This is a genomic window from [Clostridium] polysaccharolyticum (genome assembly GCF_900111595.1).
GTDB lineage: Bacteria > Bacillota > Clostridia > Lachnospirales > Lachnospiraceae > Clostridium_AI > Clostridium_AI polysaccharolyticum.
Genome location: NZ_FOHN01000027.1, coordinates 1 through 40,497 on the forward strand (window position 1 = coordinate 1; position 40,497 = coordinate 40,497).

At 33.9% G+C, this 40,497-nt stretch carries 35 protein-coding genes, 2 tRNA genes and 1 rRNA gene; 26 read left to right on the forward strand and 12 right to left on the reverse strand.

Going from position 1 to position 40,497, the window contains the following annotated elements:
- The 10 genes from BMY85_RS12915 to dnaA all read right to left on the reverse strand — a co-directional run.
- A 16S ribosomal RNA gene (locus BMY85_RS12915) occupies positions 1-168 on the reverse strand; the annotation flags it as partial.
- A 276-nt stretch (positions 169-444) separates the two neighbouring features.
- A tRNA-Ser gene (locus BMY85_RS12920) sits at positions 445-532 on the reverse strand.
- Positions 533-690: 158 nt separating this feature from the next.
- On the reverse strand, positions 691-1,218 hold the full coding sequence (locus BMY85_RS12925; RefSeq protein ID WP_092478688.1) for a Fe-S-containing hydro-lyase: 528 nt from the start codon (positions 1,216-1,218) through the stop codon (positions 691-693).
- 20 nt (positions 1,219-1,238) lie between these two features.
- Entirely contained in the window at positions 1,239-2,081 is an 843-nt protein-coding gene (locus BMY85_RS12930; protein ID WP_092478721.1) for a fumarate hydratase, read from the reverse strand.
- 83 nt (positions 2,082-2,164) lie between these two features.
- Positions 2,165-4,699, reverse strand: a complete 2,535-nt coding sequence (gene gyrA, locus BMY85_RS12935; RefSeq protein ID WP_092478689.1) for a DNA gyrase subunit A — start codon at positions 4,697-4,699, stop codon at positions 2,165-2,167.
- Between the two features lie 46 nt (positions 4,700-4,745).
- Positions 4,746-6,674, reverse strand: coding sequence for a DNA topoisomerase (ATP-hydrolyzing) subunit B (gene gyrB, locus BMY85_RS12940; protein WP_092478690.1), 1,929 nt, complete (start codon positions 6,672-6,674; stop codon positions 4,746-4,748).
- 10 nt (positions 6,675-6,684) lie between these two features.
- Positions 6,685-7,770, reverse strand: coding sequence for a DNA replication/repair protein RecF (recF, locus tag BMY85_RS12945; RefSeq protein WP_092478691.1), 1,086 nt, complete (start codon positions 7,768-7,770; stop codon positions 6,685-6,687).
- An 18-nt stretch (positions 7,771-7,788) separates the two neighbouring features.
- Entirely contained in the window at positions 7,789-8,001 is a 213-nt protein-coding gene (locus BMY85_RS12950) for an RNA-binding S4 domain-containing protein (RefSeq protein ID WP_092478692.1), read from the reverse strand.
- A 1-nt stretch (position 8,002) separates the two neighbouring features.
- Complete coding sequence (dnaN, locus tag BMY85_RS12955) at positions 8,003-9,115, reverse strand: DNA polymerase III subunit beta (protein ID WP_092478693.1); 1,113 nt, start codon at positions 9,113-9,115, stop codon at positions 8,003-8,005.
- Positions 9,116-9,355: 240 nt separating this feature from the next.
- Positions 9,356-10,729, reverse strand: coding sequence for a chromosomal replication initiator protein DnaA (dnaA, locus tag BMY85_RS12960; protein ID WP_092478694.1), 1,374 nt, complete (start codon positions 10,727-10,729; stop codon positions 9,356-9,358).
- 568 nt (positions 10,730-11,297) lie between these two features.
- On the opposite strand from dnaA, the gene rpmH reads away from it, so the two are divergent.
- The 8 genes from rpmH to rsmG all read left to right on the forward strand — a co-directional run bounded on the left by rpmH (position 11,298) and on the right by rsmG (position 18,331).
- Positions 11,298-11,432 carry a 50S ribosomal protein L34 gene (gene rpmH, locus BMY85_RS12965; protein WP_092478695.1) on the forward strand — a complete coding sequence of 45 codons (135 nt, stop codon included), beginning with the start codon at positions 11,298-11,300 and terminating at the stop codon, positions 11,430-11,432.
- A 45-nt stretch (positions 11,433-11,477) separates the two neighbouring features.
- Positions 11,478-11,813, forward strand: a complete 336-nt coding sequence (gene rnpA, locus BMY85_RS12970; protein ID WP_092478696.1) for a ribonuclease P protein component — start codon at positions 11,478-11,480, stop codon at positions 11,811-11,813.
- 15 nt (positions 11,814-11,828) lie between these two features.
- Complete coding sequence (gene yidD / locus BMY85_RS12975) at positions 11,829-12,047, forward strand: membrane protein insertion efficiency factor YidD (RefSeq protein ID WP_177180792.1); 219 nt, start codon at positions 11,829-11,831, stop codon at positions 12,045-12,047.
- Between the two features lie 56 nt (positions 12,048-12,103).
- Positions 12,104-13,360, forward strand: coding sequence for a YidC/Oxa1 family membrane protein insertase (locus tag BMY85_RS12980; protein WP_092478697.1), 1,257 nt, complete (start codon positions 12,104-12,106; stop codon positions 13,358-13,360).
- A gap of 17 nt (positions 13,361-13,377) precedes the next feature.
- On the forward strand, positions 13,378-14,193 hold the full coding sequence (jag, locus tag BMY85_RS12985) for an RNA-binding cell elongation regulator Jag/EloR (RefSeq protein WP_092478698.1): 816 nt from the start codon (positions 13,378-13,380) through the stop codon (positions 14,191-14,193).
- Positions 14,194-14,325: 132 nt separating this feature from the next.
- Positions 14,326-15,702, forward strand: coding sequence for a tRNA uridine-5-carboxymethylaminomethyl(34) synthesis GTPase MnmE (gene mnmE, locus BMY85_RS12990; protein WP_092478699.1), 1,377 nt, complete (start codon positions 14,326-14,328; stop codon positions 15,700-15,702).
- A gap of 22 nt (positions 15,703-15,724) precedes the next feature.
- Positions 15,725-17,608 (forward strand): tRNA uridine-5-carboxymethylaminomethyl(34) synthesis enzyme MnmG, encoded by a 1,884-nt coding sequence (gene mnmG, locus BMY85_RS12995; protein ID WP_092478700.1) that lies wholly within the window; start codon positions 15,725-15,727, stop codon positions 17,606-17,608.
- Positions 17,609-17,620: 12 nt separating this feature from the next.
- Positions 17,621-18,331 (forward strand): 16S rRNA (guanine(527)-N(7))-methyltransferase RsmG, encoded by a 711-nt coding sequence (gene rsmG / locus BMY85_RS13000; RefSeq protein ID WP_092478701.1) that lies wholly within the window; start codon positions 17,621-17,623, stop codon positions 18,329-18,331.
- A 38-nt stretch (positions 18,332-18,369) separates the two neighbouring features.
- Here the strand turns inward: rsmG and BMY85_RS13005 are convergent, their stop codons facing one another.
- On the reverse strand, positions 18,370-19,314 hold the full coding sequence (locus BMY85_RS13005) for an alpha/beta fold hydrolase (RefSeq protein ID WP_092478702.1): 945 nt from the start codon (positions 19,312-19,314) through the stop codon (positions 18,370-18,372).
- Positions 19,315-19,492: 178 nt separating this feature from the next.
- On the opposite strand from BMY85_RS13005, the gene BMY85_RS13010 reads away from it, so the two are divergent.
- From BMY85_RS13010 to BMY85_RS13040, 7 genes are all read left to right on the forward strand, one after another.
- Complete coding sequence (locus tag BMY85_RS13010; RefSeq protein ID WP_092478703.1) at positions 19,493-20,473, forward strand: sensor histidine kinase; 981 nt, start codon at positions 19,493-19,495, stop codon at positions 20,471-20,473.
- Entirely contained in the window at positions 20,460-21,098 is a 639-nt protein-coding gene (locus tag BMY85_RS13015; RefSeq protein WP_092478704.1) for a response regulator, read from the forward strand. Before BMY85_RS13010 ends, BMY85_RS13015 begins: the two co-directional genes overlap by 14 nt.
- A 103-nt stretch (positions 21,099-21,201) precedes the next feature.
- Positions 21,202-21,969, forward strand: coding sequence for a ParA family protein (locus BMY85_RS13020; protein ID WP_092478705.1), 768 nt, complete (start codon positions 21,202-21,204; stop codon positions 21,967-21,969).
- Positions 21,969-22,883 (forward strand): ParB/RepB/Spo0J family partition protein, encoded by a 915-nt coding sequence (locus BMY85_RS13025; RefSeq protein ID WP_092478706.1) that lies wholly within the window; start codon positions 21,969-21,971, stop codon positions 22,881-22,883. Before BMY85_RS13020 ends, BMY85_RS13025 begins: the two co-directional genes overlap by 1 nt.
- Positions 22,883-23,395, forward strand: coding sequence for a DUF4446 family protein (locus BMY85_RS13030; RefSeq protein WP_092478707.1), 513 nt, complete (start codon positions 22,883-22,885; stop codon positions 23,393-23,395). The genes BMY85_RS13025 and BMY85_RS13030 overlap by 1 nt, the downstream gene beginning before the upstream one ends.
- A gap of 18 nt (positions 23,396-23,413) precedes the next feature.
- On the forward strand, positions 23,414-24,475 hold the full coding sequence (locus tag BMY85_RS13035) for an HD-GYP domain-containing protein (RefSeq protein WP_092478708.1): 1,062 nt from the start codon (positions 23,414-23,416) through the stop codon (positions 24,473-24,475).
- Between the two features lie 172 nt (positions 24,476-24,647).
- Positions 24,648-26,837 carry an alpha-galactosidase gene (locus tag BMY85_RS13040; protein WP_092478709.1) on the forward strand — a complete coding sequence of 730 codons (2,190 nt, stop codon included), beginning with the start codon at positions 24,648-24,650 and terminating at the stop codon, positions 26,835-26,837.
- Here the strand turns inward: BMY85_RS13040 and BMY85_RS13045 are convergent.
- Positions 26,834-27,748 (reverse strand): helix-turn-helix transcriptional regulator, encoded by a 915-nt coding sequence (locus BMY85_RS13045; protein ID WP_092478710.1) that lies wholly within the window; start codon positions 27,746-27,748, stop codon positions 26,834-26,836. The genes BMY85_RS13040 and BMY85_RS13045 overlap by 4 nt on opposite strands.
- A gap of 113 nt (positions 27,749-27,861) precedes the next feature.
- Between BMY85_RS13045 and BMY85_RS13050 the strand changes: the two genes are divergently transcribed.
- The 11 genes from BMY85_RS13050 to BMY85_RS13100 all read left to right on the forward strand — a co-directional run bounded on the left by BMY85_RS13050 (position 27,862) and on the right by BMY85_RS13100 (position 40,278).
- Positions 27,862-28,872 carry a LacI family DNA-binding transcriptional regulator gene (locus BMY85_RS13050; protein ID WP_092478711.1) on the forward strand — a complete coding sequence of 337 codons (1,011 nt, stop codon included), beginning with the start codon at positions 27,862-27,864 and terminating at the stop codon, positions 28,870-28,872.
- 142 nt (positions 28,873-29,014) lie between these two features.
- On the forward strand, positions 29,015-30,391 hold the full coding sequence (locus BMY85_RS13055) for an ABC transporter substrate-binding protein (protein WP_092478712.1): 1,377 nt from the start codon (positions 29,015-29,017) through the stop codon (positions 30,389-30,391).
- A gap of 65 nt (positions 30,392-30,456) precedes the next feature.
- Positions 30,457-31,458, forward strand: coding sequence for a carbohydrate ABC transporter permease (locus BMY85_RS13060; protein WP_092478713.1), 1,002 nt, complete (start codon positions 30,457-30,459; stop codon positions 31,456-31,458).
- 1 nt (position 31,459) lies between these two features.
- Positions 31,460-32,308, forward strand: coding sequence for a carbohydrate ABC transporter permease (locus BMY85_RS13065; RefSeq protein ID WP_092478714.1), 849 nt, complete (start codon positions 31,460-31,462; stop codon positions 32,306-32,308).
- Between the two features lie 22 nt (positions 32,309-32,330).
- Positions 32,331-33,344, forward strand: coding sequence for a glycoside hydrolase family 130 protein (locus BMY85_RS13070; protein ID WP_092478715.1), 1,014 nt, complete (start codon positions 32,331-32,333; stop codon positions 33,342-33,344).
- A gap of 18 nt (positions 33,345-33,362) precedes the next feature.
- Complete coding sequence (locus tag BMY85_RS13075; RefSeq protein ID WP_092478716.1) at positions 33,363-34,604, forward strand: AGE family epimerase/isomerase; 1,242 nt, start codon at positions 33,363-33,365, stop codon at positions 34,602-34,604.
- On the forward strand, positions 34,597-35,775 hold the full coding sequence (locus BMY85_RS13080; protein ID WP_092478717.1) for a glycoside hydrolase family 130 protein: 1,179 nt from the start codon (positions 34,597-34,599) through the stop codon (positions 35,773-35,775). The genes BMY85_RS13075 and BMY85_RS13080 overlap by 8 nt, the downstream gene beginning before the upstream one ends.
- 57 nt (positions 35,776-35,832) lie before the next feature.
- The gene (locus tag BMY85_RS13085; protein ID WP_092478718.1) at positions 35,833-37,344 is read left to right on the forward strand and encodes a sialate O-acetylesterase; all 1,512 of its coding nucleotides are present in this window, start codon (positions 35,833-35,835) and stop codon (positions 37,342-37,344) included.
- Between the two features lie 36 nt (positions 37,345-37,380).
- On the forward strand, positions 37,381-39,105 hold the full coding sequence (locus BMY85_RS13090; RefSeq protein ID WP_092478719.1) for a phospho-sugar mutase: 1,725 nt from the start codon (positions 37,381-37,383) through the stop codon (positions 39,103-39,105).
- A gap of 121 nt (positions 39,106-39,226) precedes the next feature.
- Positions 39,227-40,114: a DUF3881 family protein gene (locus BMY85_RS13095; RefSeq protein ID WP_092478720.1), complete on the forward strand. Its 888-nt coding sequence runs from the start codon at positions 39,227-39,229 to the stop codon at positions 40,112-40,114.
- Between the two features lie 92 nt (positions 40,115-40,206).
- Positions 40,207-40,278, forward strand: a tRNA-Arg gene (locus BMY85_RS13100).
- The last annotated feature ends 219 nt before the right edge of the window (positions 40,279-40,497 follow it).

Below are 40,497 nucleotides of genomic sequence, written 5' to 3' on the forward strand. Positions count from 1 at the left end.
GCTGTTATCCCCCTGTATGAGGCAGGTTGCCCACGCGTTACTCACCCGTCCGCCACTCAGTCACAAGAACTTCCTCCCGAAAGAATCCATCCAGGTGCTTCGTTCGACTTGCATGTGTTAGGCACGCCGCCAGCGTTCATCCTGAGCCAGGATCAAACTCTCAATAAAAGTCTGCATCCTTCCAGAACGAAAAGCTTGGCTTTTTGTTTCCAGAATTCATTTACTATACAGGTGCATCTTCTCAGATGCTGTTCGCATTCCAAAACCAGAGTCTTGGAACAGATTTATTCTCTGAATTTTCAAGGTTGTTTTACTATTTAATTATCAAAGTTCTTAACGCTTACTAAGCGCTTTGTTATTATAAACAATGTTTTGTTATTTGTCAATAACTTTTTTTATCTTTTTTATAAGTTTTTTCACTTCTTAATAAACCAAAAAAGATAACGGAGAAGGAGGGATTTGAACCCTCGCGCCGCGTAAACGACCTATACCCTTAGCAGGGGCACCTCTTCAGCCACTTGAGTACTTCTCCGAACTAACTGAATTATTTATTCATTTATTTAGTTAATGCGTCAAACGCAAGATTTATTATAACAACAGTGTATCTCTATGTCAACACTTTTTTTTAACTTTTTAATGTTTTTTTCTTTTTGTCATAAATACTTACTCTGACGCATATATACTCCACTTTTACTGCTCGTACATGTTATTCCCCTTACTGTCTATAACAACAATAACAGGAAGCTTCTCAACTCTTAATTTTCTGATAGCTTCTGTACCAAGATCATCATATGCGATTACTTCTGATTCTTTTATACACTTAGAAAGCAATGCTCCAGCACCACCAATTGCAGCGAAGTACACTGCATTATTTTCTTTCATAGCATCTATTACATCCTCACTTCGCTTGCCCTTTCCTATCATGCCTTTTAAACCCTTACTTAAGAGCAAGGGGGTATACTTATCCATTCGACTGCTTGTTGTTGGACCAGCCGACCCAATAACTTGACCTGGCTTTGCAGGTGTAGGTCCCAGATAATAAATAATATTATTTTCCAAATTAAAAGGTATCTCTTTCCCCTTTTTTATTGCTGTATATAAACGTTCATGTGCAGCATCCCTTGCCGTATAAACAGTTCCTGTTATAAATACAAAGTCTCCTGCATTTAGTGTTTTAATTTTTTCTTCATTTAGTGGTGTTATTATATTTTTACGCATGAAATATCTCCTTTTCCTTCTTAAATTACTCTTGTGGAGTGTCTGTTTACATGACAGCAAATGTTAATTGCAACAGGAAGCCCTGCTATATGTGTTGGGTATGTTTCTACATTAACACCTAATACAGTTGTACTTCCCCCTAAACCAGCTGGCCCAATTTTAAGCTGATTTATTTTTTCTAAGAGTTCTTTTTCCAGTTCTTGTACATATGAAATTTCTGAAGTCTCATTTAAATTTCTTGCTAACGCTTTTTTTGCTAAGAAAGCACACTTTTCAAAAGTTCCCCCTATTCCAACACCTACAACCATAGGTGGACATGCATTTGGTCCTGCTAATTTTACGGTTTCGATAACTGCTTGTTTTACCCCCTCTATACCATCGGCTGGTTTTAACATGCATATTCTACTCATATTTTCGCTTCCAAATCCCTTAGGTGCTACTGTTATTTCAATTTTGTCTCCTTTTACTATTTCGTAGTGTATAACTCCAGGCGTATTATCTTTTGTATTTACTCTTACTATTGGATCCTTAACCACAGATTTTCTTAAATAACCTTCCTGATATCCTTCTCTTATTCCCTGATTAATTGCATCACCAATAAAACCACCATCAATATGTACTTCCTGTCCTATTTTTACAAATACAACGGTCATTCCTGTATCCTGGCATATAGGTATCTGTTCTTTTTCAGCTATTTCCATGTTTTCTTCTAATGTCTCTAAGATCTGCTTTCCTAAAACCGAACTTTCATTTTTTGCTGATTTGCAAATTTTCTCCTTTACATCACTGGAAAGTACAATATTTGCTTCAATACACATTTCCTTAATATTTTTAGTTATTTCTGTTGCACTTACTATTCTCATGATTACACCTTTCATTTTTATTTTATATAAGAAATACACCTATACCCTCCCAATGAGAACATAAGTGTATTTTTTTCTTAATTTTACTTCTCTGTTTCTTCTTCTAATCCTGCTGCCTTTAGCTTTGGAAGTTCAGCTGTCTCAACAATATCTGATTCATCAAGTATTACTTCTTTTTCCCTAACCTTTGCAATACTTGCAACTTTAATATCTTTTGTATTGTCTAAGTTCATAAGTTTAACACCTGATGTAATTCTTCCAATCTCTGAAATTTGTGATACTGGTAACTGAATAATAATACCTTCCGTTGTAATCATCATAATTTCATTCTCTTCATTTACTGCTTTAACGCCTACAACATCTCCTGTTTTTTCTGTGATTTTGTAACACTTAACTCCCTTACCGCCTCTATGCTGGGATTCAAACTCCGTAAGAAGTGTTCTCTTGCCCATACCATTTTCGGATACAAGCAGAAGATGCGTTCCTTGCGTATTCAACTGCATACCTATGATCTCATCTCCGTAAGACAAGTTCATGCCAATTACACCCATAGAAGTTCTTCCTGTTGGCCGTACATCGGTTTCGTGAAATCTTATACATTGTCCTAGCTTAGTAACTAAGATAATATCCTTCGAATGGTCAGTTTCTTTCACTTCGATTAATTCATCGTCATCACGAAGATTAATTGCCTGAAGACCTGTCTTTCGAATATTGGCATACTCTTTTACAGAAGTCTTTTTTACAATTCCACTTCTCGTCGCCATAAATAAATATTTATCTTCCCGATATTCTCTCAGTGTAATAACTGCAGTAACCTTTTCTTCCGGCATAAGCTGTAGCAAGTTTACAATTGCAGTTCCTCTGGCAGTCCTGCTTGCTTCTGGAATTTCATATGCTTTCAGCTTATAAACCCGTCCTTTATTGGTAAAGAATAGTATCATATGGTGTGTTGTAGTCATAAACAGATCTTCAATGTAATCTTCTTCGATAGTCTGCATACCTTTTATGCCTTTACCACCACGATTCTGGCTCTTAAAGTTATCTGTAGTCATACGTTTAATATATCCTAAGCTTGTCATAGCAATTAAGGTATTTTTTTTAGGAATCAGGTCTTCCATAGAAATATCAAACTCATCATATCCTATAGATGTTCTACGTTCATCACCATATTTATCACGAATAATTGTAATTTCTTTTTTAATTACTCCCAGCAGCTTCTTTTTATCTCCCAAAATAGCCTGATACTCTGCAATCTTTTTCATTAACTCAGCGTACTCGCCTTCTAATTTTTCTCTTTCTAATCCCGTTAATGCTCTAAGACGCATATCAACAATTGCCTGTGCCTGAACCTCGTCTAACTGGAATCGTTCAATCAGACGTTCTTTAGCAACTGTAGTATTTCTTGAAGATCGGATAATGCTTATTACTTCATCAATATGATCTAATGCGATTAACAATCCTTTTAATATATGTGCTCTTTCCTGAGCCTTATTTAAGTCATACTGTGTTCTTCTTGTTACAACTTCTTCTTGGTGAAGTAAATAATACTCCAGCATTTGCAAAATGTTCATTACAACTGGCTCATTATTTACTAATGCTAGCATAATTACACCAAAAGTATCTTGTAACTGAGTATGTTTATACAGCTGGTTAAGAATTACATTAGGATTTACGTCTCTTCTGAGTTCTATACATATACGCATTCCCTGTCTATCTGATTCATCACGTAATTCTGTAATACCATCTATTTTTTTATCTCTGTGCAATTCTGCAATTTTTTCAATTAGTCTTGCCTTATTAACCATATATGGCAGCTCTGTAACGACAATACGGTTTTTTCCATTTGCCATAGCTTCAATATCTGTCACAGCACGAACTCTAATTTTTCCTCTGCCAGTCCTATACGCTTCTTCAATCCCTCTTGTTCCAAGAATTGCAGCACCTGTTGGAAAATCTGGTCCCTTAATAATCTGGAGAATTTCCTCTATTTCTGTCTTCCTGTCCTCTAATACATTGTTATCTATAATTTTAATTACAGCATTTATTACTTCCTTTAGGTTATGAGGTGGTATATTAGTTGCCATACCTACTGCAATACCTGATGTACCATTTACCAGAAGATTTGGGTAACGTGCTGGCAGTACAACTGGTTCTTTTTCTGTCTCATCAAAGTTTGGTATAAAATCTACTGTATTTTTGTTAATGTCTGATAACATCTCCATAGAGATTTTACTTAAACGTGCCTCTGTATAACGCATAGCGGCCGCACCATCACCATCAACAGAGCCAAAGTTGCCATGACCATCTACAAGAGGATATCTTGTAGACCAGTCCTGAGCTAAATTTACTAATGCACCATAAATAGAACTGTCGCCATGAGGGTGATATTTACCCATTGTATCACCAACAATACGTGCACATTTACGATGTGGCTTATCCGGTCCATTATTTAACTCAATCATTGCATATAAAATACGTCTTTGTACCGGCTTTAAACCGTCTCTTACATCTGGTAAGGCTCTTGATGCAATAACTGACATTGCGTAATCTATATAGGATGTCTGCATTGTTTCATGCAGTATGACATCATGAACCTTGTCAAAAATATTTTCGTCCATGTAACTTCCTCCATTTTTATGAATTAATAGCTCGAACTAAAATATATTAGATGTCTAAGTTTCTAACAAATTTAGCATTTGCCTCAATAAATTCACGTCTTGGCTCTACTTTATCTCCCATAAGAGTATCAAAAGTATTATCTAGAACTTTTTCGTACTCCTGATCATTTTCGTATTTTGGATCATAAACAACTTTTAGCAATATACGCTTTTCAGGATCCATAGTTGTATCCCATAGCTGTTCTGCATCCATTTCTCCTAATCCTTTGTATCGCTGGATTTTGTTGCTTCCATCTCGCCCAATCTCAGTTAGTATCTGGTTTAATTCATCATCACTGTATGCATAATAAACATTCTTTGCTTTTTCAATTTTATATAGTGGTGGCTGTGCTAAGTAAACATATCCGTGTTTAATTAATTCTGGCATAAAGCGGTAGAAAAATGTTAATAGCAGCGTACTAATATGTGCACCATCTACGTCGGCATCAGTCATAATAATAATTTTATGATACCTTAACTTTGAAATATCAAAATCCTCTGAAATTCCCGTTCCGAATGCTGTTATCATTGCACGTATTTCTGCATTAGCTAATATTTTATCCAGCCTTGACTTCTCAACATTTAGAATTTTTCCTCTTAGCGGAAGAATTGCCTGCGTTGCTCTTGATCTTGCTGTCTTAGCACTTCCACCAGCAGAATCCCCTTCGACAATGTAAATTTCACAGTTTTCAGGATTCTTGTCAGAGCAGTCTGCTAATTTACCTGGTAAACTCATGCCATCCAGTGCAGTCTTTCTTCTCGTTAAGTCTCTAGCCCTTCTAGCAGCATCCCTTGCTCTTTGTGCCAAAATTGCTTTTTCACAAATTAACTTTGCAACAAGTGGATTTTGTTCTAAGAAATACTTTAACTGCTCTGAAACAACACTTTCAACAGCACCACGTGCTTCACTATTTCCTAGCTTTTGCTTTGTCTGTCCCTCAAACTGCGGTTCACCGATCTTTATACTAATAATAGCTGTTAATCCTTCTCTAATATCTTCACCTGAAAGATTTGCCTCGTTATCCTTTAAGAATTTTTGACCTCTTGCATAATCATTAAATGTTTTAGTAAGTGCATTTTTGAAACCAACCAGATGAGTACCACCCTCTGGTGTCGTAATATTATTAACAAAACTATAACAGTTCTCGTTATATGAGCTGTTATGCTGAAGTGCAACTTCTACATAAACGTCATTTTTCTCCCCTTCAAAATACATAATATTTTCATATAGCGGATCTTTATGCCGGTTAAGATACTCAACGTATTCCTTTATACCGCCTTCAGCATAAAACTCCCTTACTTTTGGCTCCTCAAGCCGCTTATCTATTAAAGCGATTTTTAACCCTTTAGTAAGAAAAGCCATTTCACGCAGTCTCTGCCTAAGCACCTCATAGTCAAAAATAGTTTCTTCAAATATTTCTTTGTCTGGCAAGAATGTAACACAAGTACCTACATGGTCTGTATCACCGATTACCTTTAGAGGATACATTACTTTTCCTCTTTCATATCGCTGGTTATACATTTTTCCATCCTTATGGATAGTAACTTCTAACCATTCTGACAGTGCATTTACAACTGAAGCACCTACCCCGTGTAAACCTCCAGATACCTTATATCCTCCACCGCCAAACTTTCCACCTGCATGCAAAATCGTAAAAACAACCTCAACAGCTGGCAATCCCGCTTTATGGTTTATTCCAACTGGAATTCCTCTGCCATTATCAATTACAGTAATGGAATTATCCTCATTAATCGTTACCTCTATGTTGTCACAAAAGCCAGCCAATGCTTCATCTACTGCATTGTCAACAATTTCATAAACAAGATGGTGCAACCCTTTTGCGGACGTGCTTCCGATATACATTCCTGGTCTCTTTCTTACTGCCTCAAGACCTTCTAAAATCTGAATCTGGTCAGCACCGTATTCTGTACTCATATACATCCTCCTATTTTTTGTTTAAGACTGTTCCATTTACAACTTCATATATTTGATCCATAATCATACGATTGTTTACGAACTCCTCAAGCCCCGTACATGTAACTATGGTTTGTATATCTTTAATACTATCTAATAAATAATTCTGTCTATTTCTATCTAACTCAGAAAGAACATCATCTAATAAAAGAACTGGCCTTTCGCCTATTATTTTTTTTACCATTTCTATCTCAGCAAGTTTCACAGAGAGAGCTGCTGTCCTCTGCTGCCCTTGCGAACCAAACTTTCTTAGATCAATTCCCTTAATTAAAAACTGGATATCATCCCTATGTGGGCCTACGCTTGTATTCTTGGTTATAACATCCTTGCTCCTCGCTTGTATGAGCTTAGTTTCAAACATATCCGAACTAATATTGGGGACATACTCGATAAAAAGTTCTTCTTTATTACCTGACAACTTTTTGTGTATATCAAATATAATTTCATTTAATTGATTTACAAACTCATTTCTGCGTCTAACGATCATTTTTCCATATTCTACTAATTGTGCATCCCATACTGAAAGTGTATCCATTAAATTCTGATTCAAACCAATCTGCTTTAATAAATGATTTCTTTGATTCAATACTTTATTATATTTTATTAAGTTGTGTAAGTATAGTTTATCTAACTGACACAGCTCCATATCAATAAAACGTCTTCTTTCGCCAGGACCATTTTTTATAATGGATAAATCCTCTGGAGAAAAAAAGACCATATGGGCAAGCCCTATTAACTCAGAGGACTTTTTGATTGGTATGCCATCAATGGCGATTCCCTTTGATTTATTTCTTTTTAAGTGCATGTCAACTTTATGGGTAAATCCTTTTCTATCTACTAAAAGCCTAATGTGAGCTTCCGGCTTTTCCATCATAATAAGTTCTTTATCCTTGCTTCCCTTATGAGACTTTGTTGTTCCACCTATATATATTGCCTCTAATATATTCGTTTTTCCCTGTGCATTATCTCCATACAGTATATTTACACCACTCGAAAACTCAATATTTAAGTCTGTATAATTTCTAAAATTACATAACTCTAGTGATTTAACAAACATTCATCACACCTATATTTTTTATTCATTTACTATTTTCACCTGGGAACCGTTAAACTCAATTACATCACCACTGTATACTTTTTTCCCACGGCGTGTCTCAACTTCTCCATTTAACAGGACTTTTCCATCCTGTATTACAAATTTAGCATCCACACCGTTACTTACTAAACCAGCCAACTTAAGAGCCTGGCCTAATTTAATAAATTCATTTTTTATAGTTACTGTCTCCATTTTAGTTCACTCCTGCATTAAAATTCACTGGTAAGATCAAATAAATATAGCTTTCTTCTTTGTCTTTAATAAAACAAGGTGCTTTTGGATTGAATAAATAAATATCTACTTCTTCATCATCTACCACTCTTAATGCATCCATAAGAAACTTAGGGTTAAAACCAATCAGAATATCCTTTCCTTCTTTTACAACTGAGATTTCTTCCTTCATTGAACCTAATGAAGATGTCATACTTAATTCAATCTGATCGTCAGCAATATTAATTACTATTGGCTTTTTCTCAGATTCCTTTACTAGAAGATTTGCACGATCAATACAGCTTAAAAATTCTTTTTTATTAATTTTGATCTTTGTTTCATAATCATTTGAGAGCATTTGATCTATCTTGTAGTATTCACCTTCGATCAAACGTGATACAACTGTTGTCTGATCGAATTCACATACTATATGCTTATCTGTAAAATATAAAAATACTTCTTTGTCTATATCGCTAGGAATAACTTTGCTTATTTCATTTAATGTTTTTCCTGGAACAATGATTTTAACAGGATTATAACTTTCCTTTAATTTAATCTTTCTAATGGAAATACGATGTCCATCAAGAGATACTACCTTTAATTCATCTTGGCTTATTTCAAATAATTCACCTGTCATAATTTTGTTTGTTTCACTGTCAGCAATTGAAAATACTGTCTGTCTAATTACTTCTTTAAGAGTAAATTGTGAAAGTTTAACACATGCATTTCGTTCAATGAGAGGAAGACTAGGAAATTCATCACAAGGCTTTCCTGATAATTTAAACTTAGCCTTTTCACATACAATTGTCATTTCATAGTTATCATTAACGGTAATGGAAACTTCATTATCAGGAAGCTTACGGATAATTTCAGAAAAGATTTTTGCATCAATAGCTGCCTTTCCTGCTTCTAGTACATCTCCTTTTACAAAAGAATCAATAGCAAGTTCCATGTCATTAGCTGTAAGTTTAATGCGTTCATTTTCAGCCTGAATTACAATACATTCTAAAATAGACATTGTAGTTTTGGATGGAACAGCTCTCAATGCAATATTAACACTATTTAAAAGATCTGTTTTATTACATAATATTTTCATGTTGTTGATAACTCCTTTCAAGCAGTTCTATATAAATATATATATATAATTTTCAGCAGTAGTCGTATTAGGGGATGTTAAGATGTTAATAAGTACTCTTAAGCCCCTGATACAAAGAAAATCTGGCTTGAATAACCCGTTTGAAAACATCAGATTTGCATGTGAACCAGATGTGTATAAATCCACAAAAACAAATTTAAAAACTGATATTAACAACAAAATAACATAGTTATGCACAGCCTATTGAGGATTAATTTTCTTCTTTAGTATTTCAACTGTATTCTGTAAGGAGATATCTGACTCAAGATCATTTTGAATCTTCATAATACCATGTAAGATCGTTGTATGATCTCGGTTTCCTAATTTTTTTCCTATATCCTTAAGAGATAATTCTGTATGCTCACGGCAGAGATACATGCAGATCTGTCTAGGATATGCTATATTACGACTCTTCTTACTGGAAATAATATCTGATGACTGAATTCCAAAGTGATCAGCGATAATGTCAGTAATTAGTTCGACTGTAATGTCTCTTTTGTTATTAGGAGAAATTAGATCCTTTAGGGCTTCTTCCGCTAAAACAACATCGACTTCTTTATTTTTTAATCTGCTTAGGGCTACGATTTTAGTTAGTGCTCCCTCAAGTTCACGAATATTAGACTTAATATTTGTTGCAATATATTTCAATACTTCATTATCAATAGATAATCCATCGAGTTCTTCCTTTTTCTTTAAAATAGCCATCCTTGTTTCATAGTCAGGAGACTGGATATCTACAGGAAGCCCCCACTCAAACCTTGATCTTAGACGTTCTTCAAGGGTTTCAAACTCTTTTGGCGGTTTATCACTTGATATAATAATCTGCTTCTTTGACTCATGAAGTGCATTAAATGTGTGGAAAAACTCTTCCTGTGTACTTTCTTTTCCTATTATAAACTGAATATCATCAATAAGCAGAACGTCAATGTTTCTATACTTTTTACGAAACTCTGCTACAGATGTTGTATCTGCACGATTACGAATTGCTTCAATTAATTCATTAGTAAAAGTCTCACTGGTAACGTATAGTACCTTGGCAGATGGATTTTGTTCCAAAATATAGTGTGCAATTGAATGCATTAAGTGGGTTTTTCCTAATCCCACACCACCATAAATAAACAATGGATTGTAAACCTCAGCAGGAGCTTCTGCAACAGCAAGGGAAGCTGCGTGTGCTAGGCTGTTGTTATTACCAACAACAAAGGTATCAAAAGTATATCTAGGATTTAAAAAAGAGTATTTACTATCATCTTCATAAGCCTGTTTACTGGCCTGTGGTGAAGGGGTTACATCTTGTCTATGTTTTAATTGACTAGCAAGTTCAAACTTTATTTCAAAACTTTCACCAATAATCTCTTCAATTGATACTTGTAATGGTACACCAAACTTGTTGATGATATATTTGCGGCTATCGCCAATTTTACCATCATTAATAGATATAGTGATAAGATGGTCAACAACTGAATATACTTCTAGTGCCTGTAACCAAGTTCTAAAGGAGACATCTGTAATTCCATGTTCAACTTTTAGATATTCAAGTATTTCGTCCCATTTTTCACGAATTATGCCTTCCATTGTAACCTCCCATTAATAAAAAAACATACATACATATATCTTATATCATTTTCTTATTTTTTTCAATGATACATTTCCACATGCGGTGGATAAATTGGATAACCTGTAAATTAAACTTTATAAAGCATGGCTGCGTGGACTAAAACCAACATGTAAAGCCTAGGTTATACACAAAAGCATCAAAATTGCAAACATATATGTTAATATAAAATACAGACTTTAAACATAAGTCAAAATACGCAAAAAATAAAGCCTTTACGATAGGCGTATTTAAGATTTTAACATGAGATACAAAAGTTATCAACAATTTATCAACATTTTGTGGATAACTTTTTAAAATATAAATGTGAAAGAAGTTAATTTGGTTTAAAAATGTTATTATTGTGTGCATTATATAAGTCTTATCCACTTTGAAAGGAAAAATAGGTAGACAAAATGATACTAAGAAATAAATTACTTGACGAAATGTAGCAATGATAATATAATTATGTTTGGTATTTTTATTATAATAGAAGAAATACGCCTACTATTTTTTGTAGTAGTAAATAAATTGAGGAGGTGTTTTAGCATGAAAATGACATTCCAACCTAAAAAAAGATCTAGATCTAAAGTTCATGGTTTTAGAGCTAGAATGAGCAGTTCTAACGGACGTAAAGTCTTAGCTAGAAGAAGAGCAAAAGGAAGAAAGCAATTATCCGCATAGGTCGCAGTTATGTGGCCTTTTCTTCTATTTTGCAGATAGGAGATTTTGAAATTGTCAGAATCATTAAAAAAAAATGCAGACTTTCAAAAGGTATATAAAACTGGAAAGTCTTATGCTAATAAGTACTTAGTGATGTATATAATTAATAATGGTTTAAAAGGTAATAGAATAGGAATATCCGTTAGTAAAAAAGTTGGTAATAGTGTTGTAAGGCACAGAGTTACAAGATTGATAAGAGAAAGTTATCGGTTAAATAAACAACATTTGAAAACCGGATTTGATATAGTAGTTATTGCAAGAAATTCTGCAAATGGAAAAGGATATAATGAAATCAGCGGTGCGTTTATGCACTTAAGCAGTCTTCATAAAATTAAAATGTAAAGAGCTGATGAAGATATGGTTTTGAAAAAAATAATTATACTGATGATAAAGTTTTACCGAAAATATATATCTCCGATGAAACGTGGAAGCTGTTGCAGATTCATACCTACATGTTCCCAGTATGCGCTTCAGGCAGTTGAAAAATATGGTGCTATAAAAGGCAGCTATTTAGCAATAAGAAGAATACTAAGATGTAATCCGTTTCACTGGGGAGGGTTTGATCCCTTGCCGTAGAGGGAAAAACATTTTAAGTATAAATAATTTATTCGTAGCTTAAAGGAGGATAAACATTGGTCAAGTTATTCCTAACACAAGATCAAGGCAAGATTATAGGACCATTTGCTATTCTGTTGGGTTTTGTAATAAATGCATTATATAAGTTTTTAGAATTATTTCATATACAAAGTTCTGCATGGACAATTGTATTAATGACATTTATTGTAAATGGTCTTATGATTCCGTTAACAATGAAACAGCAGAAAAGCTCAAAGCTTCAATCACGTATGGCCCCTGAACTGAATGCAATTCAGAAAAAGTATAAGGGCAAACAGGATCAGCAGTCGATGTTAGCACAACAGGCTGAGACAAGAGCAGTATATGAAAAGTATGGCACAAATATGATGAGTGGGTGTCTGCCTTTACTTATAACAATGCCAATACTTTTTGCTTTATACAGGGTTATTTATAATATACCTGCATATGTAGATAGTGTAAATTCACTATATAAGGAAGTAGCTGTTTTAATTCAAGGTTCTAATGGATATGTAGATGTTTTACAGGATTACTTAAAGCATGTACAGTTGTCTACAAAAAGCTGGGGAAATATAGCACAGGCACTTTCTGCATCAAATGAAAATTCTGTTAATTATATCATTGATATATTAGCAAAACTTAATCCTGACCAGTGGACAAGTCTTGCAAAGGATTTTCCAGATATAACTTCACAGATTAATAGTCATTATGTGAGTATACAGCATGTAAATAGTTTCTTAGGAATGGATATTACTTCAACACCATCCTTACGTTCTATTTCTGTAATTATTCCGATTTTGGCAGTTGTAACACAGATGATAAGTACTAAGCTTATGACTGTAAATAATTCTATTGATTCTGATAATCCAGCTGCAGCTACCATGAAATCAATGAATGTAACAATGCCTATTGTTTCTGGTATTATGGGATTATTCCTTCCAATAGGTGTTGGTTTGTACTGGGTTGCAGGTTCTGTATTCAGAATTATTCAGCAGTTTTTCTTTAATAAGTATTTTGAAAAGCTGGATATTGATGAGTTAATTGAAAAAAACAGGGAAAAGGCACAGAGAAAGAGGGAACGTAGGGGGATAAGTTCCGAACAGGCTTTACAGCAGTATGCAAACCAGAAGCCAGCTAAAGTAAATACAGCTAGAGATTTTGCGGATGCTGTAAAGACAAGTAATAAAAAAATAAGCAGCTCAAACGAGGTTAAGGATTATAAAAAGGGTAGTGTAACTTATGATCCAAATAGTATTAGTTCGATTGCAAATATGCTAGGTGGTAAAAAGGAATAGAGCAAGGGGGATTTCAAATGGATTGGGTTGAATTTACAGGTAAAAATGTCGACGATGCTTTGACTGAAGCACTTATTGCAATGGAAGCAACAAGTGACAAGGTTGACTGGGAAGTTATTGAAAAGGAAAGTAAAGGTGTACTTGGGTTATTTAGCAGGCCTGCAAGAATACGTGTTAAAATGAAGCAGGAAGAAAAGGCTGAGGTGGCTGCAGAAAAACCTCAAGTTAAAGAAGAGATAAATGTGGCATCTGCAGTTTTTGATTTCAATGCTGATGGTGCAAGTATTATAGAGGCTGCAAAGGCGTTTTTAACAAAAGTTTTAAGTGAAATGCATATTAGTGCGGAAATTAAAGTGGAACTTAAAGATGGAAATCAATTAGATATTGATATTGTTGGAGAAGATATGGGTGTCTTAATAGGAAAAAGAGGGCAAACTTTAGATTCTTTGCAGTACTTAACTAGTCTAGTTGTAAATAAAGAAAGTTCAGTTTATGTAAAGGTTAAATTAGACACTGAAAATTATAGAGAACGCAGAAAAGAGACTCTTGAAAATCTGGCAAAGAATATTGCATATAAGGTGAAAAGAAGTAAGCATTCTGTTTCTTTGGAACCAATGAATCCGTATGAAAGAAGAATTATTCATTCTGCGTTACAGTATGATAAATTTGTAGATACTCATAGCGAAGGGGAAGAACCTTACCGAAGAGTTGTTGTTACATTAAAGAACAATAATCGAGATCATAATAGACACTATAACCGGAATTATCATAATAATAGTAACTCAGGATATAAGAAAAATTATAAACCTGAACATAAAAACAGTAACATCTAGTTATAAACGCAGGGCCAGAATAAAAGCGAAAGTATTATGGAGTAGTGACTCTGTTATGCTTTCGTTTTTTTCTTTTTGCTAATAGGATATTAACAGAAAGATGGTTTATGTTACAAGATAGAAAGGATTCGTATGAAAACAGAAACAATTGCAGCAATTGCAACGGCAGTAAGCAATGGAGGTATTTCAATTATTCGAGTTAGTGGCAGCGAGGCACTAGACGTTGTAGATAAAATATATATAACTAAGGGAGGAAATAGAAGAATCAAAGAGTATGATTCGCATACAATTCACTTAGGAAATATCGAAGACCAGGGCATGTTAATTGATGAAGTACTAGTTAGTGTTTTTAAGGGACCAAACAGCTATACGGCAGAAGATGTTGTAGAAATTAATTGCCATGGCGGTGTTTTGGTAACAAAGAAAATCTTGGAGTTATGTTTAAAAAATGGAGCAAGATCAGCAGAACCTGGTGAATTTACAAAAAGAGCTTTTTTAAATGGCAGGATTGATCTTAGCCAGGCAGAAGCAGTTATGGATTTGATTAATGCAAAAAGTGATTATGCTTTAAAAAGTTCAGTAAACCAGTTAAAAGGAAATATTCATGATAAGGTTGTAAGCATACGTAAACAGCTGATTTTAGATGTAGCATTTATAGAGGCAGTATTGGATGATCCTGAACATTATGAGTTTGGGAGTTATCAAGATGAGTTAAAATCAAGATTGATCGATCAAGTAAAGGAACTGAATAAGTTACTGAATACAGCGGATAACGGAAGATTTGTCAGAGAAGGAATTCAGACTGTGATTGTGGGGAAACCCAATGCAGGGAAATCATCATTATTAAATTTATTAGTAGGCTCAGAAAAGGCAATAGTAACAAATATAGAAGGAACAACTAGGGATATTATTGAGGAATCAATTCAAATAGATGGTGTATGTCTAAATATCATTGATACAGCGGGTATTAGGGATACGGAGAATGTAGTAGAGAAAATAGGTGTTGAAAAGGCAATAGAGTACATTGATAGGGCTGATCTTGTTCTTTATGTAATGGATGGTTCTAGAGAATTAAATGAAAATGATCGATCCATTATGGAAAAGATCAAGAATAAAAATGCTATTATTTTATTAAATAAAACAGATCTTACTCAGGTTGTAAAAGAGAGTGAAGTAAGACAATTGATCAATAAGCCAGTATTTGCAATTTCTGCTAAGTGTGAAGAAGGTTTAGAGGAAGTAAGAAAATGCATAAAAGAAATGTTTTTCCAAGGAGATTTAAGTTTCAATGATCAGGTTTATATAACAAATGCAAGACATAAGGAAGCATTATCAGATGCGGTTAAGAGTTTAAATCAAGTACTTCAGTCTATAGAAGATGGAATGCCTGAAGATTTCTTAAGCATTGATCTTATGAGTGCATATGAAAAATTAGGAGAAATTATTGGGGAATCAGTTGGTGAAGATTTGATTAATACAATATTTAAAGAGTTTTGTATGGGAAAATAATAGTAAAAAGGAGACGAAAGAGATGTCGTATGAGTATGAAAGTTACGATGTAGTAGTTGTTGGGGCAGGACATGCCGGGTGTGAAGCAGCACTCGCCTGTGCAAGACTTGGACTTAATACAATAGTTTTTACTGTAAGTGTCGATAGTATAGCACTAATGCCTTGTAATCCAAATGTAGGGGGAAGTTCAAAAGGTCATTTAGTAAAGGAAATTGACGCCTTAGGTGGCGAAATGGGAAAGAATATAGATAAGACATATATTCAGTCAAAAATGCTTAATAAATCAAAGGGTCCTGCAGTTCATTCACTACGTGCACAGGCTGATAAACAGGATTATACAAGAGAAATGCGTCAAGTACTTGAAAATACTGAAAATTTGACAGTTCGGCAAGGAGAAGTATGTAAGCTTTTAGTTGAAAACAAACAAATAGCAGGTGTGGAGCTGTTTTCAGGGGCTATATATAGATGTAGAGCAGCTATATTATGTACTGGTGTATATTTAAAGGCTAGATGTGTATACGGAGATGTAAGTAACTATACAGGACCAAATGGATTGTCAGCAGCAAATCATTTATCAGATTCACTTCGTGATCTTGGAATTGAATTATATCGCTTTAAAACAGGTACTCCAGCTCGAATTGATCGAAGATCAATTGATTTTAGTGTTATGGAAGAGCAAAAGGGAGATAAAGAAGTTGTGCCATTTTCCTTTACCAATACACCAGAAGATATTAAAAAGGATCAAATATCTTGTTGGTTGACTTATACAAATGAAAAAACCCATGAGATTATTATGAATAATCTTGATCGATCACCATTATATTCAGGAAATATACAAGGAACTGGTCCACGTTATTGTCCTTCCATAGAGGATAAGGTAGTGCGTTTTGCCGACAAAAATAGACATCAGGTATTTATTGAACCTGAGGGCAATTATACAAATGAAATGTATATTGGAGGAATGTCTTCATCTTTGCCAGAGGATGTACAGTACCAGATGTATCGATCAGTAAAAGGATTAGAAAACGCTAAAATTGTTAGAAATGCATATGCAATTGAATATGATTGTATAAATCCTATGCAGTTAAAGCCAACACTTGAGTTTAAAAAGATCAGTGGTTTGTTTAGTGGTGGGCAGTTTAATGGCAGCTCAGGTTATGAGGAAGCGGCAGCTCAAGGTTTAATTGCTGGAATTAATGCAAGTCTTAAGCTGCTAGGAAGAGATCAGTTAATTCTTGATCGATCCGAAGCATACATTGGAGTTTTGATCGATGACCTTGTTACTAAGGAAACACATGAGCCATACCGTATGATGACTTCCAGAGCAGAGTATCGTTTGATTTTAAGACAGGACAATGCTGACATGAGATTAACTGAAATAGGGTATCAGATTGGCTTGATCGATCAAGCAAGGTATGATCATTTGCAAGAAAAAAAGAGAATGATTCAGGAGGAAATGGAACGTTTAAAAAATACAACAGTTGGTTCTTCGGAAACGGTTAATGCAGAATTAGAAAAGCACAACAGTACTCCTTTAAACTCAGGTACTACTTTGGCTGAACTAATTAAAAGACCAGAACTTGATTATGAAAGTATTAAGAATATAGATAAAAAGAGAGAAAATTTACCTAAAGAAGTTACCGATCAAGTAACAATAAATATTAAGTACGAGGGTTATATTAAAAGACAGCTTAGACAGGTTGAACAGTATAAAAAACTTGAGAATAAGAGATTACCTGAGGACATTGATTATAATAAGGTAAATAGTCTAAGAATTGAAGCAAAACAAAAACTATCACAGATAAGACCAGTTTCTGTTGGACAGGCATCTAGAATATCAGGGGTTTCGCCAGCAGACATCTCAGTTTTACTGGTTTATTTAGAGCAGTATAGGAGAAAAAAGTAGAGAGGAAAAATGATGGATTTATCATATTTAAAAGAGCTTTTAGAACAGATTCAGGTTGATTTGAGTCAAAAGCAATTTGAGCAGTTTATCCAGTATTATGAAATGCTGATAAAAAAAAATGAAGTAATGAATTTGACTGCTATAACAGAATGGAAAGAAGTTATTTTGAAACACTTCGTAGATAGTTTATCATTAAAGCAGTTTTATAATTTAACAGATCAAAGAGTTGCTGATCTTGGAACTGGTGCAGGATTTCCAGGAATTCCTCTTAAGATTGCATTTCCGGATTTAGAAATAGTATTAATTGATTCCTTAAATAAAAGAGTGAAGTTTTTAAATGAAGTAATTGAAGCTTTGTGTCTGGAAAAGATCACAGCAATTCATGGAAGGGCAGAAGATATCGGACGCAGCGTAGAGTATCGTGAGAGTTTTGACCTTTGTGTGTCAAGGGCAGTTGCTAATTTATCTACATTAAGTGAATATTGTCTTCCTCTAGTAAAGGTGGGGGGAATGTTTATTGCTTATAAAGCTGGTAATTTGAAAGAAGAGTTAGAGAGAGGAAAAAATGCATTTTTTAAGCTTGGTGGAAAGTTAAATAAAGTTCAGGCATTTGAACTTCCAGAAACAGATATTCATAGAAACTTTGTATTTATTGAGAAAAAAAATAAAATGTCAAAGGCATATCCAAGAACGGCAGGAAAACCTGCAAAGGAACCGCTATAAAAAAAGCTAACTTTTTAGTTAGCTTTTTTTATGCTTCATTAGAAGTATATAGAATCAATAAATGCTTCAGGATTTTCTAGTTGTGGAAGATGTTTAGTGTTAGATATAGTATTGATTTCAATACTATTATTTAACTCATAGTAGCAATTTTTAATAGATTCACAGTTTGGAAGAGCATCTCCTAAAATAATATGAATGTCATGATTTAATTGTTTTAGGGCACGTGATATATTTATATTTACGAATTTGGATGTTATGCTTGACATTAAGAACTTAGCAGAATAGCCATTAAGATGGGAAGCTTCCATATAAGCCTCAATATCATGTTTTGCAATATATCTTGTATCACAATAGTATAAATCTGCAAACCTCTGTTTTGTGCCAAGAAAAGAGTGTTTCATATTATATAGTGCAGAACCGATAACTGGTATTTCAATAAGTTTTTTAATTAGTTTATTCCATTTTCCAGGGTATTTGCTAAGTTCCTGAAGACTACAAGGATTTACAAGAGTTAATTTTTGTATTTGCTGGGGTTCTATATAGCAAGCCATCACAGTAGCGGAACAGCTGAGTCCTGTTGCAATGACATGAGTGCTGCGTTTAATGACGTTTTTAATAAAGTCAGTTATTAATTGGACATATAGATAATTAGTATAGGTTATCTTAGGCTTGTCTGAGTGGCCACATCCAATAAGATCAATTGTATATACAGTATGTTCCTTTGCTAGTTTATTTACTACTCGTTTCCACTCATAACTTGAACTTTCACATGTTAAATCATGAATTAGTAGTATTGGAGAGCCAGAGCCGTGAACTGTATAATATATATTACCAAATTTCCAGTTATAATAATTGCTATTACTAGAATATAGTCTTTCCTTGGAAGTAGCTTTGACCTGTAAAAATTTATTTATTAAATATAGACCAGATGTTGTAATAATTACTGTTTTTAAAATTGTTGATAATGTTTTTTTACTATTCAATTCTATACTCCTTTCCAAATTGAGATGCCTTATTCTTATTATATGTTAAAATATTAAGTGATACAATTAGATTTTCGATAATTTAGTTAAATTCTTTGGAAAATGTTAGTTACTATTTTATTTTACTTTACCAATATTTTAGTATATAATGTTTTTATATTAAATTTTGGGGGCACATATGAAAGAAATTTGTGATATATCCGAGAAAATTGCTGGTTTTAGGAATTTGCTAATCAGGTATAGCAAGAGGTATGAAGAAAAAAAAAATAAAATTAGCGTACATATTAAAAAATTGGAACATTACTTAGAAAGTAGTGATAATGTAAGAGATGTTCAAGTTTTAATAGATACTGTGCAACTGTTGAAGCAACAGGAAAAAGAGGATAAGCAAGTAATAGATGTTGTGAAGAATATTATAGAATATGTTGATTCTTTGTTAGAAATAGATATTATTCGTAAGACAGATAAGGAAGAAAAGGAATCAAATATTATTATATTAGAGGCACAAGAGCAGGTTAGAGGAGCAATTGCAAGGGAGTTACACGATTCCACAGTGCAAAATCTAACAGCAATATCTTATAAGGTAGAACTTTGTTCTAAGCTTTTAGATAAGGATATCACGAGAGTTCGATTAGAGTTACAAGTAATACTGGCTTCTTTAAAAAAAATAGTGGATGAAGTTAGAAATACCATATATAATTTACGACCTACATTGACACAGGAGGCACAGCTTGAAGTTTATTTAAGTAAGTACTTAAAAAGTATGAAAATTAAATATCCACATATAAATTTTGTATTAGAAGTGGAAGGCAGCTTTCAGAATGTTAGGACTATTTATTGTTTAACATTATTAAGAATTGTACAGGAAGCATGCCAGAATGCAGTAAAGCATTCTGAAGCAAATTTAATTTGTGTCACTGCCAGGTGTATGAAAAAAAAGGTGTATATAAGTGTAAAAGATAATGGTATTGGTTTTGACTTGAATGGTAGACAGCGAAATCTGCAAGGTGAACATTTTGGTTTATCAATTATGAAAGAGAGAGCTCAGCTTTTACATGCTAATTTTATAATACAATCAAGTAAGGGTGAAGGGACAATAGTACTGGTAGAAGTGCCAGAAGTTTTTAATGGTGAGGGTGATAAAAATGGCTCAAATTAGTGTTCTGCTAGCAGATGATCATATGATGGTGAGGGAAGGAATTCGCCAATTACTTGAGTTAGAGGACAATATATGTGTAATAGGGGAAGTGGGAAATGGAATAGAGTGTATTGATGCTATTTACAAACTGCGTCCTGATGTCGTAATACTTGATATTAATATGCCAAAGATGGATGGGATAAGTGTGCTAAAACGCATAAAAGAAACTAATATAAAATGTAAAGTGATTGTATTGACATTTTATAATGAACTTGCAATTATTCAGGATGCAGTACAAAATGGTGCAAATGGCTACATACTAAAAGAAGCTGACTCAGCACTGTTAATTAAGGCAATAAACGTAGTAACAAGTGGAGAAAAGTATATTCAGCCAGCTATAGCAGCAATGTTAAGACAAAGCAAATTTATTGAAAAACAAAAAGGTGTAGAAATATTAACTAAAAGAGAGCTGGAAATAATTAAGTTGCTAGTAGGTGGTTTGTATAATAAAGAAATAGCAGATGATTTAAATATTAGCGAAAAAACAGTAAAGAATCACATTTCAAGTATTTTTAGAAAAATAAATGTATCTGACCGTACACAGGCAGCAGTATATGCAATAAAAAATAATCTGGTAGAAATATAAAATGTTTCACGTGAAACATTAAGATTCTTTTGTTAAAGTATAGATATCTTAGATATTAAATGATATAATGTTGAGGTAAACAAGAATCTAGAAAGGTGATAAAATGAATCGTATAATCGCTGTTTCAAATCAGAAAGGTGGAGTTGGAAAAACAACTACAGCTATTAATTTATCTGCATGTTTGGCTGAGCAGGGGTTAAGGGTACTGGTAATAGATATCGATCCCCAAGGAAATACCACAAGTGGATTTGGTATAGATAAGTATACTATTGAAAATACAGTATATGAACTTATGGTAGGTGAGTGCTTACTAGAAGAATGTATAATTGAAAACATATATGAAAAGCTGTCTATTATTCCTTCAAATGTAAATTTAGCGGGAGCGGAAATTGAACTTATTGATATAGACGGAAAAGAATACATTCTAAAGAAAGAAATTGAAAAGATTAAGGACAAGTTTGATTTTGTAATTATTGACTGTCCACCATCTCTTAATATTCTGACAGTAAATGCAATGACAACTGCAGATACTGTTTTAGTTCCAATTCAATGTGAATATTATGCATTGGAAGGTTTGTCTCAGCTTATCCATACTATTAATTTAGTAAAAGAAAGATTAAATCCTACACTAGAGATGGAGGGTGTTGTATTTACTATGTATGACGCTAGAACTAATTTGTCTTTACAGGTAGTTGAAAATGTAAAAGAAAATCTGCACCAGAATATTTATAAAGCTATAATTCCAAGAAATGTACGTCTTGCAGAAGCACCTAGCCATGGAATTCCAATTAATGTGTATGAACCTAAGTCTGCGGGAGCGGAAGCTTATAGAGAATTGGCAAAAGAAGTTATGGAAAGAGAGGATTCCTAATGTCAGTAAAAGGAAAACATGGATTGGGAAAAGGCTTAGACTCGATGATTCCTGCAAAGAGGGAAAAAGTGGTATCCGATATAATAAAGATGGATGATGTTTCACGTGAAACATTAATCAATATAAATGAAATTGAGCCAAATAGAGAACAGCCAAGAAGGAGATTTGATGAGGATAGTTTAATAGAATTATCGGAATCCATCAAGCAATATGGAATTGTTCAGCCACTTATTCTGCAGAAAAAGAATGAAATGTTTGAAATTGTTGCAGGGGAAAGAAGATGGCGTGCAGCTCGTCTGGCAGGTCTAAAGAAAGTACCAGCTATTATTAAAAATTATACGGAAAGAGAAGTAATTGAGATTGCTCTTATAGAGAATATTCAGAGAGAAGACCTGAATCCTATAGAAGAGGCTTATGCTTATAAGAAATTAATTGAAGAATTTGAATTAAAACAAGATGAAGTTGCGGAGCGAGTTTCAAAGAGCAGGGTAGCAATTACAAATTCACTTCGTTTATTAAAGTTAGGCGAAAATGTTCAGCAAATGCTTATTGATGAATTAATTTCTAGTGGCCATGCAAGAGCACTATTAGGTGTTGCAGATGTAAAGAAGCAGAATGAACTTGCGATGCAGGTTCTAGATCAAAAGCTTAGCGTACGAGATACAGAAAAACTTGTAAAGAATGTACAAAAGGAAAAGAAAGTAGAACCAGAGAAAAAAATTGATGATAAGAAAAAAATTGAAAAACTAGTTCTAAAAGAACTTGAGGATAAAATTACAGAATCTCTTGGTACAAAGGTGACTATATCCAAAAGGAATAAGAATAAAGGCTCTATTGTGCTGGAGTATTATTCACAAGAAGATTTAGAACGATTGACAGAATTATTATTATCAAGAAACAGAGGAGATAAATAATGGATATCTTAACACAGTTTGGAATTAATACAAAATATGTCATGCTAGGAATGGCAGTGGTTATTATTGTGATGTTTATCATTCAGATAGTACAGGCAGCAAAAATTTCTAAACAAAAGAAGCGTTTAAATAAGTTTTTGGAAGGGTCTGATGGGAAAAGTTTAGAGGGAGTAATAAAGGAAAAGCTTGATACTATAGATGCAATGAATAACAGTATCACTTCGCTTTATGAAAGAATAGATAAAGTAGATGAAGTGTTGCTAACAGTTTATAGAAAGACTGCTATTGTTAAGTATGATGCGTTTAAAGATATGGGGGGAAAGTTAAGCTTTATTTTAGCCCTACTTAATGAGCAGAATAATGGATTTATTATTAATTCTATGCATAGTAATAGAGAAGGCTGCTTTACTTATGTGAAAGAAATTATTGGGGGCCAATCCTTTATAACACTATCAGAAGAAGAAAAGCAGGCTTTAGATGAGGCAGTAAATAGTACTAATTTTATGGAGTAAGTAGAAGTAGGGTTGTAGATGAAAAGAAAATCAATAAATGCAGTTAAAGGAAATGAAGTCCTAGCAAGGGATGTGTATGGGAACACGGATACCATTTTAATGGTATCCGGCATGACATTAAAAAAGGAATATATAGAAAAATTAAAACAGTTAAATATTGATTATGTGTACATAGAGGATGGATTTTCACGTGAGTCAGATGAACAGAAAACAATTGAAGAACGTATTAAATCTCAATGTCAGGAAACAATAGAAAGTGTATATGAAAGATATTCTTATTGTGGTGATGTTGAGTTAAGGGAGTTGACTTCAGTAGCTAGTAAGGTAGTTTTTGAAGTATTAAAAGAGCCAAATGTCCTGTATGGTGTAGAGACAGTTAGGCAAAAACATGAAACAATTTATACACATAGTTTAAATGTGTGTGCATTATCTGTATTAGTTGCGCTGAAACTGAACTTAAGCAAAGTTCAACTTGATGATATTGCAATTGGAAGTCTTCTTCATGATATTGGCTATATGTACTTAGAAAATATTAATTCATGGAATAGTTTAATGTCTTATACGGAAAAGGATGTAGCATATATAAAAAAACATGTGGTATTTGGATATACTGATGTTGAGAACGAGACTTGGCTTAGTAAAAAAGCAAAAAATATTATTCTTTCACATCATGAATTTTATGATGGTTCAGGTTATCCATTGAAAATGGCATATAATGAAATTGATATTGAAACAAAGGTCGTTACTATATGTAACGAATTTGATAGATTCATACATGGAAATACAGGAAGTATTATGAAGAGTAATGAGGCAGTGGAATATATTATCTCTCAATCAGGTAAAAAATTTGATCCAGTTGTAGTTAGTGCATTTAATTCATCTGTGGCTAGGTTTCCAAATGGCATTAATATAATTACAAATCAAAAGGATATTGGGGTTGTGGTTAGGCAGAATCCTGATTTTCCAATGAGACCAGTTATTAAAATTGTAAAAGACAGTAGTGGAAAAGTTATTGCACCGCCTTTAGAAAGGGATTTAGTGAAAGAGCTTTCTTTGTTTATTGAGGAAATGAGTGAGTAAAATAAGTAACGCCTTACGTTTGAGCCAGAAGTTAGTGGCTTAACAGCGTGGGGCGTTTTTATTTTGTACAAATACTAACTCTATTGACTTTTAGAAATAGGTAAGATAAACTAAAATTAAATAAAGTTTACTTAATTTTAACCTAAATTATGAAGATGAATAGGAGATAACTATGGGAATATGCTACAATAAGGAAGAGAGAATTTTTAAACTAGATAGTATAAATAGTACATACATTATTGAAATTATTGATACGGAAGGATTTGTGGGACATGTCTATTATGGGAAACGATTAAGGGATACAAATCTAGGTTATTTAACAAGATCACAGGAGTACCCTTTTACACCTGAGAAAAACAACAGAGAAAGAGTATCATTTTTAGACAATTTTCCTTTTGAGTATTCTACACATGGTGTGGGAGACTTTCGTGAACCTTGTTTAAAAGTGAAAAGTGAAGATGGTACTTCTGCGTGTCAATTATGTTATAAGGAACATAGTATATATAAAGGAAAACCAGAACTTAAGGGGCTTCCTGCTTCTTTTGGAAGCGAAGAAGAGTGTACAACACTTGAGCTGATTTGCATAGATCCTTATATTAATTTGGAAGTTGTATTGTGTTATACAATTTTTGAAAAACTGGATGTATTAACTCGAAGCATAAGGATAAGAAATAAAGGAGCAAAACCAGTTTATCTGGAAAGAGCACTTTCTTTATGCATGGAATTTGAGGGAATAAATTTTGATGTAATTTCGTTACATGGTTCATGGGCAAGGGAAAGACATATTCAGAGAAGACATGTAGAATTAGGAAAGTATGCAATTGGCTCCACACGAGGAGAATCTAGCCATCAGGAACATCCTTTTATGGCGATTGTTTCACGTGAAACATCTCAAGATAAGGGAAATGTATATGGATTTAATTTGGTATATTCGGGAGATTTCTTTGCACAGGTAGAAGGAACTCAGTTTGAAAATATAAGGTTTGTAATGGGAATTCATCCAGAGAATTTTCAATGGAAATTAAGTACAGGAGAAGAGTTTGTTACACCTGAAGTCGTTTCAGTATTTTCTGATAATGGAATAGATGGAATGACTCACATATACCATGACTTTTATAGGAAACACTTAATTAGAAGTAAATATAAGGATAAGGAACGTCCTATTTTAATAAACAATTGGGAAGCTACCTATTTTAACTTTAATACGGAAAAGCTTCTTCATATTGCAGAAGATGCATCTAAACTTGGAATTGAAATGCTTGTTATGGATGATGGCTGGTTTGGTAAAAGAAATGATGATAACTGTGCATTAGGAGATTGGTTTGTTAATGAAGAGAAATTAAAGGGTGGGTTAAAATATTTAGTACAGGAAGTAAATAAAAAAGGAATGAAATTTGGAATCTGGTTTGAACCTGAAATGATTTCACCAGATTCTGATCTATACAGAGAACATCCAGACTGGGCAATTCAGATAAATGGCAGGAAGCCAGCTTTAAGTAGAAATCAGTATGTACTGGACTATTCAAGGAAAGATGTAAGGGATGAAATATACCAAAGAATAAAAGATATTATGGAAAGTGCACCAATTGCATATGTGAAATGGGATATGAACCGTGCACTTACTGATCTGGGAAGTAATATGTTACAAGCCGATCAGCAAGGTGAGCTGTCGCATAGATATGTGTTAGGGGTGTATGAGTTATTGGAACGTTTTACTAGTGAATTTCCAGATGTACTATTGGAAGGGTGTTCAGGTGGCGGAGCAAGATTTGATCCAGGTATCTTATACTACTGTCCACAAATCTGGTGTTCTGATGATACAGATGCAATAGAGAGGTTACAGATACAGGAAGGAACGGCAATGGTTTATCCATTATCTACAATAGGGGCACATGTTAGTGACTGTCCTAATCATGCAGTAGGAAGAAGTACTCCTTTTGAAACAAGAGGATACGTTGCACTTACTGGAACTTTTGGATATGAGTTAGATGTAACTAGAATTTCAGATGAAGATAAGCAGCTTATTCCTAAACAAGTAGAACTATACCATACATATAATAATTTAATTAGAAATGGTGATTACTATAGGCTGCTAAGTTACAGAGAAGAGGGACAATATGATGCATGGCAGGTAGTGTCAAAGGACAAGTCGGAAGCACTTGTATTCTATATTCAAGTGCTAAAAAGGCCAAACTATCGTAGCAAAGTTCTAAAACTTAAAGGACTGGAGGAAAAATTTATGTATTCAATTCAAGGACAGGAAAGAATACTGTCAGGAGGGGCACTTATGTATGCTGGAATTCCTATAGAAAATATGCCGCATGATTTTGAAGGAAAGCTTTTGCACGTGGTAAGGGTTTAATCTAAGTCAAGTAAGTTTAGTTCTTTATTAATATTTTTTCGATATTGAAGAGGGGTTACGCCAACTCGCTTTTTGAATAAATTTATAAAGTGTGTCGTATTGTAAATACCGACACGTGCAGCTACTTCATTAATGGTGAAGTTGGTATTCATTAAAAGCGTTTTGGCAATGTTGATGCGTTTTTGAATTAAGTACTCAATTGGAGGAATATGAAAAAAACTTTGAAACTCTTTAGAGAGTGTGTATTTACTAACGTGAAACTTGGTAGATAAGTCATCCAAATTAAAACTATTGTAGTACTCCTTATCAAATAAATTACGAATTTGCAAAATGTAACTAGGAATAATAAATGCAAGGTTAGAAGAATCTCTTTCGATTATCAGGTTAGTCAGTATCATATCAATTAAAGAGGAACATACAAGACTGTTAAATTCTTCTACAACTATATAGTTAGATAATTTCTTGATGTAATTTTTTATAGTGGATGAGGGAATTAGCTGATGTACAGGGGAGTTATTATGAATAAACTGTTGAAATAGAAAGTTTATATGGCTTCCATTTAGATAAAATTTCTGGTATTCCCAAGTACAAGAGTTCTGGATTTCTATATGAAAACCAGATTTACAATGAATAAAAAGTGCCGAATTTTCAGTAAGGGAGTAGATATCGCCTAAGTAACAGAGCTGTCCCTGTCCATGAATGGTGTAAAGAAGAAGATAAGTGTCCAGAGGATTAACAGTTAGGGAGAATGGATAATGAACTTCCATATGTCCATAATGCTGTATGTAAAACAGATTATTCTGTGTGTCAACAGAAGAGGTAGGGTAATGTTCAGAAAAAATAGTTATTTTGCTTTTTTTCTTTGCATTTTGCAGTTTAGAACTTTGATATAATAATTTGAATAAGGACATAAGATCACGCTCCTTGAGTCATATTTTGTAACAAAATTATAATGCATTTGATAAAAGATGACAATATGGATAAAAGATATAAAGAGAAATTGCGTGCAAGTGGAGGATAAAAGATGAAGAAAAATATTACATTAAAAGATATTGCACAAAAGGTTGGAGTTAGTGCAGTTACGGTGTCAAAGGCTCTTACAGACAAAGAGGGAGTTAGCGATGATGTCCGTAAAAAAATAAAAGAGATTGCTAGTGAACTGGGGTATAAAGGCAGTTCTTCAGCAAGCTCATGGGGGCAAAGCGGAAATATCGGTGTTATTATTGCAAAGAGATTTATTAAAGAAGATGAAAATGCATTTTATTTAAAAATGTATCAGGGCCTTGTGCAGACATTATCCAGGTTCCGTTATTATGGAATTCTGGAAATTGTAGATGCTAAAAGTGAAAAGGAATTTGTCATGCCAAAGTTATTAGAAGATAAGAAGGTAGATGGAATTATTATATTGGGGCAGTTTCAATCTAATTATATTAAGCTGATTGAAAAGTACAATGTTCCGATTGTGCTATTGGATTTTTATGATAAAAACCTGAATTTAGATTCTGTCATAAGTGATTCAGTATATGGAGGTTATAGAGCTGTAAACTATTTAATTAGTAAAGGACATCGAAAAATTGGTTTTGTAGGAAGTATTTTTTCTACCAATAGCATTATGGACCGGTACTTAGGCTACTATAAAGCCATGATTGAGGCTAGATGTGAAGTTAAGCCAGAGTGGCTCATAGAAGACAGAAATGAAGAAGGTGAATACATTCCACTTAGTCTGCCTGAAGCAGATAAAATGCCAACTGCATTTCTTTGTAATTGTGATAATATAAGTTACATTTTGATTAATAAGTTAAGCGAACTAGGATATAGTGTTCCAGAAGATATTTCTGTTATTGGTTATGATAATTCCATACGTTCGGTTATTCCAGCATTGAACTTAACTACGGTAGATGTAAACATTGAGGCAATGACGGAGGCAGCTACAGACTTAATCATAAAAAAGATTAAAGAGGAAAAGCACTGTTGTGGCATGAGAATCGTTGAAAGTAAACTAATCATTCGAGAAAGCGTAAAAGAAGTAAGATAAGTAAACATATTTTTGCAAGATAATATGTTTTTTTGCAAGATAGATAGATGTAATTAAGGTAATTTTAAGTTATAATTATATTAAAGTTAATTGCTATAAAGGGAGTTAATTTTATACTAGCGTATAAACGAGGAGGTTAATCATGAAAAAAAGTAAGAAGATCATAAGTACTTTGCTAGCATTAACCATGGCATTTTCATTAAGTGCCTGCGGTGCAAAAGATAAGAGTACTTCAGCAGAAAAAGAAAAGGATAGTATTCCGACAATAGACCAGATTAAGTTAGGTGAAGATTACACAGATCTGAAAGCAGATTTAAAGGTAATAACACATAGAACTGATTTAGTGGATAATGTATTTAAAGATTATATAAGTGAGTTTCAAAAGACTTATCCAAATATATCAATTGAATATGAAGGCATTACAAACTATGCAGATGACATTACAACAAGATTGACATCATCATCATGGGGGGACATTTGTATGGTTCCACCATCAATATCAAAATCAGAACTTAGTAATTATTTTGTTTCTTTTGGTGATTTGGATACTTTGGAGAAAAATTATATTATGCTTCAAGATAAGGCTTATGACAATGAAGTGTATGGAATTCCTTCTGTAGGAAATGCACAAGGAGTTGTTTACAATAAGAAAGTGTTTGCTGATGCTGGTATTACAGAACTTCCAAAAACACCAGATGAATTCTTAGATGCTTTGCAGCAGATTAAAGATAAGACGGATGCCATTCCATTATATACAAACTTTAATGCACAATGGACTATGACAGCATGGGATGCTTATGTTGGTGGTACTTCTAATGGAGATCCAGATTACATAATGAAGAAAATGGTTCATGGTAAAAATCCATTTAGCAAAAATGATGATATGACAGGTCCTTATGCTGTTTATTATGTGCTTTACGAATCAGTTGCACGTGGGCTTGTCGAGGATGATCCAACTACGACAGACTGGGAAGGATGTAAGGGACAGATTAACAATGGTAAAATTGGTACAATGGTTCTTGGTTCATGGGCTGTTTCACAGATGCAGGCAGCGGGAGACCATCCAGATGATATTGCTTATATGCCTTTCCCTATTACAGTAAACGGAAAACAGTATGCATCAGCAGGACCTGATTATCAGTATGGAATTAATGTAAATGCTTCAAAAGAAAATAAAATTGCTTCTATGATTTATATTAAGTGGCTGACAGAAAAATCTGATTTTGCATTTGATCAGGGAAGTATTCCAATTATGAAAGGTTCTGATTATCCAGATGTACTTGATGCATTTTCGGATACAGAATTAATTATTAATAACCCAGCTAAAGAGGGAGAAGAGGATTACTTTGATACAATTAACTCAGATTCAGAAGTAGGACTTAACTCTGATAATGTTCCGGATTCTCAGATAGTAGAACATGCTTTAGCAAAAGATATGACCTTGGATGAAATTATGGATGAATGGAACCAGAAGTGGTCTCAGGCACAAAAGGATAATGATATTGAAGTAGAAGAATAAAACAATATGGTATAAGCTTATAAGCCAGAGGCTTGTCCTCTGGCTTATTTCATAGGAGGTTACATATGGGGAAGGATAATAGCGATATAGCAGTGAAAAAAGAACCATTTCATTTAAGGAAATGGTTACGAAAGAGAAAAGTTCAGAAGGTAATTCTGATTGTTACTTTTTCCATAATTCCACTTGCATTGCTGACAGTATTTACCTATTTGCCATTTGTTAAAATGGTACAGTTTAGTTTTTATAAGATGAAATATATTGGACCTAGAAAATACGTTGGTTTTCAAAATTATATTGATGTATTTCAAAGAGAAGATTGTTTTAAGGCATTAAGGTTAAGTATTTATTATCTAGTAGGGGCATTGTTTCAGTTAGTTCTTGCTTTGTATTTTGCAACTATATTAAGTTTCAAAGTAAAACTGGGCGGATTTTTTAAAGGGGCAATGTTTTTTCCTTATTTAGTTTGTGGAATTGCAGTTGGTTATATTTTTCAGTTTTTTTATACCAGGGGATTTGTACTGGATACGATACTTTCCTGGTTTGGGATTCCTTTAGAAAAGTTACCGTACTGGTTAAAGGATACGAAAATTAATAATGTTTCCTTAGCTGCAACTTCGGTTTGGCGTTATATGGGGCAGAATATGGTTCTTTTTATTGGTGCAATTATGTCAGTAGATAAGGAACTGTATGAGGCAGCAGAATTAGATGGAGCCAATAAGTGGAAGCAGTTTAAGTATATTATTTTACCTGGAATAAAAACGATTGTGGTACTGAATCTGATTTTAGCAGTTACAGGTTCTATTAGTGCATTTGAACCATGCTTTGTTATTACAAAAGGAACAATGGGAACAGGAACTTATTTTTATGTTATGCATAAACTTGCCCACAACAATTACAAGGTAGGGCTTGCATCAGCAATGGCTATTATACTGCTTGTAATTATTTTGATTACGGCAGTTTTGCAAAAAGTTATTATGAATGTATTATTTGAAGACGGGGATGACAATAATTCTAAGAAAATTCAGAAAAAGTTAAAAAAATCAAAGTATAATAAGGAGGTGGCTTAACATGAATGTATATGTAAAATGTAAAAAAGTTATTGTTGCATTTTTAAAATACTTTACATTATGCTTTGGTACTTTTGTTACTTTAATACCAGTAGTAGTTTGTGTCATTACGGCATCAAAAACAGAAAAAGAATATGAAAGTACTAATGTTATGACACCGCCAAAAAACTGGTTTAATTTTGAGAATTACAAGTTTGTCTGGAAGCAGGCAAATATGTTATTAGGATTTCGGAACTCATTTTTGGTATTATTAGTAGTACTAACTGGTTCCATATTATGTGGAACAATGATTGCTTATGTATTAAACAGATTTGCTTTTCCAGGTAATAAGCTGATTCGCAACTTATTTTTATTTGCTACTTTAATTCCAGGGGTAGCGACACAGGTAACGGTATATCAGATTATGGATACCCTTCATTTAATTGATAGTTTAGTAGGATACATGATTTTAATGATGGGTACAGATGTAATATCTATTTATATTTTTATTCAGTTTTTTGAAAATATATCGTTCTCTATAGATGAATCAGCAATTATGGATGGAGCAGGATATTATACGATTTTCTTTCGTATTTTGCTGCCACTTTTAAAGCCGGCAATTATAACATGTATGATTTTAAAAGGGGTATCTACTTACAATGAGTATTATATGGCAAGTTTGTATTTGCAGTCAAAAAACAGGCTGATAACGGTTGCAACTTCATTGTTTAAGTTTGTTGGTCCAATGGGAAGTCAGTATAATTATATATGTGCAGGGGTTATTATTACAATTATTCCAGCACTGATAATATTTATTTTATGTCAAAAACAGATTTATAGCGGGCTTACACAGGGATCTGTAAAAGGATAAGTTAGAAAAGGAGATATGAGTTATGAAAATAATAGGAGAGGCATTAAACAATATCCCATGGCAGGAAAAACCAGAGGATTTAAAGGGGGCTCCTGTCTGGAGATATTCAGAAAACCCAATAATAGATAGAAATCCAGTGGAAAACGTTGCACGTATTTTTAATAGTGCGGTAATGCCTTACGAAGGCAAGTTTGTAGGAGTATTTCGAGGAGAGCAAGTAAATGGGGTTCCTTATATTTATCTTGGCCATAGTGAGGATGGAATTCACTGGAATATTGATAAGGAAAAAATTCATTTTGTAGATGAATCTGGAAATGATTTTATGCCAAAGTATGCGTATGACCCGCGTCTTGTTAAGGTGGACGATATTTATTATATAATCTGGTGTACAGACTTTTATGGTGCAGCAATTGGTCTGGCAAGAACAACAGATTTTAAGACATTTATAAGAATGGAAAATCCATTTATTCCATTTAACCGAAATGCAGTACTGTTTCCTAGGAAAATTAACGGAAACTTTGTTATGCTTTCTAGGCCAAGTGATAGTGGCCATACACCATTTGGCGATATTTTCTTAAGTGAAAGCCCAGATATGACTTATTGGGGAAAACACAGGCATGTTATGGGCAAAGGAAAGGAATGGTGGGAGTGCGTTAAAATCGGTGGAGGAGCGGCTCCTATTGAAACAGATGAAGGATGGCTTATGTTTTATCATGGTGTAAGTGGAACTTGTAATGGTTTTGTGTACAGTATAGGAGGAGCTATTTTAGATATTAATAATCCATCAATTGTAAAATACCGTTGTGAGAATTTTTTGCTAACACCAGAGAAATGGTATGAAGAAAGAGGATTTGTTCCAAATGTCTGTTTCCCATGTGCAACTCTTCATGATGCAGTTACAGGTAAAATTGCAATTTACTATGGTGCGGCAGATAGTTATGTAGGATTAGCATTTACTCAGTTAGATGAAGTTGTGTCTTATATTAAAGAGCATAGTGTATTAACACAAGAGGATACGGAAATAGGGATTCGATAGAAAAACTGGAGGAGAGATATGCTAAGAAATGAAGCAAAAAAACATCTGGAAGAGGTGATTATTCCATTCTGGTCAAAACTAAGAGATGACAGGTATGGAGGATATTTTGGACTGGTAGATTCGGATTTGAATATTTACAAAAAGTTTACTAAGGGAGTTATCTTAAATAGCAGGATTTTATGGTTCTTTTCTAATGCATATTTAACATTAGGAAAAGAAGCATGTCTGGATCAGGCCAGACATGCGTATGCCTTTTTAAAGGATTGCTGTTTAGATAAAGAAAATGGTGGTGTTTTCTGGTCTTTGAGGTATAATGGAGATATAGAGGACAGTACAAAACACACTTATAATATTGCTTTTGCAATTTATGCATTATCTACTTACTATGATGCTTCTAAGGAAGAAGAAGCAATTGAGATAGCGGAAGGACTTTATAAGACTATTGAAACTAAGTGTCGAGATGAAATCGGATATTTAGAAGCTTTTACAAAAGACTTTCAGCCAGAGAGCAATGAAAAATTATCCGAAAATGGCATTGTGGCATCTAAAACTATGAATACACTTCTTCATGTATTTGAAGCCTATACGGAGTTTTATCGTGTAACAGGCAAGACAGAAGTAAAGGAAAAGATCTTCCAAATATTAGATCAATTTGCAGATAAGGTGTACAACAAGGAACTTTGCAGACAGGAAGTATTTTTTGATGGCCAGTTTCACTCGCTAATTGACTTACATTCTTATGGCCATGACATTGAAACAGCTTGGCTTATTGACCGGGGATGTGAAATTCTAGGAGAAAAGAAGTACATAGAAAAGATGGCACCAATTACGAAAGCATTGACACAAAACATATATGATACGGCATTTCACAAAAATTCTCTTTGGAACGAGTGCGAAAATGGAGTACCTGATAAAACAAGAGTATGGTGGGTACAGGCTGAAGCTGTATTAGGATTCCTGAACGGATATGAAAAGGATAGAGAAAGAACGGATTATTTAGATGCAGCAAAAGGTATATGGAACTATATTCAAGAGCATTTTGTAGATAAGAGACCTGGAAGTGAATGGTTTTGGCTTGTAAATGATGAGGGAGAATCTGTAGAGGTTGTCATTTCAGATAAAGAAGCAAAATCATTTTTCAAAGCTCTTGGAGAAATAAAAGATAACCGCATGGTAAAACCGATTGTGGAGCCATGGAAATGCCCTTATCATAATGGACGTATGTGCATGGAGATTTTACGGAGGAACTTAAATGTTTAGTGAGAGATATTACATTGAAAAGGACAAGTATGATAGGCTAGTTAATAGAAAAAATGAGAAAAGTGACTTTTATAATGGTATCTATAATCGATGGAAATACCCTGTATTAACAAGTGGACATATTCCTTTGTTCTGGAAATATGATTTAAATCCAGAGACAAATCCATATTTTATGGAAAGGTTAGGAGTTAATGCAGTTTTTAATGCTGGAGCTGTTTATTTAAATGACAAGTATTATCTTGTTGCAAGAATTGAGGGAAATGACAGAAAATCTTTTTTTGGAGTGGCGGAAAGTGATAATGGAGTAGATGGATTTCATTTCTGGGATTACCCAATTTTACTAGAGGATACCTGCAAAGAAGAAACCAATGTTTATGACATGAGACTGACACAGCATGAAGATGGATATATTTATGGTGTATTTTGTTCGGAAAGCAAGGACCTCCATTCTAACGATTTATCAGCAGCAGTTGCGGCAGCGGGAATTGTTCGGACAAAGGATTTAAGGACCTGGGAAAGACTTCCTAATTTAAAGACATTAAAAAGTCCTCAGCAGAGAAATGTTGTACTGCATCCTAAGTTTGTAAATGGAAAATATGCTTTTTATACAAGACCAATGGATGATTTTATTGAAACTGGTTCAGGTGGAGGTATTGGTTTTGGGTTGTGTGATGATATTTTAAATCCAGTAATTGGTGAAGAAATTATTACAAGCAGGCGAAAGTATCATACGATTACAGAAGCAAAAAATGGTGCGGGTGCAGTTCCAATTAGGACAGATAAGGGATATATTCATATTGCACATGGAGTTCGTAATACAGCAGCAGGGCTTCGATACGTTATTTATGCGTTTGCTACATCTTTGGAAAAGCCATGGGAAGTGATAGCAGAACCATCAGGATATCTTATAGCACCAGAGGGTGAGGAAAGAGTTGGGGATGTATCCAATGTTGTGTTTACAAATGGAGCTATTGTTGATAAAAAGAAAAACGTATTTATTTATTATGCATCTTCTGATACAAGAATGCATGTTGCGACAACAACATTAGAACGGTTAACGGATTATGTGTTCCAGACACCAGAAGATAAAATGCGTTCTGTAAAGTGTGTAGAACAGCGTTGTGAGTTTATTAAAAGAAACTTGGAGTATATAAATAAAATAAGTAAGTAAAAGACGAGGCTTGCGTAAGTGACAGTTATGCAGGCTTTTTTTATTAGAGGTGAATGAATGGAAGGAAAATTAAAACCAGCACAGATCTTTGGGGACGGTATGGTGCTGCAAAGAAACCAAAATGTTGTAATATGGGGAGAGGGAAGAAATAATTCCAATATTACTGTATCAATAAATGGGCATAAGGTTTCTACCAAAGTAATAGAATGTAAGTGGAGTGTAGAAATACCAAGAATGGAGGCGGGGGGACCATATACTTTAAGTATTTCTGATAATTTCGAGGAAGTTGTATATGAAGATGTTATGATTGGTGAAGTCTGGCTTGCAGGAGGACAGTCAAATATGGAGCTGGAACTTCAAAATTCATATGAAGGCATAAAAGAAGTAAAAGCAGCAGATAATGATTTTATCCGTTTTTATAATGTTGCCAAAATAGCAACATTGGAGGAGACAGATCTGGAAGAGGAAGCAAAAAGCATCTGGAATAAGGTAAATTCAGATATAGCTGGGAAAATGTCAGCAGTCGCTTATTATACAGCAAAAAAGCTTCAGCAGGAATTAGGAATTGCCATAGGTGTAATTGATTGTTATTGGGGAGGATGTTCTATTTCATGCTGGATAAGTGAAGAATATATGGAAAGTGATATGAATGCACATATATATTTTACTGAGTGGCAGGAATTAGTAGGGGAGAAGTCTATTGAAGAATATGAAGAAGAAGTAAAGAAATTTGATATTGAGCTTAAGAGGTGGATTCAGAAGGAAGAAGAACTTAAGGAAGATAATCCTGATATTACAATGTGGGACGTAATTGAACTTATTGGAAACTGTCCTTGGGAACGACCTGTTGGATATAAATCACCAAAGCGTCCTGCAGGTCTTTACCACACCATGATACAGCGTATTGCACCTTATACAATAAAGGGAGTTCTCTGGTATCAAGGAGAAGAAGACACTGGTAAAGCAGCTATTTACGATAAAATGTTATATAAGCTGATTGAGCAGTGGCGTAAGGATTGGAAAAATGAGGCACTTCCATTTTATATTGTACAGCTTCCTATGTGGATTGAGAAAGGAGCAGAGGATGATAAGTCCTGGGCAGTGCTTCGGAATATGCAAAGAAAGGTAACTCAAACAATAAAGAATACATATTTAATTGTTTTAATAGATTGTGGTGAGTTTGATAATATCCATCCTTTAGATAAGAAAACAGTAGGGCTTAGACTAGCCTTACAGATACTAAAATATAGTTATGAATATAAAGAATTATATGTTGAAGGACCAAAGTATTTACAAAGGGACTTAAAAGATGGTAGAATTGTGTTGTATTTTGAGCATGTTTGTGATGGCTTTGAAATAAAAGGGGACAAAAGAATCAATTTATTTGAGGTTGCTGGCTGCGATAAAGAGTTTGTTGAGGCAGATGCTGTAATAGTAGGGAATACAATTGAGGTTTCTAATAAGCAAGTAAAAAATCCCAAATATGCTAGATATGGTTGGACCAATTATGGTATAGTAAACTTATTTAATGGAAAAGGTTTTCCGATGGAACCTTTTATGACAATGTGAAGTTTATAATAATAACGATTTAGAAAGGAAATTGCTATGGACTACAAGACGAGTTACGAAAAATGGTGTAAAGATTCTTATTTTGACGAGGCTACTCGAAATGAATTATTAGCACTAAAAGGAAATGAAGCAGAAATCGAGGATCGTTTTTATAAGGATCTTGAATTTGGTACAGGTGGAATGAGAGGAATTATAGGAGCAGGAACAAATCGCCTGAATATTTATACTATTCGTAAAGCAACTCAAGGCCTTGCCAATTTTATTATAAAAGAAGGCACACAAAACAAGGGAGTTGCAATTGCCTATGATTCTAGGCGTATGTCCCCAGAGTTTGCAGATGAAGCTGCGTTATGTCTGGCTGCAAATGGAATTAAAGCATATGTATTTGAATCACTTCGCCCAACTCCAGAATTATCATTTGCTCTTAGAACTTTAGGCTGTACAGCAGGTATTGTTGTAACAGCAAGCCATAATCCGCCGGAGTATAATGGATATAAAGTGTACTGGGAGGATGGTGCGCAGGTTACTTATCCAAAAGACAATCAGATTATTACAGAAGTAAATAATGTAACAGACTTCCATACAGTTAAGACTATGGATAAGAAGGCTGCTGAGGCAGAAGGTTTATATCAGGTAATCGGCAAGGACATAGATGATAAATATATCGAAGAATTAAAGAAATTAGTTGTACATCCTGAAATTATAAAAGAAGCAGGCAAAGATTTAAAAATTGTATACACACCATTACATGGAACAGGAAATATTCCAGCAAGACGTGTGTTAAAGGAAATTGGATTTGAAAATGTATATGTTGTTAAGGAACAGGAATTGCCAGATGGTAATTTCCCAACTGTAAGCTATCCAAACCCAGAGGCAGCAGAAGCATTTGCATTAGCACTTAAGTTAGCAAAAGAAGTAGATGCAGACATTGTTTTAGCAACAGATCCAGATGCAGATCGTCTTGGCGTGTATGCGAAGGATTCTAAAACAGGTGAATATGTTTCGTTTACAGGAAATATGTCAGGCATGCTGATCTGCGAATATTTAATGTCACAGAAGCAGGCGATGGGAACTCTTCCAGCCAACGGAGCTTTAATTAAAACAATTGTTTCAACCAATATGGCTGACGAGGTTGCAAAAAGCTACAATATGAAATTAATTGAAGTTCTTACAGGATTTAAGTTTATCGGAGAACAGATTAAAATGTTTGAAGAAACGCATTCCAATGAATATGTATTTGGTTTTGAAGAAAGCTATGGATGTCTAGTTGGAACGCATGCACGTGATAAAGATGCTATTGTAGCTGTTATGTGTTTATGTGAAGCAGCAGCTTATTACAAAGCTAAGAATCTGACATTATGGGATCAGATGATAAATATTTTTGATAAGTATGGATATTTCAGAGAAGGGCTTCACACAATGACTCTTAAGGGAATCAGTGGTGCACAGGAAATACAGAATATCTTAGAGAGAGTTCGTAATAATCCGCCAACTGTATTAGGTGATTACAAAGTGAAGGAAGTTAGGGATTATCAGAAGGAAGAAATTACAAATGTTGCTACAAAAGAAGTGAGACCTACTGGATTACCAGTATCCAATGTTTTATATTACGATTTAGAAGATAGTGCATGGTGTTGTGTAAGGCCATCTGGTACAGAGCCAAAAATTAAATTTTATTTTGGTGTAAAGGGAACAAGTTTTGAAGATGCCAATGAGAAACTTGAAGCTTTAACCAAGGCAATGCTTGATTTTGCAAAATAAATAAAAGGGCTGCTATTTTACTTACGAAATCTGGATGTAAAATAGCAGTTTTTATTTGAAGATACCATTTGAATGAAGTATAATATTTAAAAAGTTATCGAAATGGAAGGAAGGTGGTTGCGTGCATAGTTATTTACGTGCTGTTGGTTTTAGTAATGTTAAGAGTAGAACAGAATTGGATAAAATCCTTGGTCAGATTATGGATAGACCTAATGAAAAACGAATGAACAAGGTTAATGAGACAACCACTTTAACGGAAATGAAGTTAGATTTTGCTCCTAATATGGGGGTTGCTATACGAGGTGAATATGATGAGAAAGGTTTTTTCCATCTAGATCATTATTTCCCGTATTTTAAAGGAGCCAGAACATCAATTAAAGAAGAAGTCTGCATCAATAAGCGCATAGATACGGAAGCTTATACTGGAATGTGTGATGATGTAAGATTAGGGGTATCTCTTATTTTTTATCTGCAGAATGGCATGGAGTGTGTACAGCATAATTATACATCTTCTCGTGCTGGAAGGTATTTAGAGGTTACGTTATCTGCTTTATCAGTACAGGGAATGGTTCTTTTAGGGATGTCGGTAAGCAAGAAGAAACAGGAAGCAATGGCAGCAGAAATAAAGATGAGAAGAGAATTGATTGCAGAGGCGAAAATGGGCAATCAAGAGGCCATTGACAGTCTTACAATAGATGATATAGATATGTATGCGATGATTTCAAGAAGATCAAAATCAGAGGATATTTACAGTATAGTGGAAAGCAGTTTCATTCCATATGGATCAGAATCGGATAATTATACAATTATAGGAACAATATTGGAATGTGATCTTATTGTAAATGGTATGTCTGGAGAACAGGTATATAATTTATTGATTAACTGCAATGATCTGATTTATAATGTGTGTATTAATAAACTGGATTTATTAGGAGAACCAAAACCAGGCAGACGTTTTAAAGGAAACATATGGATGCAGGGATATGCAAATATTCCAACCTGGGAATAAGAATTATAAAAAGAAAATATCGTAATTTCTAGGAATTGGTCTTTCTTACATTGACATTTTTAGAAATTACGGTATAATAAATATGTTTCCATGTTCTCATAGTTAAATGGATATAACAGGGACCTCCTAAGTCTCAGTTGTAGGTTCGATTCCTACTGGGAACGTATGCATAAGCCAAGTTTATTGTGTAAGTTGTACAATAAACTTGGCTATTTTTTTATGCAGAATAACCAATTATTAAAGTAAACCAGAGAAAATATAGCGAAAACCCTTCTAATTACTGATTAACCTCATATTTCGACACATATCTCCTTTGACATGCTATAATCTAGATAAATCAAACGAACAAATAAATGTAAACCGTAACCGAAGTCTTACAGAAC

Coding starts and splice junctions, on each gene's coding strand:
- BMY85_RS13010 (WP_092478703.1), top strand. CDS start 19,493: ATGAAAGAAATTTGTGATATATCCGAGAAAATTGCTGGTTTTAGGAAT.
- BMY85_RS13060 (WP_092478713.1), top strand. CDS start 30,457: ATGGGGAAGGATAATAGCGATATAGCAGTGAAAAAAGAACCATTTCAT.
- rsmG (WP_092478701.1), top strand. CDS start 17,621: ATGGATTTATCATATTTAAAAGAGCTTTTAGAACAGATTCAGGTTGAT.
- dnaN (WP_092478693.1), bottom strand. CDS start 9,115: ATGAAAATATTATGTAATAAAACAGATCTTTTAAATAGTGTTAATATT.
- dnaA (WP_092478694.1), bottom strand. CDS start 10,729: ATGGAAGGCATAATTCGTGAAAAATGGGACGAAATACTTGAATATCTA.
- BMY85_RS13070 (WP_092478715.1), top strand. CDS start 32,331: ATGAAAATAATAGGAGAGGCATTAAACAATATCCCATGGCAGGAAAAA.
- BMY85_RS13020 (WP_092478705.1), top strand. CDS start 21,202: ATGAATCGTATAATCGCTGTTTCAAATCAGAAAGGTGGAGTTGGAAAA.
- BMY85_RS13035 (WP_092478708.1), top strand. CDS start 23,414: ATGAAAAGAAAATCAATAAATGCAGTTAAAGGAAATGAAGTCCTAGCA.
- rpmH (WP_092478695.1), top strand. CDS start 11,298: ATGAAAATGACATTCCAACCTAAAAAAAGATCTAGATCTAAAGTTCAT.
- BMY85_RS13040 (WP_092478709.1), top strand. CDS start 24,648: ATGGGAATATGCTACAATAAGGAAGAGAGAATTTTTAAACTAGATAGT.
- jag (WP_092478698.1), top strand. CDS start 13,378: ATGGATTGGGTTGAATTTACAGGTAAAAATGTCGACGATGCTTTGACT.
- BMY85_RS13030 (WP_092478707.1), top strand. CDS start 22,883: ATGGATATCTTAACACAGTTTGGAATTAATACAAAATATGTCATGCTA.
- BMY85_RS13055 (WP_092478712.1), top strand. CDS start 29,015: ATGAAAAAAAGTAAGAAGATCATAAGTACTTTGCTAGCATTAACCATG.
- BMY85_RS13015 (WP_092478704.1), top strand. CDS start 20,460: ATGGCTCAAATTAGTGTTCTGCTAGCAGATGATCATATGATGGTGAGG.
- BMY85_RS12930 (WP_092478721.1), bottom strand. CDS start 2,081: ATGAGAATAGTAAGTGCAACAGAAATAACTAAAAATATTAAGGAAATG.
- BMY85_RS13065 (WP_092478714.1), top strand. CDS start 31,460: ATGAATGTATATGTAAAATGTAAAAAAGTTATTGTTGCATTTTTAAAA.
- BMY85_RS12925 (WP_092478688.1), bottom strand. CDS start 1,218: ATGCGTAAAAATATAATAACACCACTAAATGAAGAAAAAATTAAAACA.
- BMY85_RS12950 (WP_092478692.1), bottom strand. CDS start 8,001: ATGGAGACAGTAACTATAAAAAATGAATTTATTAAATTAGGCCAGGCT.
- BMY85_RS13075 (WP_092478716.1), top strand. CDS start 33,363: ATGCTAAGAAATGAAGCAAAAAAACATCTGGAAGAGGTGATTATTCCA.
- BMY85_RS13090 (WP_092478719.1), top strand. CDS start 37,381: ATGGACTACAAGACGAGTTACGAAAAATGGTGTAAAGATTCTTATTTT.
- recF (WP_092478691.1), bottom strand. CDS start 7,770: ATGTTTGTTAAATCACTAGAGTTATGTAATTTTAGAAATTATACAGAC.
- BMY85_RS13080 (WP_092478717.1), top strand. CDS start 34,597: ATGTTTAGTGAGAGATATTACATTGAAAAGGACAAGTATGATAGGCTA.
- BMY85_RS13025 (WP_092478706.1), top strand. CDS start 21,969: ATGTCAGTAAAAGGAAAACATGGATTGGGAAAAGGCTTAGACTCGATG.
- BMY85_RS13085 (WP_092478718.1), top strand. CDS start 35,833: ATGGAAGGAAAATTAAAACCAGCACAGATCTTTGGGGACGGTATGGTG.
- BMY85_RS13050 (WP_092478711.1), top strand. CDS start 27,862: ATGAAGAAAAATATTACATTAAAAGATATTGCACAAAAGGTTGGAGTT.
- gyrA (WP_092478689.1), bottom strand. CDS start 4,699: ATGGACGAAAATATTTTTGACAAGGTTCATGATGTCATACTGCATGAA.
- mnmG (WP_092478700.1), top strand. CDS start 15,725: ATGTCGTATGAGTATGAAAGTTACGATGTAGTAGTTGTTGGGGCAGGA.
- BMY85_RS13045 (WP_092478710.1), bottom strand. CDS start 27,748: ATGTCCTTATTCAAATTATTATATCAAAGTTCTAAACTGCAAAATGCA.
- yidD (WP_177180792.1), top strand. CDS start 11,829: ATGGTTTTGAAAAAAATAATTATACTGATGATAAAGTTTTACCGAAAA.
- mnmE (WP_092478699.1), top strand. CDS start 14,326: ATGAAAACAGAAACAATTGCAGCAATTGCAACGGCAGTAAGCAATGGA.
- gyrB (WP_092478690.1), bottom strand. CDS start 6,674: ATGAGTACAGAATACGGTGCTGACCAGATTCAGATTTTAGAAGGTCTT.